Below are 57,671 nucleotides of genomic sequence, written 5' to 3'. Positions count from 1 at the left end.
TTATCGCCGCTTTAAAGGAGGCTGAAAAACCAATCAGTGCCCAAAAGTTTGCGAAAGAATTAGGGGTGAGCCGCCAAATTATTGTTGGTGACGTGGCTTTATTGAGAGCCAGCGGTCAACAGATTATGGCCACCGCCAGAGGTTATTTATTAGCCGGTGATGAGAGCGGCACCACCGCAAAAATTGCCGTCCAGCACGGTCCGGACCAAACGGAGGAAGAGCTGAATATAATCGTGGCAAACGGCGGGGAAATTTTAGATGTAATTGTCGAGCATCCCTTATATGGGGAATTGCAGGGAAATTTGCAAATCAAAACCTTTGCAGATGTTCGTCGCTTTATTGCAGACTATCAAAAAGCTGAAGCCACCTTGCTGTCAGAATTGACGGAAGGGATTCATCTGCACACGATTCGTTTTCAGACAGAAGCTGATTTAGTCAAAATTAAACAAGCCTTACAGGAGCAGCAGATTCTATATCAAGAAAAATAGAAATACCAGTTCCTCGACTTAAATTGTAAGGGAAAGCGCCAAAAATTTTGGTTTTTGGTGGCCTTTGATTAAGTCAGGGAACTGGTATTATATTATGGTTTATTCTAAAACTAAGACGCCATCTTTTAAGGCGTATGGATTTTCAGCATCGATGTGGTCATAGAACATCACACCGTTTAAATGATCAATTTCATGCTGAACGACAATCGCTTGATAATTTTTCAAGCGGATTTTTTGCTGCTGCCCTGTTGCGTCAGTATAAGTGACCGTCACTCGTGCGTGGCGAACGACATAGCCGGGCACTTCTCGGTCAACTGATAAACAGCCTTCGCCTTCACCAAGGCAGGCATCTTGAACAGAGTGGCTGGCAATTTTTGGATTGTACATGACCGCACTTAACTGGGGCTCTGGTTTTTCAGGATCGTCACTGGGTACATGGACGGCGATAATTCTTTTCGAAATATCTAATTGCGGAGCCGCCAAACCAACGCCTCCCCGTAGTTGCAATTCCTCAGCCTTGACGGGGTCTTGGCTGTTGATTAAAAATTCCAGCATATCTTTACCTAACTGCACATCCTCTTCAGAGAGTGGCAAGCTGACTTCTTTAGCGACTTCCCGCAGGGTTGGATGGCCTTCGCGGATAATATTTTCCATGGTAATCAAAATTCTAAATCCCCTTCCTTCAATTAAAGATGGACCTGAAAAGGCTGGTCAGCTGTTCTTTAATTGATTCTCGTGAACTAAGTTTAACACAAATTTTTGGCAATGGTATAGAGTTGTTGACCGATAGCTTTTTCAGCGAAAACTTTTCTTAAGAAAATTATCACTGGCAGCTTGCTGTTTTGTCTAAGGACAGCAACTGAAAGCAATTTCTGAGATTCCCTAAAAATTCCCTAAAAAAAGCCGGCTTTCACAGGTCGGACTATTGCTTTTTTTAACAAATTCAAGTAAAGTATACTCTGTGCTAAGGCACCGCCTATCACTTGGTTTGACGAATCACCAACGTCTTACTCAGTCATGGGGAGAATATTTTAGAAAGAGGTGGAAAACATGGCAATTTCAAAAGAACGCAAAAACGAAATCATCGCTGATTACGCTCGCCATGAAGGAGATACTGGTTCACCAGAAGTACAAATCGCTGTATTAACGGAAGAAATCAATCACCTGAATGAGCATGCACGAGTTCACAAAAAAGATCACCATTCTTACCGTGGACTAATGAAAAAAGTTGGTCACCGTCGTAACTTGTTAGCTTACTTACGTAAAACTGACGTTCAACGTTACCGCGAATTAATCCAACGCTTAGGCTTACGTCGTTAATCAAAGGAAAGTGGGGTTCCAAGGGGATCTCACTTTTTTTCTGTAGGATCTACCGCCTGTTTTAAGGCGCAAAAATAAACCCCTCCAACCGCCAAGAGACCTTCTACTAACCAAATGAAAGTTTGAAATTTTTTTAAATTTTCATTTGTTTAGTAGCGTGTCAGGGCAAGTTGGAAAAAAGGAGCAGAATATGTCAGAAAAACAAGTTTTTAAAACAAACTGGGGCGGACGCCCGCTGGAAGTTGAAATCGGACAAATGGCCAAACAAGCCAATGGAGCTGTTTTGGTTCGTTATGGCGACACAGTTGTACTAAGTGCTGCTGTAGCCTCAAAAGAAGCCAAGGATACTGATTTCTTCCCATTGACGATTAATTACGAAGAAAAAATGTATGCTGTCGGAAAAATTCCGGGAGGCTTTATTAAACGGGAAGGCCGTCCAAGCACCGACGCAACCTTAACTGCCCGCTTAATTGACCGTCCAATTCGGCCGATGTTTGCTGATGGCTTCAGAAATGAAGTCCAAGTAACCAACATCGTCATGAGTGTTGAACAAGATTGCTCACCTTCAATGGCGGCAATGTTTGGTTCATCATTGGCTTTAGCTATCTCAGATATTCCTTTTGATGGTCCAATTGCTGGTGTGGATGTCGGTCGGGTCAATGGTGAATATGTCTTAAACCCAACTGTTGAACAAGCCGAACAAACCGATATTTCCTTAACGGTTGCTGGTACTAAAAAAGCGATTAACATGGTGGAATCTGGTGCCAAAGAAGTTTCAGAAGAAGATATGCTAGGCGCTTTGCTCTTTGGTTTTGCGGCCATCCAAGAATTAGTCGCTTTCCAAGAAGAAATCGTTGCGGCAGTCGGCAAGGAAAAAATGACTGTGACTTTATTGGAAGTCAATCCAGACTTGAAAAAAGAAATCTTTGCTGAATATTATCCTGTGATGAAGGAAGCGGTCTTAACCGAAGAAAAATTAGCTCGGGAAGACAATATTGAAGCCGTCAAAGAAAAAGTTAAAGAAGTTTACGGTGAAAAATATGCCAATGTTGAATTAGAAGACATTGACCAAGTACAAATCACCAAAGAAATCAAACAAATTGCCGAGGACTTAGAAAAAGATGTCGTTCGGGAATTAATTACCATTGATAAAATCCGTCCTGATGGCCGTAAATTAGACGAAATTCGGTCATTGTCTTCAGAAGTCGGTATCTTACCACGGGTCCATGGTTCTGGTTTATTCACACGGGGACAAACGCAAGCATTGTCAGCGGCAACTTTAGCACCCCTTGGGGAACATCAAATTATTGACGGCTTAGGCGTGGAGGATTCAAAACGCTTTATCCATCATTATAATTTCCCACAATTTTCAGTTGGTTCAACTGGCCGTGCCGGTTCACCAGGTCGTCGGGAAATTGGTCACGGTGCGCTAGGTGAACGGGCCTTAGCTCAAGTGATTCCAAGTGAACAAGACTTCCCTTACACAATTCGTTTAGTAGCAGAAGTTTTAGAATCAAACGGTTCTTCTTCTCAAGCAAGTATCTGTGCAGGCACCTTAGCTTTGATGGATGCTGGTGTGCCGATTAAAGCACCGGTTGCCGGAATTGCGATGGGTCTAGTATCTGATGGGGAAAATTACACCATCTTAACAGATATTCAAGGCTTAGAAGACCATTTAGGCGACATGGACTTTAAAGTGGCTGGGACTAAAGACGGTATCACCGCCTTACAAATGGATATTAAAATCCAAGGAATCACCGAACAAATTCTATCTGAAGCTTTGACACAAGCCAAAAAAGCACGGATGGAAATTTTAGCTGAATTAACTTCAACCTTAGCAGAACCACGGAAAGAATTAAGCAAGTATGCACCTAAGATTGAAATGATTCAAATTGAACCAGCCAAAATCAAAGACGTCATCGGTAAAGGCGGCGAAACCATCAATGGTATCATCGACGAAACCGGCGTTAAAATTGATATCGATCAAGAAGGTAACGTCAGCATCGCTTCTGCGGATGCGGAAATGATTCAAAAAGCCATCAAGATCATCCAAGACTTAACCAAAGAAATTCAAGTTGGCGAAGTTTACTTAGGTAAAGTGGTCCGTATTGAAAAATTTGGCGCCTTCGTGAATTTAATCAAAGGCAAAGATGCATTAGTGCATATCTCGCAATTAGCTAACGAACGGGTTAACAAAGTGGAAGACGTTGTGAAACTTGGCGATGAAGTGCTGGTGAAAGTAACGGAAATCGACAGACAAGGCCGGGTGAATGCTTCCCGCAAAGCCATGTTAAAAGACGAGAAAAACGACGAAACAAAATAATTACCTCACAAAACTGCTGCAAGTCGGTGAAAACTGATTTGCAGCAGTTTTTTTGGTTTGAAACAGAATGTATTATTTATCAAACTGGGTCCTCGCTGCTTAGTGACAGTACAAATACTGGCTCAGCCGTTACAATCATTTCAATCAAAACGGTAAAAATTCTTCTTGCCGATTTTTAAAATATCGCCAGACGTGATAGTCAAAGATAAATCTTCAAGTTCTAACAAGTGTTGATTTAGATGGACGCCTTTTTGCTGCAATAGTCGACGAAAGGCACTTTTACTGGCAATAATTTTCTTTTCAATTAATAATGGCAGCAAATTTTCCAAAGTTGTCGCCTGCTGAAGCTCAATCAGCGGCATAGCTTCTGGCATAGCCCCCTGCTTAAAAACTTTTTTGAATTCTTGAGCCGCTGCTTCTGCCAGAGGGCTGCCGTGGTATAGGGTGGTAATTTCAAGAGCTAATTCCAACTTAATATCTCGGGGATTTTCACCAGCCGCCAGCCGTTGGGATAGTTCATTTATCTGCTGAGGATGAAGATCTGTCGCTAATTCAAAGTATTTGATAATTAACTTATCCGGCACCTCCATGACTTTTTTGAACATAATCGGCGGGGCTTCATTAACACCGATGTAATTATTTAAACTTTTGCTCATCTTATGAATGCCATCTAAGCCTTCTAATAGCGGCATAAAAATGGCGACCTGTTTTGCTAAATTTTGTTGTTGCTGCAATTGCCGCCCCATCAAAATATTAAAGGTTTGATCGGTGCCGCCTAACTCAATATCAGCTGAAATAGCCACAGAATCTTGAGCCTGCATCAAGGGGTAGAAAAATTCATGCAGACCAATCGGTACTTGATTGCGGTAGCGTGTTTGAAAATCATCCCGCTCTAACATGCGGGAAATGGTTGTGCTGCTAGCCAAACGCAGCACCTCAGCGAAATTCATTTTAGTCAGCCACTCACTATTAAAACGAACGGACGTTTTTTGCGAATCTAAAATCTTGGTCAGCTGTGTAACGTAGGTTTCGGCATTTGCTTGAACCTGTTGGGCTGATAATTGCTGGCGTCCCTGAGCCTTTCCAGTCGGGTCACCGATTTGGCCGGTGAAATCGCCGATAATTAAGACAACGTGATGGCCTAAGTCTTGCAGCTGTTTCATTTTCCGTAAAACCACAGCATGCCCTAAATGGATATCTGGAGCAGAAGGGTCTAGCCCTAGTTTGATAATCAATGGTGTTTTGGTGGCAATGGAATTTTCTAATTTTTTTAATAAATCCGCCTCTGAAATAATTTCCTGCACACCTTTTTTAATCATGACCAATTGTTCTTCTGCTTGCATTTTAACCACTCCTTTAAAAAATAAAAAAACGCCCTTCAGCTTATTCAGCTAAAGGACGTCCAACAGACGTGTTACCACCTAAATTCAGAAATTGCTCTGACAATTTCCCTCAACAAGTACCTCTGATACTTGTGCGTTTTTAACGGACGCAAGCCCGATTCCCCTACTAAAAATTCAGGTGACAGCTCAAAGATGTATTCCTAAAAGTTTTCTTTGCGCCTCTCATCAGCCGGCTACTTTCTGTAAAATACCACTTAAAGTACTCGTTCTTCTCAACACTTGTGTATGAAATTATCAGCAGTGTAGCATTTGTGCTTTCAGCTTGTCAAGTTTTCCTAGAGGCTCTACCATAATCCAGGCTCGGCTGTGACCAAGATTTCTTTTTTAGAAAAGGGGTGGGGCATTTTAAGCTGATAGGCGTGAAGAGCTAGCCGCTGCTTACGACTACCGGGATTATACAAAGGATCACCGACTAGCGGATGCCCGATACTTAATAAATGCACACGAATCTGATGGGTGCGGCCAGTGTCCAACTGGCAAATTATTTTTGATGTTGCACCGCTTTTGAGGACATGCACATGGGTGATTGCTGCTTGGCCATTTTTAGAATCGATGATTCGTTTGCGACGATCATGACGGTCACGGCCGATTTTTTTTGAAATCGTTAAATCTTTTGACAACTGCCCTTCAACGATTGCTTGATAAAACCGTTGAATTTGCTTACTTTCCAAGAGACGACCTAAAATCGGCAATACCAGCGGATTTTTGGCAAAGACGATACAGCCGCTGGTTTCTTTGTCCAAACGATGAACGACAAACGGTTGAGTTCCTGCTGGTTTCAGATAGGCGGCTAAGTGATTGAGTAAAGTATCATTTTCTGTCGGCTGATTTGGATGAGTTTTAATGCCAGCCGGTTTGTTGACAATGATGACATGCTCATCTTCAAAGAGAACGTTAATCAATGCGGGATTGCCTAGTGCTATCGCTTGATACTGATAATCATCAGCCTCCAAGACTAGCGTAATTTGATCGCCACTGCGAACAATTTGGTGAAACATAGCGGTTTGCTTGTTGACGGCAACATTTTTACGTATCCGTAAAAAATGGCGGACTTTTCGTGGGACTAGCCACTCTTCTTCCAAAAGCTGGCGCAGCGTGATTTCCGGATGATTTTCCGGCAATGTAATTGTATATTCCATGGGAGCTCCTTAAAATTTATCAGATATTTAATAGTTTTGTAGGATATTCCTTACATTTATCCTCTATAATCAGAGGGCTATCCTAAAATTTTAGAACAGTTAGACTTATGGTAAACTATATAGCATATTTTACAATTTTTATTGGAAACGGAGTAGCCTTAAATGGATTTTCAAGGAATTTTAAAAAAAATCGGCGAAGGGTTAAAAAAGTTTTGGCACTGGCTTAAGCCTTATCTATCGAAGTTTCATCAAGCTCGTAAGCGGATTTGGAAAAAATATCACATCAATAAAATTATTATTTTATTATCCTTAGTGGCAGTTTTAGTTACCAGCATTTATCTTTATACAGTTGCTAAATCAGTCGATGTAGCCGATTTGGAATCAAACTTGCGGGCCTCCACCGTCGTTTATGATAAAGATGGGGAAGAAGCAGGTTCGCTGACAGGAACTTTCGGCCAAAAGGGTACCTACACAGATTTGGCGAATATTTCATCTTATATTCAACAGGCGGTGATAGCCACAGAAGACAAAACCTTTTATAGTCATAATGGCTTCAGTATTAAGGGGATTTTACGGGCGGCATTTAACTCGTTGCGATCGGGTTCGATTGCCGGCGGTGGTAGTACCATCACCCAGCAACTAGCTAAAAATGCTTTTTTAACTCAAGACCAAACCTTAACTCGGAAAGCCAAAGAATTATTTATGGCGATTGAAATTGAGAAAAAATATTCAAAGGATCAGATTTTAGAAATGTATCTGAACAATGCCTTTTTCGGAAACGGAGTTTGGGGTGTTGAGGATGCATCTCAAAAATATTTTGGTGTCAGTGCTAGTGAGGTCACCCTCAGCGAAGCGGCCATGCTGGCTGGTATGCTGAAGGGACCAAGTATTTATAATCCAATCGACAATCCAGAGAATGCTAACAATCGTAAAAGTACAGTGCTTTCTTTGATGCTGGAGGATACTGTTATTACCCAAGAGCAATATGATGTTGAAAACAGCGTGGATATTACAACATTGCTATATGATAATTATGAAGCCAAAGACGACTACAGCTATCCTTATTATTTTGATGCTGTTATCAATGAAATTACCAACGAGTATGGCATTAACGAAGAAGATTTGCTACAGGAAGGCTATCAGATTTATACAGCCTTAGATCAAAATCAGCAAAACGCCATGCAGACAGTTTACGAAAATGATTATCTCTTCCCGGATGCGGCAGCAGATGGACAAATTGTTCAATCCGGCTCAGTAGCTGTTGACCCCAATACTGGTGGTGTGACAGCTTTGGTGGGGGGGAGAGGCGATTATACCCTGCGGGGCTTTAACTATGCCACCCAGACACAACGTGCACCGGGCTCAACCTTAAAACCAGTTAGTGTTTATACGGCTGCATTGGAAGCCGGCTACACGCCGAGCAGTATTTTACAGGATACGGCACTGGATTATTATGATGTCAAGAACTACGACGGCACCTATTCTGGCGAAGTTCCGATGTATCAGGCGGTTGCCCAAAGCTTAAATAGTCCGGCTGTCTGGCTGTTAAATGAAATTGGCGTCGATGTCGGCTACGCAGAAACCCAAAAATTTGGCATTCCACTGGCAGAATCAGATGCTTATTATGGTCTTGCCTTAGGTGGTTTGGAAAAAGGTGTTTCTCCGCAACAGATGGCTGAGGCTTATGCTGTCTTTGCCAATGGTGGCACCTTGTATGATACTCATCTAGTTACTAGAATTGTTGATTCTAGCGGAGCCGTGATTGTTGACAACACGGATCAAAGTGGCTCAAGAGTGACCAGCAGTGATGTCACGGATGCTATGACGAGTATGCTTTTGGGAGTCTTTTCAAATGGGACTGGCTCGAGAGCCAATCCTAGCGGGTATACGATGGCCGGAAAAACTGGGACTCAAGAAGCCAGTTTCTCTGATACAGCAAACAGCGACCAGTGGATTGTCGGTTATACACCGAATATTGTTATAGCTACTTGGATGGGATTTCCGACAACCGATGAGAGTCATTATCTGGAGGGCTCCAGTAGCACTGGGGTATCCCCGGTTTTCAAAGCACAAACAGAGGCCATTTTGCCGTATGTTGAGTCGGCAAGCTTTGATGTAGTTGACGCCTACTTAACAGATGGTCAAGTTGTTTCAACGGAAGAATACAATGAATCAAGCAGCAGTGAATCAAGTTCTGATAGCAGTAGCAATTGGTCCGATTCATTGAGTGGCGTTGGCGATAGCTTGAAGGAGATTGGTGGTCAGATTAAAGACGGCTTTGACAACCTTGTCGGCGGTGCCAGCGACTGGTGGAATTCAATTACCGGTGACTAATTTTGCCTATCAAAAGTTAGATTTCATGTTACAATAAAAGATATCAAGAAAAGGAGCTTATCCAAATGTCTAATATTTACGATAGTGCCAATCAAATCGAACGGGAAATCAGAACTTTGCCAGAATTTAAAGCTTTACAGGAAGCCTTTGAAGCAGTCAAAGCAGATAGTGAAGCGTATCAAGTGTTCCAAGATTTCCAAGCATTGCAAATGCAATTACAAGAAAAAAGCATGCAAGGTCAAGAAATTACCGATGAAGATGCTACTAACGCACAGGAAATGGCAGCGAAAGTTCAAGCTGCACCATTAATTAATACTATGATGGAAAAGGAACAAGCCTTCAGCACAATTATGAATGACTTAAACCGCATCATCATGACACCAGTACGGGAAATGTATCAAGGATAATTAATTTAAAGCTAAAGAGCTTCTCCAACGATAAAATTATAAGAGTAGGTAATTGACTTTAAAATTTTAAGTTGGAGATGCTCTTTTTTTGTTTTGAAAAAAATAAAAAAACCGAATATCTCCTAGAAAGCCAAATGCAGATTGCTAAATTTGAACAAATTGCATTTGGCCGACTAGTGAGATCTTCGGTTTTATTTCGTTGCAATTGACGTGAAGTTTACGACTAAGCGTAGGCCACGACAATTAAATTAACAGTATCATTGACACAAGCTTGCAGGGTGATTCTTTCACCACCGCCACTTCCGGTAATGGTACTCCAGTAGTTAACACCATCGCTAATACCAACAGCAGAATCATTCACTTGGAAAATTGAAGAGACTGTGTAAGTGGTTGGTGTGCCATTGCTGTCAGTAACAACAATCTGGCTGCCAGAACCTAAACTGAAAATTGCTGAGAAAATACCAGGGTTATGGCCAATAAAATGTGTGTTTAAGCCATCTGTACCAGATTGAACAGCTGCACCTCCCCAAGTGGAAATTGTTCCGTTGGGATTGCTGTCAATAATGCTTTGACCGCTGCCTTGGCCACCATTTTGGTAAGGGATGGCTGTGCCAGCAAGGTACATGGTCATTGCTGAATATGATGAAGTTGCTGAAACATTGGTTGTTGTACTGTTACTTTGAGAAGCGCTACTAGAATCGCTCGCTGCTGAAGAATTATCAGCAGTTGTAGTAGAAGAGCTTGCTGCCGTTGTATCTTGGCTAACAGTTTGCGCAACTGCTTCAGGTTGAACAACTTCATTGACTGTGACTGTCTTAGTAGCCGTTCCAGTATTGCCGGCTTTATCAGTGACACTCAATTTAACTTCATAAGTGCCGGGTGTTTGGGTATCAACTGTACCCTCTGTTTGAATTTGGTCTGTTACATCTTTATCAACATTATCTTTGGCGGTTACACCATCTAAAATATTTAAATCTGTTCCTTCATCAATTGTCACATCTTCCGTTGTAATTACCGGTGCAACATTATCTGTGAGAGAATCACCAGCTTCGGGAACATTTTCGATTAATTGAACTGAATCTTCTGTACTGTCAGCAGCCAGTTGATTAGCTAAGTCAACACTGCTTAAAGTTTCTGCATCTGCAACGTCTGCAGGAGTTAGTGATTGGTATGCCAAGGCACCACCTGAGACAAATACCGCACCAGCAACTAAAATTCCTACAACCATCAACTTTTTATTCGTATCTTTCATTTTTGGGTCCTCCAAATTTTTTTTTGGCGGATTCCATTTATCGATAAATCAAATCTACACCCATAGTATAGAGCCGATTAAGCGAATTACTGTAGTTCCGAAACTGGTTTTGAAATAACAAAAGTGGAAAACCTTAGAGCTATCAAGGGTTTTCCGTTCTATTTCAAGAATTTTTCAGATTTTATAAAAAAAGATAGATAAAATAACGTTCTTGTAATTTTTTTGAAGAGTAAAAAGTGAATGATTTGCTGAGTCGTATGGCTTGACAGTCTTTTCTTGTTTTGGAAAATTAGTATTATTTGTTTCTTTTAAATGTAAAAACGTCACAAAAAAACTCTTCAAATTTTTCTAAACACAGAAAAATTTGAAGAGTTAAATAACTGTCATGTAATTTTTTTAGCAGGTAATTTTTGATTATGGATTTTCTTGGTCATGATGATGATTGTGAAATGAAGTGCTGACCTTGTTCAAAATGTAAAGGACAATCACCAACAAGAGAATCGAAATCGACAAGAGCAGAGTTTGCTCAGCTTCTCCGTGGATTACCAAAAGCTGTCTTAAAATCGCAGTCAAGCTAATTAAGATTAAATAGCGAATCGGAATATGATGCCCTTCTTGAATATAGCGGACAATCATCATCACAAATTCAAACAACATAAAGAAGGAAGTAATCTCCGACATGATTATGGTAAAGTTGTCTGAATTGACAGGCTCAAAGATAAAGCGCCACAAATCTAGCAGATAACGGGCCATAAAGATTAAGACGATAATAGCTAAGATTCCTAAAACGATATCTAAAATAATATTTAGAATTTTCTTTAATTCATGGTAACGGGTTTCATTCATATTTTCGGCTCCTTTTGTTTAATTTTACCATAAGAAAAACTTTTTGTTTTTGGATTTATCTTTTTTGCAGCCAAAAGGACATAAAAAGGCCAGCAACTTTCTCTAGAAGAGATGGGTTGCTGATCTTTTTGAGAAAAATACGGGGATAAGAGATTTCAAGTGTTCAAAGTAAAAGAGTAAAATTGTAGTTTTTTTTTCCTTAATTAATAAGAGATTGGAAAAAGTTGTGAAAGTAAAGTATGCTAGAGGTACTATTAGAATTTTTGAGAGCGCTTAATAGAATTGTTTTAAAAATATTGAATCTATTTTATCCATGCAAGGGCTACACGAAGCAGTTATCAAAAGTTCAAAATAAATTTGCGAGAAAAGAGGCTTTTCTGATGTTAGCAGATATGAATCACCAACTATATCAGCAAATTGCTGAAACCAAATTATTGCCGTTGTACACAGCAACAGATTTATCCTATTTAGATAAATTAGAAGAAATCTTAGTTGCCAATGATGTCAAATTTATCGAAGTGACCTTCCGCAGTGGCTTGGCCGCTGCCGCAATTGAAAAATTGGCGGCTTCTGGAAAATTAATTGTCGGAGCCGGCACCGTGCGGACACTGGAGCAAGCTCAGCAGGCAGTTGAAAACGGTGCTCAATTTATCGTTTCGCCAGCAGTTGTGCCAGCAGTGATTGAGTACAGCATCCAACAAGGCATTCCCATTTTTCCGGGCACTGCTACTCCTGGTGATATTCAGCGGGCAACCGAGTATGGCATTAAAGTCGTGAAATTCTTCCCAGCCGATATTTACGGTGGTTTAAAGGCTATCAAAGCATTGCGGGGACCATTTTACGATGTTGAATTTTTACCGACAGGCGGTATCAATGACGCCAATTACTTGGAATATCTAGCAACTGAAGGCATTATCGCTGTGGGCGGTTCCTTTATTATTTCAGAGGAAGCCATCAAAAAAGATAATGGTGTCAGTGCAAACAAAGTACTGGCAGACTTAGTAAAGGGCATTAAGCACTAAAAATTTTATGAGATATCCCATAAGTTCACGAAGGAATTAAGTTTTGATTTTAGCTGTTTTCTTTTTATAGAAGACAGCATAGAATCTGGTGAAAATTCTACATGGGCTTATGGGATTTTTTTAAGAACGAAATAGTAGAGAGATTTATATGAAAAATCTTGTACTCAAATAATCACATAACTGCAACTTCAGCACAGCAAGAATAAAATTTTGAAACAGACTATTAATTTTTGAGGCAAATCATTTATCAAGTGGTTGTCTAAAACAGTCTTTTTCCAAAATATTACTTGCTAATCAACTGAAGGGGCAGTTTTTTTATGGGAACAAATTTTCGCCTTTTTGCTGAATTTGCCAGCAAAGAATGATAAAATTAACAAAAGTAAAAAAGGAGGGCCTTATGCGACTTTTACATATAGCGGATTTTCATTTTGACCGGGCCTTTGAGGGTCTGCCGCAAAATCAAGGGATTGATTTTACAAATTTAGAGGGAATCAATCAACAAGTTTGGCAGAACACGCTGGATATTGCGTTAAAGCGGCAAGTAGACGCGGTAATTTTAGCTGGTGATACGTTTCATCAGGTACAGTCCTCTTTAAAAATGCAACGGCTTTTTTTTGATGGCTTGCAGCAATTGGCGCAGGCTAAAATTCAAATTGTGGTGATTTTTGGTAATCATGATTACTATCAAGAAAATAAATTTTGGTTTCATTTTCCCGAAGAGGCAATCGTTTTTACAGAAGAAAAGGTCAGCACAAAAATTATTCCTTTAGCCAATGGTGAAACCGTGGCTTTTTCCGGTTTTAGTTTTACTAAACCGTGGATTGTAGAGGAAAAGGCTTTGGAATTTCCACTGCGGGAACGGGTCGATTATCATATTGGCATCTATCACGGGGAAATCGGCAATAAAAATCGTTATGCACCGTTTCAAGTTGGACAGCTGGCGGAAAAAGGCTATGATTATTGGGCTTTGGGGCACATTCATAAGGGCCAGCAGGTTTTTGAGCGGGGCTATTATGCTGGCACGCCTCAAGGACATAATCAAAAAGAAAATAGTGGGACTGGCGTTTTATTAGTTGATATTAAGGGCAGTAATCTTTCAGTTGAAGCTGTTTCCGTAGCTGAAGTCGACTGGCAGGCGCAGCCGATTTCCCTAAAAGATTTAAAAGAAATCGGTCAATTGGGAGCAACTTTTGTGGGGAAAATCAAAGCAGCGCTAGCGACTCAGCGGCAGACTTTTTTACGACTGAGTTTACAAGATTATGACCAATTGGGAAATGAATTTATCAAACGTGTTCAGTCAGGGGAAGCCTTAAGCTTATTAAACCAACAGCTGCAACAGGTTCATGAGCCGATTGTTGTGACTGAGATTAATTTAGAGTCTGTCGCTAGCGAAAGCGGATTGCCGATTTCTGAAGAATTATTGAATCAAGGTCTGGCGTTATATCAGGATCAGGAAATTTTTAATAATGCCCTCAAGGATTTAACGGCTAATCCAGATTTGCGGGGGATTTTGGCTGACGATTTTCAAGAGCAGGTGCTAAGGGCGACGCAAAAATTAATTAAGCTGCAGGAGTAAACATAAACTAACAGAGTATTTATGTTAGTGATAGAAACGAGGACAAGATGGAATTAATCAAAGCAGAAATTGCCGGCTTTGGCAAATGGCAGCAAACAAATTTTGATTTTGTTAAAGGAAATCAGCTGTTTTTTGGCTTGAACGAAGAGGGCAAGTCAACTTTGTATCAATTTATTATTGTGATGCTCTTTGGCTTTCCTAATAAAGGCAAGCGTCGGCGCAGTTACGAACCGGCAGATGGCGCCAGTTTTGGCGGGCGACTGTGGATTTCACATCCTGTTTATGGTACCTTGCTGATTGAACGTTTCCGTGGCAAAAATCGCGGCAAAGCGACGGTTTTTAAAGAGGGCAATCGCTTTGATGAAGACTATTTGACGAAGGTCTTAAGCCCTTTGACAGAAGATAGTTTTCGCAAAGTGTTTACTTTAAATCAAGAGCAGTTGACGGATTTAAATCAGCTGCAGGAAAATGAATTGCATGAGCTGTTGACCTCCCTTGGCGCTGTCGGCAGTGCTGATATTTTTCAAACGCGTCAGCGCTTTGATAATCAGGCCCAGAGTATTTATAAACGGCGGGGACTGCGGCAGCCGCTAAACGAGAAGCTGCGGCAATTGCAGCAATTGCAAAAAAAAGTTCGTGATAAGCAAGATCAAGAGGAAAGCTTTGGCCGTTTGATTCAGCAACGGGAAAAATTGCAGCAGGAGTTAAACCAGCTGGCCCAAAAAAATACCAAATTGCAAGAGGATAATCTGACCTTTGCCCAACAGGAAGCCCATTGGCCGCAATATGAGGAGTGGCAGCGGCTGCAGCAGGCACACCCAAAAATCTCTGATCAGGAATTAGCATTTTTAAATGAGGAATATCAAAAATATCAGCAGCTGGCCAAGCGGATTGAAGAGTTGGCAAAGCAGCGGGAAAAGGCTCAGGACACCAGCAATTTAGGCAATGATTTTTATTTTTACTTAGAAAATGAAGAACAAATTCAGCAAGTGCTGCAAAAAGAACCGCAGCTGCGGGTGGTTTTGGAGCGCTTAAATCAACGGGGCAATCAAAAGGATCAAGATTTTTTAGAAAATTATCAAGCAGTTTGGGGCTGGAGTCCGCAGTTTCCGCCACAGGCCTTATCAGCGGAGGAGCAGGAGCGCTTTCGAATTGACTATCAACAGCTGTTATCAGAAGAACAGCAACTGCAGCTGCGTTTACAATTAGCAGATGAACAAAGGGCGCAACTAGATCAAGAGGTAGAGCTTTTAGAAACAGATGAAAATCTGCAACACCCAGCTTCAACATCTACTAAAACATTGCCACTAGTTTTGATTGGCAGTGGTATTCTAGCAGGAATTTTTAGTGTGTTAGTTTTAAGTGGCGTTGCTAGAAGCTTAGGTTTCCTTCTAGCTGGCTTACTATTAATTGGCGGTGGGTATTTCACTTTTCTTAATAAGCAAAGCCGAAAAAAAACAGCTGGCCCACAGACTGGTCCAAGAAAGCTGTGGCAAGAAAAATTAGTTCAGTTGGATCAGGTTCAAGGGGCGATTTTTGACTATGAGGAGCAGCTAAAGACTAATGAAATGAGCCTTAAGCAATTGCAGCAAAACTTTTCAGAGGTGATTCGCAGTCACCATTTAGGCAATCTGACCTTGGAAAACTTTTCTGAAGGCCTCCAGGATTTAACTTATTATCTGAAGGTACTGGCGGATTTTTCTGAAGGTCAGGCCGTGTTTGAAACTGCCCAACAAGAGGCGCAGCAATTTTTCCACGAGATTCAGTTTTTAAATCCCTGGCTGCCATTAAAAGACAGCAGCATTCCAGAAATTTTCCAACAGATTAAGGATTTTGCCCACCAGATGCAGATGGTCAAAGCTAGCCAAAGTCAACAGCAGATTTTATTTATTCAGCAGGATTTTTTGCAGCAGACGAAATTGCAGCGGGAAAGTTTGGCTCAGCTACAGCCTTTTATGGAGCGATTCAAATTAAAGCAGCCTTCTGATTTGGTGACCTTTATTGAAGCTGAAAATCAGCTGCGGGCCGCAGAAAAGCGATTAGTTGAATTAGAGCCAGTGATCGCCGAGTTTTTCCCGATAGAACTGACAAAAACCGAATTTCAATATGGGCAGACGGCTTTACGCAAGGAAATTGAAGCCACCAATCAACAATATCAAAGGGGTTTGCAGGAAGAACAACGATTGACAGCAGAAATTCAACAGATGGAAGCTGACGGCCGTTTAGATGAGCTATATGCTCAGCTGGCGGGGCTGGAAGCAGAGGTTCAGCGGTTAGCACTTGAGTGGAGTAAGTACAAAATTGCCGAAAATCTTCTAGGCGATTTATCGACGGAGCTTTCCAATGTCCAATTGCCAGCGTTATTGAATAAGGCCAGCCACTTTATTGAGATTTTGACAGAAGGACGTTATCAGAGCATTGAGTACCAAGAGGATTTAGTTTTACGAGCACAACGGCAGACGTTTTCTTTATTTGAATTGTCCACCGGCACCAAAGATCAGGTGATGATGGCGATTCGTTTTGGCTTTTTAGCTTTAGAAAAAAATCGCCAGTTAGCCCCGATTATGATTGATGACGGCTGGCTTCATTATGATTATCGTCGCAAGCAGCAATTAGCCAAACTTTTGGCTGGATTTGGCAAGGAACAGCAAATCATCTGTTTCTCTTCTGACCGGGAAATGTTAAGCTATTATCAAGAGTTTCAACAATCGGTAAATTATTTAGGAGGAAATTCCCTTGAAAAAAATTAAACAGCTCACCTTGGATGAAGAATTTGAATCTTTTGTCTTGATTAAAGGTGCCGATGTCCGTTTGGCTAAAAATAAAAAGAAATTTATCGCCTTTACCTTCCAAGACACTTCCGGGACTATCGATGGAAAATACTGGGATGCCTCTGAAGAAGAAATTAATCGCTACACAGCTGGAAAGGTTGTTTCGCTAACTGGTAAGCGGGAAGTTTATCAGGGAAATCCCCAGGTTAAAATTTTGCATCTGCGCTTAGCGAAACCGGAGGAGCCGGCTGATCCAAGTTTGTATATGGAACGAGCGCCCATTAAGCGAGAAGCGATGGAAGAGGAAATCAATCAAACGATTTTTGAAATCACCAATGCCCATTGGAATCGAATTGTTCGTTTCTTATTGAATAAATTTCAAAAGGAATTTTTTGAGTTTCCAGCGGCCAAACGCAATCATCACGCCTTTGCCGGGGGCTTAGCTTATCATACATTGACGATGCTGCATTTGGGTAAAAGCATCGCTAAAGAATATCCAGAACTAAATGCTTCTTTACTATATGCGGGGATTTTACTCCATGACTTAGGGAAGGTTATGGAATTGACAGGACCGGTTGCCACGGAATATACAATTGAAGGAAATTTAGTCGGCCATTTGGTCATGGTGGACGAAGAAATTGTCAAAGCTTGCACTCAGTTAAAAATTGACGAAAAGGCGGAGGATGTGATTGTGCTGCGGCATATGGTCTTGGCGCATCATGGCTTATTAGAATACGGTTCACCCGTTCGTCCGCGGATTATGGAGGCGGAAATTTTGCATCAAATTGATAATTTAGATGCATCCATGCAAATGATGCTTTCAGCCATCCGGCAAACGGAACCAGGACAATACACCGAAAGAATTTTCGGCATGGATAATCGTAGCTTTTATGTACCGAAAACTGAATAGCAGAAAAATCAGCTGTAAATGACAAGTGAAGCGACCTCTAAAAATTAGTTTTTTAAGCTAATTTCTGGGGGTCACTTTTATTAGTTATTGCAGCTGAATTTTTTGAATCAAAAAACCAGCCTTAGCTCACGAGCTAGGGCTGGTCAATTTTTAATTATTCAGCTGCACTACTAGATTCAGTTGTTGAAGATTCTGTAGTGGATGATTCAGTTGTAGAAGACTCAGCAGTTGAAGATTCTGCGGTAGAAGAATCTGAAGTTGCTTCAGAACTTGATGTTGCTGCTGAATCACTAGTTGATGAGCTTGTAGTTGTTAGATAGTTTGATAATATGCTTGAGAAGTCGTCGTCTTTCATCGTTACATTCGCATCTTGTAAAACTTTCGCAATGGTTTCAGTCCGGAAAGTTTGGTCAGCAGTAATTGTATCTAAGGCAACTTCATTTAAAGTATCTTCGTATTCGCTCATATCATCGCCCTTATCAGAAGTCGCAATCATTTTCACGATATAGTAGTAAGTTGTGTAAGTAGAAGAATCAGTTACAGAGATTACGCTAGATACTTGGTCATTGGCTAATTCAAAGGCCGCTGTTTTCACTTCATCAGGTACATCAGTTGAAGTAGAGTCAAAGGTGAAATCAACAGTGCTGTTAGTTGAATTGGCAGCAGCTAATTCTTCAAAATCGCCACCGTTGTTTAATTGATCCACGATGCTGTTAGCAGTTTCTTCATCAGTGACAGAAATGATTTGGGCTTCAACTTCTGGGTGGAAGCTTTCCCAAGCAGTTTCTAAATCTTCGTCAGTTACTTCAGCATTGGCCTTCAAACCAGCTTCAAAAGCTAAGTTTTGTTTTAAGGCAGCCTTATAAGTTTCTTCAGTGTAGCCGTAAGTTTCTAATTGTGAATCAAAATCGCTATAGCTGGCAGCAATTTCGTCATAACGGTCTTGCACATCATCGTCAGAGACATCGTCGCCGTATACTTCTTCAAAAACGGTAAAAATGATTAAGTTTTGTAATGTGCTAGTATTTGTGCTGCTCAATTTGATTTCATCGTAGTAATCTTCGACTGTAATTGAACCGCCTTTATACGTAGCGATTTCGTCGCTCATGCTTTCGCTGCTGCTAGAACAAGCCCCTAAAGCTAGCAAACCGACAGCGGCTAATGTAGTAAACAAAATTTTCTTTTTCATTAAATAATTGCACTCCTAAAATAGTTTTTTTGCGTTTGCACAACTACTACTATACCACAATTACTAAAAAGGAAAATATCATTCACAAAAAAATAATATATGAATTTTTTTAGAAGGCGCTGTTATGACAACAAAAAAAGGCGGAAAAGGCTTGAACTAGCCCTTCCGCTTATATTGTTCACAAGTTAGTAAATCTTCTTATTTTATTCGTTAATCATCAATAACTTCTGCTTTCTTGACAGTTTTTACAGAAACTGGAGGGTCTTGAGGCATACTTTTTTGAATTTTTTCCAGCTGCTCCATAATTTGCGCCACCCGTGGCTCAGCTTGAAATTGAAACTGCCGCACATCCTTTTCGATGCCGCTTTGGACAGCTGGTATTATTTCTTCAGCAGTGGCAATGGTAGTAGCCAAGGCAGCTTTAAAATTGTTCAAGCTGTCATTGACCTCCATCGTCAAGTCAGTCATCTCATCAAGGCCGTCGCGAACTTTTCGACGAGTTTCATTGCCGCTGTTAGGAGCTAGTAGTAAGCCGCCAACTGCGCCAGCTGCTGCGCCGAATAATAAGCCTTTTGCAAAGTTTTTTAACATTTAGTTCACCTGCTCTTGAATAGTTTGGGCAATTTTTGCCATTTCTTCAGAAGTATAATTATCTTGATTGTTGCCAAAGTGAATCGAAAAATCATCTTGCTTGCTATAGCGGGGAATCAAATGAACATGGGAATGGAAAACCGACTGATAAGCCAGCTCTTTATTATTATTGATTAAATTCAGGCCCTGCATTTCAGGAAAGGCCTGCTCAATTGCCCGAGCAATTTTAGGCAGACGGGAAAAAACAGCTGCTGCCAAGGCTTCATCATATTCAAATAAGTCATTCACATGTTGTTTAGGCACGACCAAAGTATGGCCTTTGGTTACTTGGGTAATATCTAAAAATGCATAGACCTGATCATCTTCATAGACTTTATAGCTGGGAATTTCCTGATTGACGATTTTACAAAAAATACAATTTTCCATCGTAAAACTCCTCCTTCAAATTGCTGACCGCAAAGATTGGACGGCAGCTTTTTATAAAACTAATTGCCATAACTTTATCATAAATCTCAGCAATTGAAAAATTCCTTTTTCCCGAAAGGAACTTCATCATGTATAATGGGAATAAGAAAATTGGAGGCCAAAGAAATGACGTTAAAGATTACAGACTTAACAGGCGGCTACGGCCCGATTCCTGTATTAAAAGATATTAGTTTTGAAGTAAATAATGGTGAAATGATTGGCTTAATCGGCCTTAACGGAGCCGGTAAGAGTACCACAATTAAAAATATTATCGGCTTGTTAACGCCGACTAAAGGTAAAATTGAAATCGACAGCTTGACCTTAAGAGAACAACCGGAGGATTATCGCAAAAAAATCGGCTATATTCCTGAAACGCCTTCGTTGTATGAAGAATTGACCTTGCGGGAACACATTGAAGTGACGACAATGGCCTATGACATTCCTCAAGAGGTGGCCTTTGCCAGAGCAGAAAAATTATTGGCAACTTTTCGTTTAGAAAATAAATTAGACTGGTTTCCAGCTAATTTTTCTAAGGGAATGAAGCAAAAAGTGATGGTGCTCTGCGCTTTTTTAATTGAGCCCAGCTTGTATATTATTGATGAACCCTTTTTAGGCCTTGACCCATTGGCAATTAATGCCCTCTTAGAATTAATGGATCAAATGCGTAATGACGGAGCGGCGATTTTGATGTCAACACATATTTTGGCAACGGCTGAAAAATATTGTGACCGGTTTGTCGTCCTCCACAATGGCGAAATTCGCGCCTTGGGAACAATGGCGGAACTGCGGCAGGAATTTAATCTGCCGGGTTCCTCCCTTGATGAAATTTATGTCGCTTTAACCAAAGAAGCAGCGCAGCCTAGCGCTGGCGTTTAATGGGGGCCTAAATTTATGATGGGAGAATTTTTTTCAGTCCGTTTAGGGCGGCATCAAAAGCGGATGCTCCGCTATTTGCGCTATGTGTTTAATGATCATTTCACGATTGTGCTGCTCTTTTTATTAGGCGGTCTATCCTTGTATTACTCACAGATTTTAGGCAGTGTGCCACAGGGTTCGTGGTTAGTTTCAGTTTTTGTGGGAATTCTGTGGCTGGCAAGTTTGCACTTTGGCGGCTTGGCAACGCTGGCTCAAGAAGCTGATATGGTCTTTCTCTTACCAAAAGAACGGGCGCTAAAAAGTTATTTTGTTCGTAGTCTGCGGTATTCCTGTATCTTACCTTTTGTTGTGCTACTCTTTATTTCCGGCTTTACGATGCCGCTATTAGTCATCAGTACCCAGCGAGGCTTGGGTAATTTCGTTTGGTATTTAATTGCATTGTGGCTCTTAAAAATATGCCAGTTGATTTTGCAATATTATCGCTTGTTTCAACATGATCAACGGACGAATTTCAATGTCAATCTGATTTGGCTGACCTTAAGTCTTATCAGTATTTTTCTGGGGATTTTTGTCGCCCCTTGGTTAGCAGTCATCTGTGCGGGCTTAGGAGTATTGGCTTTTTGGCATTTGTATTTTAGCCGTAATCTAGAACCACTGGACTGGGAAAAAATGGTGCTGACCGAAAAAAATCGTGTCCACCGGATTTATCAGTTTATCAATCTCTTTACCGATGTGCCGGAGATTACTGGGACGGTTAAACGCCGCAAATATCTCGATCCAATTTTAAATAAAATCAACAATACCCACAGCAATACTTATATTTATTTGTATGCCAGACGGATGATGCGGGGATCTGAATTTAGCGGATTGTATCTGCGTCTAGTGGTGATTGGCGGTGTCTTACTAGCCTTTTTAGATGATTTTTATTTTTCTACCGGAGTCGCCCTGCTGTTCATTTATCTGATTGGCTTTCAGATGATTCCTCTTTACAATCAATTTAAGTATATGATTTTGACTCATCTGTATCCTGTGTCAAAAAAACAGCAGCAAACGGCCTTAGAAAAATTAATTTTTGGCTTGCTATTATTTGCTGCCATCGTCTTTGGTGTCATTAATTTTATTGTTTTAGGAATTTCTCTAGACAGTTTGCTAGCTTTTGTCCTATTGTTAGCAGAGGTCCTCTTGTTTGTGAAATTTTATATTCCAAGTCGAATTAAGAAGATGCAGGATTGAGATAATTCAGCGTCAATTTTTGTAAAAGAAGGGAACTTAGTGATGGTCGCTCTGTTGGGGAAGTCACTGGGTTCTCTTTGCTTTTCTGTGAAAATTATAAAAACGAACATACATGTGCTTGACGGCGCTATCTGATGGAATTAAAATAATGGGTACGCGACAAAAACTGTTTGTCGGGAGTTTTTTGGTTTAAAAAAGTTGAACGAAGTAGGGGTAGAGGCATGGAATTTCAGCTAGAGCCTGGTTGGTCGATGTTGCCGATTAAAGGGGCAACCGGTGAAACGTATGTGGGTATCAATCAAGAAAATCGAATATTCATTAAGCGGAACACCACGCCAATGTTAGCTGCCTTGTCCAAAGAAGGCATCACTCCGAAATTAGTTTGGACTAAGCGAACCGGTTCGGGGGATGTTTTAACTGCGCAGGAATGGCTGGACGGCCATATGTTGTCGGCAGAAGAAATTGGCGCCCGTAATGATGTAATTGACGTGTTATATCATCTACACCAATCAAAATCATTAAAGTCGATGCTGAAAAAAATCGGCGGCCAAGTTAAAGGCTCGCAAGAATTGCTGTGGGAATTTGAAGAACAATTACCAGCAGTCTTTTATGCCAATCCTTTTTTAAAACAGGTTAAAAGCTATTTAGAACAAAATATTCCGGCGTTTCGCCGCAAGGATATTACAGTGGTTCACGGCGATGTCAATCATCGTAACTGGCTTGTCTGCCGCAATTATTTATATTTGGTGGATTGGGACTCTGTGATGTTTTCCGATGCTGCACTGGATATTGGCACCATTTTAGGACAGTATGTGCCCTTTACAAAATGGAGTCAGTGGCTGCTAACCTATGGCTTACAAGCTAACGATGAAAATTTAGAAAAAATTCACTGGTACGCTTCCCTCAGTGCCATGAATGAAATAAAACGCCTCGTGTTACAGGGGCAGGAGCAGCGTTCTCGAGAAGTCATTTTACAATTGAAACGATTTTTTAGCGGTGATTGCGAGCTTAACCGCTAAATATTTTGAAATAATGCTAGATTTAGCTGTGATTAAAATGGCTGAAGGGGCCTGCTACCTGAGTCTACAATTGTCTTGAGGTCAATCGTAGGTTTAGAATGGGCAGGTACTTTCAGCGTCACAGCTTTTTTGTTGCAAAAATTTGCTCGTAAACAAATTTTAATTGCAACTCATACTAAATAAAAGCTTGCTTGAAAGCAATTTTTGAGAATTTGAAAACTATTTAAAAGCGATTTTTAACGGAGGAAACAAATGAGAGTAAGACATCGGACGGGCGCTACTGAGATGGTGGCCAACGCCCCGGAATTTGTACCAGCAAATCCAACAGAATGGAAGGGCCGCTGGCATGAACGCTTTGGCAATGATCAGCCAATCCAGATTGAAATTGGTACCGGTAAGGGCCAATTTATTTATGGGATGGCCAAGGCACATCCAGAAATTAATTATATTGGTATTGAAATGCAGGTCAGTGTTGTTTCGATTGCCTTGGATAAACTTTTGGCCGAACCATTGCCGAATTTACAGCTGCTGCATGTCGATGGCTCTGCCTTGACGGATTATTTTGCTGAGGGAGAAGTGGATCAAATTTATCTGAATTTTTCAGATCCTTGGCCGAAAAAACGCCATGAAAAACGCCGCCTGACTTTTAAGACCTTCTTAGCAGTGGATCAAGAGATTTTGAAATCCGGTGGGTCCATTCATTTTAAAACCGATAATCAAGGCCTTTTTGAATATTCCCTTGCCAGTTTTTCCCAATTTGGTATGATTCTCGATCAGGTCTGGTTGGATTTGCATCAAAGTGATTTTGCTGACAATATTATGACCGAATATGAAGAAAAATTTTCAAGTCGCGGTCAGCGGATATATCGAGTGGAAGCTCATTTTCCTGAAAAAAATTAATAAAAGCCTGTTGTTGAGAATTTTCTTAACAGCAGTTTTTTTTTCGTGGGAAAAAATGTTTCCAGCGTATGTTTTATTGAGGTGAAGAAGATGGATATCGCCAAATTTTCCGGTGATTTGATTCGCCTAGCTCTTGAGCACGGCTGGCAGGATATCAGTTTTTATCCCGAGGAGAACCACTATAAAATTACGTATCGAAAAGCTAATCATAGTGGCTTATTCAAAAAAGTCTCTTTTGCTGACGGTTGTAAAATCATTGGCCGTTTTAAATATTTAGGCGAGATGGACGTAGGAGAAGATCGGCGGGGGCAATTAGGTAGTTTCAGCTATAAACTCGAAGGTTGCCAGCAGCGTTTACGTTTAACAACAGTAGGGGATTATCGACAACGGGAAAGCTTAGCAATTCGTCTATTGTTTCAAAGAGGCGTTCAAGTTAGCCAATATGCTCCTAAAAAGTTACCCCATATCTTGAAGGAGGCCATCTGTGAAAGAGGCTTGTATCTTTTTTGCGGTCCCGTCGGCAGCGGAAAAACAACTCTGATGTATGAGATTGCCAGTCAGTTTAAGGGTCAGGTAATTACCATTGAAGATCCGGTAGAGATTGAAGAACCGCTTTTTTTGCAACTACAGATTAATCAAAAAATCGATCAGGATTACGATGCCTTAATTGAGCTGACTTTACGCCATCATCCAGACCTACTAATCATTGGTGAAATTCGCAATCGCTTAACGGCTCAAGCTGCTATTCGAGCAGCGTTGACAGGCCACTTTGTTTTTGCCACCTTACATGCCCGCAGTTTAGCCAATATCACCACAAGAATGAATGAGTTGAGTCAAAATCCATTTGATTTAAAGGAATGTCTGCAGGGAAGCGTGTATCAAGAAATGTTTCTGAAACAAGGAGAGCCTACCGTCGTTGGTGGCTATCAGTTTTATAAACAGCAGCAGATGATACTAGATTATCCCTTTGAAAAAGCACTCGCTGCTTATGACAAGGAGTGGAAGAATGGGAAGAAAAAAGCGTAAAAAGCAAAGACAAAAATTTGTAGAGCTGCTGGCGGATTTATTAACTCAAGGCTTTTCCATCAATGAGGCCCTCCTTTTTATGGAAAAAGGGGCTTTCTTTGACATTTCTTTTATTAACTCTATGCAAAAGGAGCTGCAGCGGGGAACAGCTATCCATGAGATCTTTCGTCAAAATGGTTTTTTAGAGGAAACTGTCTTACAAATTCGCTTAGCGAATAAATCGGGAACTTTGGCCAGCACCTTTAAAAATATCGCCAATCAATTAAGCATGCTAGAGCAGCAGCAACAGAAGCTTCGTAAAACGCTCACTTATCCAAGTATTTTATTAAGCTTTTTGCTGATTATCTTAATCGCATTTCGTCAATTCATGCTACCTCAATTGACAGCCAGTGGTTTAGTTGCAGCAGAGGATATCGCTATTCTGTTTTTAAATTATTTGCCTTTTGTACTAATGGGAATTGTGCTAGTGAGTTTTACCATCTTTTGGGGAATTCAGTGCTATTTCCAACGCAAATCAGCCATTGCCAAGGCAACTTTCTTTGCCAAGCTACCCTTTATCCAAAAATATTATCGCCTGTATATCACTAGTTTTTTTGCCTTGGAATGGGGCAAGCTTTTTCGAGACGGTCTAGAGATGCGTCAAATCATCGATTGTATGAAAAATGCCGAAGAAAAAAATTTGATGCAGGATTTAGCCAATTTATTAGAAAAACAAATGAAAAAAGGGCGCGGGTATCTGAAACCAATTCAAAAGCTACCTTTTTTTACAGCAGAGCTGAGTATAATTTTGCAGCGGGGGACCTTGAAAGGTAATTTGGGTACAGAACTAATTGTTTACAGTGAGTGGTTGTGGCAGAAGTTTTTTCAAGATGTCGAAAGGCTCTTCGTTTGGCTTCAGCCAATAATTTATTTAGTTGTTGCTGTCTTAATTATTATTTTCTACGCTGCATTGTTACTGCCAATTTACGGCAATTTAGGAGGTGGAATATAGTGACTGAAGTGAAGAAATTAAGCAAGTGGAATCAGGCATTCACATTAATTGAAATGCTCATTGTGATGTTTGTCATTGGTGTTTTGATTTTACTTTTTGCCCCGAACTTAAGTAATCATAGTAATGACATAGCAAGTCGAGGCGATGAAGCAATCGTTGAAGTGGTCAAAACTCAAATGGAGTTATATAAACTAAATAACGATGGGGTAACGCCTAATGAGCAGCAGCTGGTACCAGATTATCTAACGCAAAAGCAGTGGGATAAATATCAAGAGGTGATTAACGCTGGTGGTTAATAAGGGGTTTACCCTAATTGAAAGTCTGATAGCGTTATTAGTGGTTACTGCTTTTGTCCTTTTACCTAGCTTGAGCCTTGCCGAGTGGCAGCGAAATGTCGAAGAAAAAATCTTTTTTCAACGTTTTGAACGTTTGATAACTGCCACCCAACAAGCTGCGATTACTCAAAATAGCTTAACTAAGATCACTGAAGATAAAGATCAAACAGAATTTTACTTTTGGATGAAAAATATGGATAAAGGGACTCTGGGGGTGCAAAAGGTATTGACGATTCCTAAAAGTGTTGTACCAAAGGCTGGAGTGTCGACAAAAGGGATGATGTTTAAGGAGGGAACAGGAAATAACACAGATATGCTAAAATTTTCATTTAGACTTGCGGGGCGTTCTACTGAAATCACTTATCAATTCCAACTTGGGAGCGGTAAATATGTTAAAAAAATCAGTCAATAAGGGCTACATTCTTTTTGAAGCGTTGGTCAGCTTACTTGTAGTAGGGCTGATTATTTTTAGCCTTCTGCCACAAATCATGTTTCTATTTCAAAAAAATCAGACAATTAGTGAATCAATAAAGCTCCATCAAATTCTTTATAGTGAAACGGCTAGGAATTGTCGGTTTGAGCAGGTCCCTGCTGACATAGAAAAAAGACAGGTGCTTTATCGTTGTGACAAGCAGAATAACCAAATCAGAGCTGAGGTGGAGGGATATGGGCAAACGATTGAGGTCTACCGGGAGTTTTGATTCTGCTGGCTTCACTTTATTGGAGTGTTTGATTGCTCTAGTGGTTGTCAGCGGCATTTGCTGGCTCTTTTCTTTGCTAGTAGGAGTCAGTCAAAAAGTTTATCAGCAGTTTCCTACTAATCATCAGCGGAAATTCTACACATTTTTATTCCAATTAGAAAATGAAGCAGTACCTTTGAAGAATGTTACGCTATCAGACAATCAGTTGTCATTTTCGGAACCTTTGTCAAGCAACTATGACAAAGACCCTAGCTTTACAATTTTGTATCGAAATGAGCGGATTGACAAAACAAAGAAAAACCAAGGCACACAACCACTGCTGACAGGTGTCAAAAAATTGACGATGACAACACTTGATGGGGAGATCGAATTTAAGGTGATATTTCAAGATGGGAAAGAAAGTCAGGGAAGCTATGTTCTCAAAAAATATCAAGAAATTCAATAACTGGGGTGGTGTTTTCTTAAGCACTATGCTATTGGCATTCCTTTTCTCCAGTTGTTTATTGTGGCTGACAGCCGATTATCAGACAACGGTTGAGGATTTCAAAAACATCCGGAGCTTTTATCTAGCGAGAACAATCAAAGAACTTTTTTTATATGAGTATTATGATGGGGCGGTTTTTTCTGAAAATCCAGTAGTGTATAATTGCGGGACTGTCCAGTTTAAAGAGAATCAGCAATTGGAATTAATCGTCCGAGTTGGAAAATATCGATATGATTTTAAAGAGGAATTAAAGGGTACAGATTTCTTGAGAAATTGATACAGATGAGAAATGGGGACATAGAACTCTCTGTTTCTTTTTTTGTGCTAAAATTCACAAAAAACCTTTTTAACAAAAGGATTGATTATTTCACAAATTTTGTCTAAAATTGTACAGGTAAACAAGGTGTTATAATCAAGAAATGAGGTCGTCATTTTGAAACTTGAAAAAATTGAAACGGCTTTTAATCAAATGGAGGCGGCAGTTAGCGCTTTGGCGGAAAATCTGGAGCTCAGTTTTCTTGAATCCTATAGTGAAACAGTTGAAAATTTTAACGATAATTTTCAAGTTCGGGTGATTGATAATCAGCCTTCACCGGAAGTCGTGGCTATTTTAGAGACAGCTTATACAAATCTTAAGAAACTGGATTTAAGTGCTGAGGAATGGCGGCAAGTTTTCCAACTAGTTTTATTAAAAGGCATGCAAAAAGAACCGCTTCAGGCGAATCATCAATTGACGCCAGACAGTATTGGTTTTTTATTTGTCTTTTTAGTGCAGCAGCTCTTGCCTCAAGAAAACCTGAGACTGTTGGATATCGCATCCGGTTTAGGTAATCTTTTATTAACTGTAGTGTCAAATCTTGAAACAGCAGGCAAAAAGGTTACAGCCTTTGGTGTTGATATTGATGAAACGCTCTTAAGTGTAGCCGCTGCCAATACAGATTTTTTAAAAAAATCTGTCGCTTATTTCCATCAAGATGCGCTGCAGGATTTATTAGTTGATCCCGTCGATGCCGTTTTTGGCGATTTACCAATCGGCTATTATCCTAATAATCAAAAGGCACAGGAATTTGCTGTTGGCGTCAAAGAAGGTCATACTTTTGCCCATCATCTTCTGTTGGAGCAAGGCATGAAATATGTCAGAGAAGCTGGCTTTGGCCTATTTTTGTTACCGACTAATTTTTTAGAAACAGAACAAGGACCGCAGCTGAAAAATTGGCTGGCACACGAGGTCTATCTGCAGGGCATGGTACAGCTGCCGGCAGACTTATTTACCAGTGCTAGTTCCCGTAAGAGTATTGTTATTCTGCAAAAACGGGGAGCAGAAGCTAAACAAGCAGAAGTTTTACTAGCGAATCTCGGTTCACTAAAAAATGCTGAAAGCATGACGGAATTTATTGAGAAATTCAAAGACTGGGAGTCTTTAAATTTATAAACAACTTAAGGAGAGTACAATGTCTAAAACAATCGCAATTAACGCTGGAAGTTCAAGTTTGAAATGGCAATTATACCAAATGCCAACTGAAGAAGTCGTCGCAAAAGGAATTGTTGAAAGAATTGGTTTAAACGATTCAATCTTTACCATCAAATACGGTGAAGGTGAAAAATACGAAGAAATCACTGATATCAACGATCATGAAGTCGCAGTCAAAATGTTATTGGACAAATTAATCGAATTAAACATTTTAGGGGCCTACGATGAAATTACCGGAGTTGGCCATCGCGTGGTTCACGGGGGCGAAATGTACAGCGATTCTGTTGTGATTGATGATGAAGTCATTAAAAACATTCAAGAATTATCTGAATTTGCACCATTGCACAACCCTGCTAACTTAATGGGAATTCAAGCCTTCAAGAAAATTTTGCCAGAAATTATTTCAGTGGCAGTGTTTGATACAGCTTTCCATGCAACTATGCCAAAACACAATTACCTATACAGTTTACCAATGGAATATTATAACGACTTTAAAGTCCGTAAATATGGTTTCCACGGAACTAGTCATCGCTATGTTTCAGAGCGGGCAGCAGCTATGTTAGGTAAACCAATCGAAGAATTAAAAATTATCACAGCTCACCTTGGTAATGGTGCTTCTATTACGGCTGTCGATGGCGGAAAATCTGTTGACACATCAATGGGCTTCACACCGTTAGCTGGTGTAACAATGGGAACTCGTTCTGGTGATTTAGATCCAGCGATTTTACCTTACTTGATGGGCAAATTAAATATCGACATCAACGAAATGGTCGATGTCTTAAATAAAAAATCAGGGTTACTTGGTTTGACAGGCTTGTCTAGTGATATGCGTGATCTAGAAGCAAACATCGATAAAGAAGAAGTGCAAGTAGCTTATGATGTTTTCACTGACCGTATCCGTAAATATATCGGTGGCTATGTGACAACAATGAACGGTGTGGATGCGATTGTCTTCACTGCTGGTATCGGTGAAAATGATGCCCATGTTCGTTCAGAAGTAATCAACGGTATGAGCTGGTTTGGTGCTGAAATCGACCCTGAACAAAATGCTAAACGCGGCGAAGAATTAGTTATTTCAACGCCTGAATCAAAAGTGAAAGTGCTCTTGATTCCAACAGACGAAGAATTAATGATTGCCCGTGATGTTGAACGTTTAAGAAAATAATCATCAGAAATTTTAAAGCTGAAGCTGGCTCGTAATGAGCGGTTTCAGCTTTTTTGTTTGTCTTTAATTAAAAATCAGTCAAAATTGTTGCCTCTGCTTAGAAATTATGATAAAAATTTAGAAAACATTTATCAGGAGGCTGGCTGTGGAAAGAGAAATTTTGCAACAATTACCAAAAGTTGAGCTGCATTGTCATTTAGATGGGTCCTTAAGTCAAAAGCTACTGCAAAAATTAGCCCAGCAAGAGGGCCTGCCGCAAGCCCTCGTAAAAGAAGCTGTGGTACCGGAAAATTGCGAGAGCTTAGCCGACTATCTTCGTTGCTTTGATGTTGTTTTGCCTCTTTTGCAGACGGCCGAAAATTTGACATTAGCAGCAATCGATGTCATTGAACAAGCTGCTAGTGAAAATATTTGCTATCTAGAAATTCGTTTTGCACCGGAATTGCATCGGGAAAAAGGATTATCGCTAGCCGAGGTTATTACAGCAGTCGCTGCTGGAGTAAAACAGGGGGAAGCGTTGTTTGATATCCACGTCAATTTATTAATTTGTGGCATGCGCCATCATGAAGCAGCGGTCAATCAAGCGGTGTTTCAAGCGGCGGCAGACAGTGCTAAAGAAAAAGTCGTCGGGGTGGATTTCGCTGGTGATGAGGCCAATTATCCGCCGGCGGAATTTGGTATTTTTTTAGCCTTTGCCAAGCAGCATAATTTGCAGATTACATTGCATGCCGGTGAATGTGGCTGTCCCCGCAACGTGGTGGAGAGTATTCAATTAGGTGCTAAAAGAATTGGTCATGGGGTGGCAATAAAAGATGACTTAGCGGCTCAGAATTTTTGCCGGGAACAGCAGGTTTTAATCGAACTGTGTCCTACCAGTAATTTGCAAACCAAAGCAGTTGCCAGTATTGCCGATTATCCATTTCGGCAATTTTTTGACAGTGGTCTGCTTTGCTCCATCAATACCGACAACCGAGGTGTCTCCCAGACTAATTTGACGCAGGAATATCAATTTTTAGTCGAGCATTTCGCTTTGACACAGGCTGAAATGCAGCAATTGAATCTGCAGGCCTTGACCCACAGCTTTGCCGATGAAGCTGTGAAAAAAGAATTGGCTGAAAAAATTACCCAAGGCTATCAGGTATAAATCTAATTGCAGCAATAACTCTTTTTCGAATAAAAAACCAAAATAAAGAAGGAACTAAAATCTGTGTAACGCCGATTTTAGCTCCTTCTTTATTTGTTAAAAATTATTTTTCTGTGTCTTCAGGTAGTTTGTTGGCCAAATCAGTACGGACAATTAAAACATCACAGGATGCAGTGCGGATAACATATTCTGATACAGAGCCGATGAATAGTCGTTCCACAGCGTTTAAGCCAGTAGCACCTAGCATAATTAAATCGACAGCATGGTCTTCTGGAATTTGCTTGGCAATAATTGGTTTTGGCGAACCGTATTCAATCACGGTTTCAACATCAGTGATACCATTTTTATTGGCTTCGTTTTTATAATCCTGTAAAGTTTGCTTGGCCATTTCAGTGGCTTGTTCTGCTAATAATCCGTCAAAAGATGAAACAGTTTGGAAGGAACGGGTATCAATGACATGGGCCAATAATAATTTGGCTTGGTTCCGTTTCGCTACGTTGACAGCCTTTTTGAAGGCTAGTTCAGCCTCTGCCGATCCGTCGATGGCCACCATAATTTTACTATATTGCTGTAACATGGAATCACTCCTCTTCATTTTTTTCTGCGGTTGAGTTCTTAAAAATTTGCCGATTAATGCTGAGTAGAAGACTAGAAAATCTGGACAGCTAGGCAAGTTTTAAAATCACTCTCCTGACACTTCTATTTTAGACCAAATCGGCTTTCCCGACAATTGAAAGGGCATTAAAATTTACGGCTTGTCTTTGATTTTTTTTGACAGGCTTAAACTAAAAACGCCAGAATAAAAAATTATCACAGCCAAGTAGAGAATTGCCCAAAATTTACTGTTTAAAAACCCAATAGCTAGACTGCCGACCGCTAAAAGAATAAAAATCAGACCGCTTTGTTTGAGAAAGGTTAGACTGGCATTTGAATCGCCAATCAGTGCTAGAAAGCTGCGGTTTTTTTTGATTAAAAAGAAAGCCATCAATAATAAAAATGCGGCAACTATGCCTAATAAAATCAGAATCATAAAAAAGCCTCGCTAAATTTTTTTGAGAAATAGAAAAAGCAACTTGCCGAAGCAAATTGCTTTATTCTTAGGTTAGATCCGTCGATGCCGTTGTTCATCCTGTAGTATTGATCCCGCAATCTAAGCAGGTGGGTTCCACGGTCTAGGTCTCGAACTACCAAAAGAGAAGGCATGTTACCAACTTCGACACAAGAAGGATCCCGAAATATCAATAAAAATGTTCGGTCAACACACAAAAAGGATAATTCGAACATCACAGATTTCCTATCTATGGATATATAGTAGCATAGGAAAAATAAAAGTGCAATCAAACTGTTTAGATTTTTTGAAGCGCTTTATCATTATTTTTTGCCATTCTTTTTCCAATTTTGAATACGCTGGTATTGTTGACCTAACGCTTGTTCATATTTGCCGGTGCTCTTTGGTTGGTAGTACCGTGACTGTCTGAATTGTTCTGGTAAATATTCTTGATCGACCCATGCATTTTCAAAATTGTGGGGATATTGGTAATCAATGCCCCGCCCTAAACTTTTAGCGCCTTTGTAATGACTGTCCCTTAAATGATCGGGGACATCGCCGGCACCATTTTCTCGAATGTCACCAATAGCAGCGTCTAAAGCCACATAGGCTGAGTTTGATTTTGGTGACAAACATAAATCAACTACGGTATCCGCTAGTGGAATGCGGGCTTCCGGTAGGCCCAGTCGTTCGGCAGCTAAGACAGCGTTGACGGTCCGAGCCGCAGCCGCAGGATTGGCGAGACCGATATCTTCGTAACCAATCACCATCAAGCGGCGACAGATAATCGGCAAATCGCCGGCTTCCACCAGCCGGCCTAGATAATGCAAAGCGGCATCGACATCGCTACCGCGAATGGATTTTTGAAAGGCGGAAATCACATCATAATGGGCATCGCCATCCTTACCGTGGGTTAACGCTTTTCTTTGCAGGCATTCTTCAATAATTTCTAAGGTCAAATGAATGATGCCATCCTCAGATTTCGGTGTCGAACGAGTCGCCAGTTCTAGGGCATTTAATGAACTGCGCAAATCGCCATTGGTGCCTCTTGAGAGATGGAGCAGGGCATTTTCATCCAGCTCAACCGGATACTCACCGAGCCCCCGCTCTTTGTCTGCTAAGGCTAAGCGGATGGCTTTTTGAATATCAGCTTCTTGTAATGGTTTGACTTCAAAAATCTGCGTCCGGCTACGAATTGCTGGATTAATTGTAATATAAGGATTTTCTGTGGTGGCGCCGATTAAAATAATGCGGCCACTCTCTAAATGGGGCAGTAAAAAATCCTGTTTGGTTTTATCTAAGCGATGGACTTCATCCAATAATAAAATGACGGTGCCGCTCATGCGGGCTTCTTCAGCGACAATCTGCAAATCTTTTTTAGTATCTGTTGCAGCATTTAAAATGCGAAAGGCATATTGTGTCGAGCCGGCAATCGCACTGGCGATACTAGTTTTTCCAGTGCCGGGGGGACCGTATAAAATCATCGAAGAAAGCATTTCGGCCTCCACCATGCGGCGAATAATTTTCCCGGGTCCAACTAAGTGCTGCTGGCCGACCACTTCATCTAAATTGCGGGGCCGCATGCGATAGGCAAGGGGCTGTTGCATAAGTATTCCTCCTGACGTGTTGCTAAAACAAGTATAGCACGCCCACGCTTTTTGTTCATGAATGCTCCATTGAAATTATCGTAAAAAGAATCAGCGGAATAAATGGCAACCCCGGCTGCTTTTGTGTATGATAGAAAGGGTGAGACAGATGAGGATAACAGCAGATTTTTTTCAAGGAAGTACAGAGGAAATTGCCCAAAAACTATTGGGGCAATATCTGGTACACGAAACGCCCCAAGGAATTTTAGCCGGCTATTTAGTCGATGTGGAAGCTTACTTAGGGCCAGACGACCAAGCGGCCCACAGCTTTGGTATGCGGCAAACGCCAAGAGTCCAGGCGATGTATCAAGCCGCCGGTAGTTTCTATTTATATACAATGCACACCCATTTAATTTTAAATATCATTACTCAAGCGGAGGGAATTCCTCAAGGAGTGATGATTCGGGGGTTGCAGCCAGTGGTCGGACTACCGCTGATGATTGAAAAGCGCCATGGAGTCAATGGTCCGGATTTAACTAATGGTCCGGGAAAATTAGTGCAGGCGCTAGGCATTCAAAAGGAATTATACGGTAAAAATTTATTTACTAGTTCCCTGTACTTAGACGCTGAGAAGCAAAAAATTCCTAAAGAGATTATTTCTCTACCCCGTATTGGGATTCCCAATAAAGGGATTTGGACCGAGGCGCCTTTACGTTATATCGTCAAAGGCAATCCTTATATTACGAAACAAAAGAAAAGTGAAGTCGCTGAAGATTTTGGCTGGAGGAAAGAAACATGAAAAAAGATTTTTTACATTATTTAGATGAACGATTAGAAACTATTAGCGATTATGAAGTCGCTTTAGATTGGGATACTAAAAATCATACGATTGAGATTTTGTTCCGCTTGTATGCTGAAAACACTGAGGGTCAGGCAATTGATGATGCCGACGGGGTCGTCTCAGAAGAAGAGGTCATTGAATTTGAAGATGGCATTTTATTATTTAACCCTGAGAAAAGCCGCTACCAAGCAGAGGATTATCTGAAAGCTTTCCCCTACGAAGGCAAAAAAGGCTTGAGTATTGCCTTTTTAAATGGCCTAGTGGATTATCTGCAAATTATTTTAGATGAGGGGCAAGGCGAGCTGCTCGACTTTTTAGCTGGTGAAGCAGAGGTCTTTGAGCTGCATTGGAACGAACAGGCTTTTTCTGCGGAAGTTGAAAAATATGCCAAAGAATTGGCGACCTTCCTGCCGTATCCAAGTTACTAAAAACTGCGAGGAGCAAAATTATGAAGTGGAATGAAGTCAAAGTTGAAACTGCTAGTGAAGCGGTGGAGGCAATTTCTAATATTATGATGGAGGCCGGTGCCAGCGGAGTAGCGATTGAGGATGCTCTCGATGCCGATTTTTATCAAGGAGATCCCTACGGCGAAATTGTTGAACGGGAAAATTTCACGGATTTGACGGAGGGGGCGTTGGTAATGGCCTATTTTCCTGAGACAACTTTTTTACCGGAAATTCTGCCGTTTATTAAAGATAGCATCGAAAAATTACCGGAATTTGGTTTGGCAATCGGAAAAAATGTACTTTCCGTCAATGAGGTGGCCGAAAGCGATTGGGCGACTGCTTGGAAAAAGTATTATCATCCAGTCCGCATTAGCCGCTATTTGACGATTGTTCCCAGCTGGGAGCAATATCAAGCCAGTCATCCAGAGGAAAAAATTATTACCTTAGATCCTGGCATGGCCTTTGGCACAGGGACGCATCCGACAACTCGTCTGACTCTAGAAGCGTTAGAAACGGTTTTAAGAGGCGGCGAAACGGTGTTAGATGTTGGCACTGGCTCAGGGGTTTTAAGTATTGCCAGTAAATATTTAGGGGCAAAAAATGTTTACGCTTATGATTTGGATGAGGTGGCGGTTCGAGCGGCTCAAGAAAACATGGACATGAATCCAATCGCTGTCGATGTCAAAGTCTCCGCCAATGATTTATTAAAGGATGTCGAAATTTCAGCAGATGTGATTGTGGCTAATATTTTGGCGGACATTATCGTCTTGATGCTGCCGGATGCTTTCCGTTTATTGAAGCCTAGCGGCACCCTGATTATTTCTGGCATCATTGAAGATAAAAAAGCGTTGATTTTTACGGCTTTAGCAGAGGTGGGCTTTGTCGTCGATCAAGTCTTCCAGCAAAAAGATTGGTACGCTATGATTATTAAAAAGACTGAGGATTAGAGTATGCAGCGTTATTTTGTAGAAGCAACCTATCAGCCAACCGTAAGTTTAACCGGTGAGGCCTATCATCATATTGTCCACGTGATGCGGATGAAGTCACCAGAGAAAATTTTTGTGGTCTTCAGTGACGGTATCAGTGTGGTAGCCGAAATTGTCGAGATAACTGAAAATCAAGTGCTGGCAAAAGAATTGTATAAAGAAGAGCAGGCTAAAGAACTGCCAATTGACATTACGATTGCCAGTGGCTACCCAAAAGGCGATAAGCTGGAATGGATTGTTCAAAAGGGCACGGAGTTGGGGGCAGCGCAGTTTATCGGCTTTCCAGCGAAAACTTCGGTGGTCAAATGGGACGAAAAAAAAATCGTAAAAAAGCAGCAGCGGCTGACTAAAATTGCCCAAGAAGCAGCAGAACAAGCACAGCGGCAAATCGTCCCTGAAATTCAGTTGTTTTCAAAAACAGAGGACATTTTTAAGCGTTTAGCTGATTATGATTTGATTCTGGTCGCCTATGAAGAAAGCGCCAAAATGGGGGAGCAAAGTCATTTAGTTCAGGCTTTTCAACAGGCTGTGGCTGGCCAAAAGGTACTGGCCATCTTTGGACCAGAAGGCGGCTTGGCACCCGCGGAAATTGAAAAATTTACCGCAGCGGGCGGAATTCTTTGCGGCTTAGGCCCGCGGATATTACGGACGGAAACAGCGCCGCTTTATCTACTGAGCGCTGCTAGCTTTTATTTTGAATTGAAAGGGGAGTAAAGATGGATTTAGCTGATTTTATCACGGTGCGTTTATTGGATGCTGTCCAAACTGACCAGCAGCTGGTGGAAAGAATGCTGTATTTAGAGCGAACCCCTTTGAAAAAAATTTTGGTGTTGCCCTGGCAGGTCAACCGGGCGGCGCAGCTTTTAACCGGCTCGGGGATTGCTGTTGGAGCGGTCGTTGATTATCCGTTAGCGCAAGGAACAGATGCCAAAGTCTCCTTTGAAATTGCGGATAGCTTTCAAAAAGGGGCTGACTTTGTCGAAGTCAGCTTAAATCCAACTGGACTATTAAACCCTTTTAATCGGGTTTCTGAGTACCTGAAGGAACTGACAGACTTGGCGGCTGGCTGGGGAGATATTTTGTTTCAAATTGACAGCCAGCAATATCAAGTCGAGGAAAAAATTACGCTGATGGAATTTATCAGAGAACACCATCAGTATCATTTTTCATTGGGGAAAGGCTTAGAGACTGAAGAGGCCAATCTGGATGCCAATATTTGGAATTTAAGTGCCAATGCTGCCCTGCATCTGCAGGTGAATTTGGAAAATCCGACTACCGGGCAAATTAAAATGATGCTCCATAATGGCGTCAATCATATCGGTGTGAATCATTTTGCTAAAATTGATTTACAAGAAGCGATTACCTTTGAAGAAGAGTTAGATTAAGAAGTTATCATGAATCTTCTGCTTTAGCCGGGGATTCTTGAAAAAAAGCCAGAAAGTTTGTATAATGTTTGCTAGTGAAGTGAGGCTGTGACATAGGTCATTTACCAAAATTCCGAACTTTAATTATTTTGCAGCGGTGGTTTTAAGAGCTGTTGCGATAAAAGTTTTTTTCTCTTGTAGTTTAAGAGAAAATTGTTCGGAAATATTGGTTCAGTAGATGCTTATGTCACAGCCCCACTTTTAATTTTATCAAGGGGGAATCACGATGCCAAAAGAAGAAATTATGACGGGGCCTGGCGTTGTTAAATTAGTAGCCAGCTATATGTCTGATGAGCATGTGGCCTTTATTCAAAAGGCGTGTGATTATGCGACAAAGGCCCACGAAGGTCAGATTCGCAAATCAGGTGAGCCCTATATTATTCATCCGATTCAAGTCGCCGGCTTATTGGCGGAATTACATATGGATCCTCATACCGTAGCCACGGGTTTTTTGCATGACGTGGTGGAGGACACCGAGGTTACTCTAGAGGATTTGACCGAAGAATTCGGCGCCGATGTGGCTATGCTAGTCGATGGCGTGACTAAACTCGGTAAAATAAAATATAAGTCCCACGAAGAGCAGCTGGCGGAAAATCACCGAAAAATGCTGATGGCAATGGCCCAAGATTTACGGGTTATTATGGTAAAACTAGCTGACCGTCTGCATAATATGCGGACTTTGAAACATTTGCGGGAAGACAAACAGCGGCGCATTGCCCAAGAAACTTTAGAAATTTACGCGCCTTTAGCTCATCGCTTGGGGATTAGTACCATCAAATGGGAATTAGAGGACACCGCTTTACGTTATTTAAATCCTAAACAGTACTATCGAATTGTTAACTTGATGCAATCCAAACGGGAAGAGCGGGAAGCCTATGTTGCTGATACCGTGGAAGAAATCCGCAAAGCGACAGAGGAATTGGAAATTTACGGCCAGATTTACGGCCGTCCTAAACATATTTATTCGATTTACCGCAAGATGAAGGACCAGAAGAAACAATTTGATGAAATCTATGATTTATTAGCTATTCGTGTAATTGTCGATTCAATTAAGAGTTGTTACGCCGTCTTAGGAGCGATTCATACTCAATGGACGCCGATGCCCGGCCGCTTTAAAGATTATATTGCGATGCCAAAAGCCAATATGTATCAATCCCTGCACACGACGGTTATCGGTCCTAAAGGTAATCCGATTGAAATTCAAATTCGCACGCAGGAAATGCACGAAATTGCCGAATTCGGGGTCGCCGCTCACTGGGCCTATAAAGAAGGCAAGACCGATCAAGTTGAGCCGGATAATATGTCTAAGCAATTGAGCTGGTTCCACGAATTAATAGAGCTGCAGGATGAAAGCTATGACGCCTCTGACTTTATGGAGGGGGTTAAAGGGGACATTTTCAGCGATAAGGTGTACGTTTTTACACCAAAAGGCGATGTTACCGAGCTGCCGAAAGGCTCGGGACCGTTGGATTTTGCCTACAGCATTCATACGGATGTCGGCAATAAAACAACTGGCGCCAAGGTTAATGGTAAAATGGTGCAGCTGGATTATAAATTAAAAAATGGTGATATCATTGAAATTTTGACCTCGCCGAATTCCTTTGGCCCAAGCCGTGACTGGATGAAAATGGTGGCCACCAGCAAGGCCAAAAATAAAATTAAACGCTTCTTTAAAACCCAAGACAGGGAAGAAAACATCACCAAAGGCCACGATGCAGTCTATCGTTGTCTGAATGATTTAGGCTTTCAGCCAAAAGATTTTCTCTCGAAAGCAAAAATGTCAGAAGCCTTGGAACGCTTTAATTTCCAAAGTGAAGATGATTTATATGCCGCAGTCGGCTATGGTGAAGTCAGTGCCATGACCTTGACCAATCGCCTGACAGAAAAAGAGCGGCGGGAAAAGGAAAAAGAAAAACAGCGGCAAGAGGTTGAAGAGTTAATCAATCAGCCAACTAAAAAAGAACCAGAAAAAATGAAGGTTCGTCACGAAGGTGGCATTGTTATTCAAGGGGTAGAAAATCTCTTGATTCGCATCAGTCGCTGCTGTAATCCAGTTCCCGGCGATGAAATTGTCGGCTATATCACCAAAGGTCGCGGTATTTCTATTCACCGGGCAGACTGTTCCAATGTGAAAAGCAAAGATGATTTTGTCGAACGACTAATTGAAGTCGAGTGGGAGGATACAAGTAATTTAACTAAAGACTACGATGCTGATTTGGAAATTTACGGCTACAACCGGGATGGTCTGTTAAACGATGTCTTACAAACCGTCAGCTCAATGACGAAAAAATTAGTTAGCGTCGAAGCGAAGCCGACTAAAGACAAGATGGCGATTATCCATTTAACAATTGCCATTCAAAATCTGAGTCATTTAAAATCAATTGTCGATAAAATCAAAACCGTTCCAGATGTGTACAGCGTGCGCCGGACGAATGGTTAATGTAGTAAAATAACGCAACAAGCTGTGGCATAAGAATTTAACAGTCGAAATTTGCAAACTTTATGATAGCTATTAAAGGCCGCTTGAGTCTTAATGCTAAATGTGGTTGAGCTCCTATCTTTGATTAGGGACTCAAACACAAATGTCTGATAGTAGCCAGCCTTTAAAGCTGTGGGTTCGCATATTTCACGTCTGTTTTAACTTATGTCGCAGCTTTTTTATTAGGAAAAAATAAAAAAGCAGGTGAAAAGATGAAGGCAGTAATTCAAAGAGTCAGTCAGGCCAAAGTGGAAATCCAGCAGCAGACAGTTGGGGAAATTCAGCAAGGGTTGCTAGTTTTATTGGGAATTCATGAAGAGGATACGCAGGAGGATGTGGGCTATCTTTTAAGAAAAATAAGCCAATTGCGAATTTTTTCTGATGAGCAGGGCAAGTTAAATCTCAGCATTCAAGATATTGGCGGAGCTGTCTTGAATATTTCGCAATTTACGTTGTATGGAGATACCAAAAAAGGCAACCGGCCTAGCTTTGTTAAAGCGGCCCGACCAGAGCTGGCGATTCCGCTATACGAAGCGTTCAATCAGGGACTGCGGGAGCTTGGCATTCCAGTGGCAACCGGTGAATTTGGGGCTGATATGCAGGTCAGCCTGACCAATGATGGGCCTGTTACAATCATTATTGACACGAGGGAAAAATAATTTTTTCGGTGTTTGCTTAGAATTGTTTTCAAGATTTTGCGGAAAACGGCCTGCATAAATTTATTTATTTTTGAAAATTTTGCAGAAGTCCTGTTAAATAAAAGCAATTCTTTTTTTATTTGCTTGTGGGAGCTGTTTTTTTATTTTATGCACTTTACTAGTTACTTTCCTTCATGAAAATAATGGTTTTCTCTGTGAAGTAGAAGTTTTTTTGAAGTCTGTTATTAATTATCTGTGACTGCTAGTTGATTTATTAAAAATAAGGAAAAGAATCACTTTATTTTTCGCCAAAAATTTCAAATCAGAATAGGCCTTCTTGACGAAAAAAATCGGTCTCATCTGTTATACTAATAGAGAAAGAAAAATTAAGGAGGACGTAACATGGAAAATGTCTTGCCGACAGCAATGCATCGCCGGATTAATTTACTGAATTCATTGCATTTAACAACCAACTGGATTTCATTGGACGAATTGGCAGAGAAATTGGATGCCTCTAAAAAAACCATTTTGACGGATGTCCAGTATATTGAAGATCGCTGGCCTGAGATTATCTCATTTGAATATCAAAATAATAACAGTATTCGCCTTTTGGAGACCCAAAATCATTCCATTCACGATATCTATACCGAAATCTTACGGGAGTCTAACGCTTTTGCATTATTGGAAGCGATTTTCTTCAATCCTTACGAAAATGGAGAATATTGGGAAAATAAATTTTATCTCAGTAACTCCAGTCTCTATCGTCTCGCCATTAAGCTGGAGGGCTCGTTGAACAAGCGGGAGATGCAGCTTAATCGGACGCCGTTTCGGATTGAAGGAAACGATGAGCGAAAAATCCGCACCTTTTTCCGCGGGTATTTTTTGGAGGCCTATGGGATTCACGGCTGGCCATTTCCTATAGACCGGCAGCTGGTTTTTGATTTAGTCAATCGCTTGAATCAAGATTTCAATTTAGGCTTTAATGATTTACAGCTGGTGGACTTTGCCTTTGGAATTGCGGTCACCATCATTCGTGAGCGCCAAGGCAATCTGGTCAACCAAGATGCCCGAGTTATGAATAATCGTGAAGAAGTGCAGACTAAATTGCAGCAATACCGTTTGGATATTGAACGCATTGTTGAGCCATTGAAGGTGCATTTGCCGGATAATTGGTACGATGATTTTTCATCGACTATTTACTGGTGGGAATTTGCTTGGGATAATCCTCAAGAAGAAGTCCGGATTACGGAACAAGGGGAAACCTTTATTAAAACGGTGGTGGATGCTCTGGGGGTTAGCCTCGATCAAGAGAGCCATCAAAAAATTCTGCGACTATTTCTGCGGACCTATGGCAAATATAAAATTTATCCCTACAAGCGTTACATTATTTATAACCGCCGCTGGTTCAGCAGCTACATTGTCCAGCAGCACTTGGTCGTCTTCAGTAAAATTGTCGCAAAAGCCCTGCAGGAGTTAGAAGCTAAAACGAAAGTTCCTTGGTATTCGGTGTATTACGATGATATGCTGTGTGGGATGATGGTTTATTGGCAGGATTTAGCTAATAAAATGGATCAGCTACGGCACCAAGTTCAAGTCGGCGTCTTTAGTGACTTGGGTGTGGACCATGTTAATGCAGTGGGGTCAATGTTAGCCCGCTCTTACGGAGATAAAATCAATTTAAATCTACAGGATGTTTCCCATTATGGCTTGGCGGAGACTAAGCTTGCCAATTATGAAATTTATGTGGCAAATTATACGATGCCAGATGTGCCGGCGGAAAAATTATTTGTGATTGAAGATATTCCTTCCTTCAAAAATCTCAATGACCTGCGGCAATTAATTGAAAAGAGCCGCTTAGTCTTGCCGAAGGATATTCCTTATTTACAGGAAAAAAATCAATAAAAAAAACCTAGCTGAAAGTTTTCGGTCATTGAATTCTAAAAATTCTTTGACTATAAAACAGCAGCTAGGTTTTTTTATTAATCGTCTACATCGACTTCTAAAACATCGCCGGTTTGGGCATCAATTGAAACGGATGTTTCCCGATTGTTGATTTCCACGGTTACTTCCCAATAAGTGGTGCTCAATTCTTTTTCTAAATTCCATTCGGTGATGGTGCCGCTGCCGGCTTCCGCTAAGGCGGTGTCACTGATGGCAGAAATTGGCAATAAGTTGTCCAAGTTCAGGGCTTCTTCACGGGCAACGCCGTTTTGTTCATCACGATCAAGGGTTTCGGTTCTATCTTCCGCTACGGTGCCATCTGTGGCTGAAATTTTAACATCGTATTCGTTGGTGTCATCAACACCTTCAACAGTGTAGTAATAACTGCCTAAAGTTGTATCCAATTCAATATTGGTAATATCAGTATCTGGATGTAGCTCTTGATACGCTTGAATCGCTTCTTCAAGGCTAATCGTTACGCCCTCAAGATTAGTAGTGCCACTGGCAGTAGTTCCGCTAGCACTGCTGGAATTGCTAGTGGTAGCTGACTGTGAAGAGGTGTTAGTATTGCTGTTAGTTCCTGTGCTATCTAAATTTGTTTGATTGGCTGAGCAGCCAGCCAAAGTCAAAAGGCCTGCCGCCGTTAAAAATAAAGTGATTTTTTTCATGTGAAATTCCTCCAAGATTTATTCTAGTTGATATATATAGTATAGCCGGCGCTGACGAGAAAAAAACTTAAGCGACGTGAAACGAAAATGAAAAGTTCTTCATGATACTTCTATTTTAGATGATTTTTTGCCAGAAAACGAGTTTTATGCTGGAAATAAAAAGAACAGCCAGTTCAAACTAGCTGTTCCCAAATGTTTTAATCATAATCCACTTCTAATACTTGACCAGATTGAGCGTCCACTAAGACTTCGGCGTGACGGCCGGAGGTTTTTACGTGAACCTCCCAATAAGTCGTGTTTAATTCCCGCTCAAGCTGCCATTCATAAGCGGAGCCGCTGTTGATTTCGCCTTCAGCGATGCTGCTGATCTCTTCAAGATTTTTTAAATTGTCCAGATTCAAAGCACTTTGACGGCGTTCAATGCCGCCTCGTTCATCGGCATCTAGATTCTTTTGTTTTTGATTGGATAAGCTGCCGTCTGTTGCTGAAATCCAGATGTCGTACTCCACATCGTCATCCATGCCTTCAACTTCATAATAATATACGCCATGATGCGTTTTAAGCTTCAACTCAGTGATATCTGTACTGGCATATTGGTCTTGAAAAATGCCGATTGCATCACTGACTGAAAGTGTGATTGTGGCGGTGCTGACATCGGCAGAGCTGCCGCTGCGAACTGATGGACTAGTCGTTGTATCGACACTAGGTGTGGTTTGTTCGGCGACTTCAGCTGAACTGCTAGCCTCAGGTGCTGCTGGACTAGCTGGTGCTGTCTGCTGAGCATTATTGGTATTGTTTGCCGGCCCAGGCTGATTTAATTGAGCCTGATTTGGGGAACAAGCCCCTAAAAATAAAAGTGCTAACCCGCTAACCCCTGTAAACATTATTTTTTTCATTTTAAAACTCCCCCTTAAATTCTCGTGCTCTTTTCTATAAACCTAGTATAACGAAAAAGAGTTTTTTCCAAACCAAAAGACTATGAAGACAAAATGAAGAATTCTTCATTTTGATTTAAGTAAATCCAGCAAATAAGCTGTCAAATCTTGAACAGGATTTGACAGCTTATTAAGAGTGGCTTAGTTTAAATTTTCGGCAGGGTCACTTGGAAGGTGACGCCGTTATCTTGATAATCTAAAACGGCAATTTCTCCTTGATAAAGCTCAACTAATTGTTTGACGATGGAGAGGCCAATGCCGCTGCCGGCGATTTCACTGGAACGGGATTCATCCACCCGATAGAAGCGTTCAAAAATTTTCTTCTTATTGCTATCAGAAATCGTTACACCGGTATTGCTGACGCTAAATTGAACAGTCGGGCCAATCGGTTCCAAATGAATTATGATTTTTTGATTTGCGGGAGTGTACTTGACGGCATTCTCAATCAAATTGCGGAAAATTTGATAAAACTGCTGCTTGTCCCCGTCTAAAATCACATGGGGAGCCAAGGAAAAAGTCACGTCCTGAGAGATTTCAGTGGCCAACTCCTCCAAAATTTGTTCGATTAAATCGGTTAAATCAACTGCCGTATAATGGTTGACATTTTTTTCTCTGCCTAACAACAGCAACTGTTGAGTCAGAATTTCCATTCGTTTGGATTCCTTGTCGATAAAATTCAAGGATTTAGGAATAATTTCCGGGTGCTCATTGCCGCGACGGCGAATCAAGCCGACATGACCGCGGATAGCTGCTAGAGGCGTTTTTAATTCATGGGAAGCATCGGTAATAAATTGCTGCTCCCGTAACATTGCCTCCTGCTGACGGGTGAGTAAATGATTAAAGGACTTCGCTAAATTCTGCACCTCTTTGGGACTAGTTGGCTCGCTTAAGGGTGTCTGCTCCGTGATTTCCGGCGCAATTTCATTAATTTCTTGATTCATTTTTAATAAAGGAGTGCTGATTTTTTTTGAAAAACGCAGGATAAAGAAAATCCCAAAAATCAAAATCAAACCAGAGAGAATAAAAATCCACTGGGCTAAGGTCACCAAAATTTCAAAATTATCCTCCATGTCGGTGAGAATAGCGACGCTCGTCCCGTCAACGGTGAATTGGTTGAAATAATAAGGCGTGCTGTCCTCCCATAAAATATCCTGTAAAAAGAAGAGCTGGCCTAGTTCTCCAAATTGAGAAAATAGCGAGTAGGCATCGCTGGAATAAACTGAATTGCCATCACTGAGGGCCACGCGGATAAAATAGCGGGGATCATCAGCCGCAATATACAGCCGCAGAGTTTCTCGCCACTCGTCATTGGTCTGAGTGTCGACTTGCGACAAGGCATCTTCAATAGCGGCGGTTTCCTGTTCCGTTGATTCATATAACCGATAACCAGTGGCTAAAAGAAAACTCGCCCCCAATAAAAAAATAACAGAGAGGGTGATGGCGGTAAAACGGGTGACCAATTTAAATTGCAGGGTATTTTGATTTTTCTGATACCACCGCTTCAGGCTACTCATTTTCCTGCCTCAAGACATAGCCGACGCCTCTGACCGTTTGAATTAAGCGGGGGCGACCATCTTCATCCAGCTTGTTTCGCAAGGCCCTTACATAAACATCTACTGTGTTGGTTTGCCCAAAATAATCGTAGCCCCAGACTGTATTCAATAAATCATCACGACTGATGACCTCTTCTGGCCGTTTGATTAATTCATAAAGCAAGTCAAATTCTTTTTTAGTTAGAAAAATTTCCGTCTGCTCCCTGAGCACCTGCCGTTTGGCGACATCTAAAAATAAATCAGCATACTGATAGGTCAGTCCGGTTTCCTTCAATTGGGTGATGCGCTCTTCTCTTCGTAAAATCACCCGAATGCGGGCCAATAATTCTTCAATTTCAAAGGGCTTGGTGATGTAATCATCGGCTCCGGCGTCCAAGCCGGAGACCTTATCAGAAATCTGATCACGGGCGGTCATCATGATAATCGGCACAAAACTATGGCGTCGAATCCGCCGGCCAACTGTTAATCCATCAACCTTTGGTAGCATCCAATCCAGTAAAATTAAATCAATTTCCTGCTCATGGGCGGCAAATAAATCCAAGGCTTCTGCTCCGTCCTTGGCATAAATCACTTGATAATCTTCAAATTGCAGTTCTTCTTGAATAAAGCTGGCCAAACTTTCTTCATCTTCGACCAATAAAATGACTGGCTTTTCCATCGGCTTCCTCCTCACAGGTTTTTCTTACCCTAAGATTACCGACAGTTGCCAAAAGAAGCAATCATTTTAAGATGAAAAATTCTTCATAAAGGTATTGGATAAGTTTTTTTGAAAGTTTCAATAGAGAGTGGTCTTCAGTGTGACAGTTTTCTTTAGTTAAAAATTTTTAAAGTGAGTCGACTCGCCGTTTTATCATAAAAAATCTGTTTCAAGTTACCAAAGACGTTTAATTTGCTATCAAATTGGCTTGGGGGTATCGTTACCAATAGCGAATGGAGGAGATTTACAGATGGTTAAATACGCAAGTGGTTTAAAAGCCCGGGAAGAAATTATCGGTCAAGCGGCTAGTGAGATGGTAACGCAAAGCCTTAAGGATATTTCCCCAGTTATGGATGATTACATCAAGCTGACCTTTGGCCAAATGAAAGCAGATGAGACCTTAGATTTGAAACAGCGGGAACTGATTGTGTTGACAACGCTGTTAACTCAAGGAGATACAGCACCCCAGTTGAAAATTCACATGCAAGGGGCCTTGAATGTCGGCTTATCAAAGGCCGAAATCATTGAAACTTTTGTCCAATGTCTGCCTTATGTCGGTTTCCCCAAGGTGATGAATGCTCTAACTGTCGCAAAGGATTTTTTTGCTGAAAAAGAGGACTAAATACAGTTGCTAATCAAATTGCGAGAGAGTTAGCCTGGTTTTTGTTTTACTAGCTAATGCTTCAAAATAAGCTGTGCAAAGCTTCGTAGCTTTTGACGTAGGGCACTTGCAAAGGGCGATGTTTTTTCAAAAAATTTAGCGTGCACCAATTATTGTTAAAACAAACACCCCGCCAGCATTTTGAAGCTGGCGGGGTGTTTGAGCTTAATCTAAAGTTAATTTTGAAGGCTGTCGCTTCTGTGCTGATGAAGCGCAGAAGAAATTCTTTTCAAAATGGGCCGAGCAAAAAGGGCCAGAGCCAAACCAATGGCAATCTGATTGGTGAAAATTGTAATAAGCAAGATTAAAAGCGAGCTTAAAAAATTGGTAGTAATAGTAATTCGATCATTCGTGGATGCAATCATCAGGTCACCTCGCACTTCCTTCGTTTTTTTAATTATAACATACGTCATTATTAAGTGAACTGGAAAATTAACTCTGTTTACCGCTGCCCAGTCACGATTTTTTTGGTATGCTTAATGCAGGTAGGTGAAGTACGATGACACAAATAAAAGAAGCAAGTTTGCGGGCTGTTAGAGCCTCGGATATCAAATTAATTAGAAAATGGTGGGCAGACAGTCGTGTGATGACAGCAGTTGGTTTTCCCAATGGTTTGCAGGCCAGTGAGGCAGAAGTGTGGACTTCAATTGCTAAACATCAAGCCGTTGATTTTTCTGATTTTTTAATTATTTTAGACGAAGCTCAGCGACCGATTGGCGAATTTCACTATCGCCAAGTCAGCGATAACTCCGCCACCTTCGGAATAAAAATCGGCGATTATGCAAGTCAGGGAAAAGGCTACGGTAAAGCTGCACTTTTAAAAGGGCTGGCCTTGATTCAAACTAATCCAGCCTTGAAATTGCTGGAAATTCAAGTAGCAGCTGATAATCTCAAAGCAATCGGTTTGTACGAAAAGCTGGGCTTTGTTATCACCGAAAAAAAAACCGACAACTGGACTGATCAGCTAGGAAATTTGCGTTCCACCGCCGTTATGCAGTTAAAAATCTAGCCCGACTACGATAGCTAAAAAATTAAAACCCATTCAAAAATTCCGAAAATAAAAAAGCCAAACTAATCTTTTAAAATGTATTCATCTCATGTATATGAGACGATAGAATCTGATTAGTTTGGCTCATTTTTGCGTTAAAGCCTTTTAAAACTTAAAGGCTTGGTCAATCAAAGCATAATCATCATTGGATAAACGGACATCCATTGCTTTGGCGTTATCTAAAACTTGTTCAGGTTGTTTAGCCCCTGGAATGACGACGGTCACATTTGGATTTTTCATATACCAAGCTAAAAGCAATTGAGCAATCGTCGCATCGTTAGCTTTTGCCAGAGATTTTAAGCTATCTACTGTTCGAACAATCTCTTTGTAACGTTCCCCTTGGAAATTAGGATTTTTCAAGCGACGGTCATCAGCGGCAAATTTAGTATCTAAGGCGTATTTGCCAGTTAACAAACCAGAGGACAATGGGAAATAAGGGACAAAGCTGATGCCTTGTTGCTTCAAATATGGGAATAAATCTTTTTCCGCCTCCCGATGTAAGAGGGAATAATTTTCTTCGACAACATCAATATGACCATGTTGATTGGCATCTTTTAATTGGTCGAGGGAAAAATTAGAGACGCCGACAGCACGAATTTTGCCGGCCAATTTTAATTCATGTAAAGCGCCGACTGCTTCGGCTTTTGGTGTTGTTTCATCAGGAAAATGAATATAAAAAATATCTAGGTAATCAGTTTGCAGCCGCTTTAAAGATTCTTCAACAGCATTGGTTAAAAATTCCGGTGTGTTGTTAAAGGAGCCGTCTTTATCATGGGCAGCCTTGGTAGCAACCACCACTCTTGCCCGGTCGTAATCCTTTAAGACTTCACCGATTAATTCCTCTGAACGGCCTAGTCCGTAAGCGTAAGCAGTATCTAATAAATTGATGCCGCTGTCTAGAGCAGCCCGAACAATTTTTTTACCGGTTTCGTCATCTAAATTGGGAAATAAATTGTGGCCGCCGACAGCGTTAGTGCCTAATCCTAGTTCATAAGCATAGACTTGTGAATGACCAAAGCGTTTTTCTTCCATAGGGAAATCCCTCCTTAATAGTTGCTTTCAGTGTAGCCTAAGTTTGTCAAAAGGGGTAATAAAAAGAACTGCTGTTGGGTCGAAAAGAAAATAAGTCATGAAAAAATTTGAAAATTATCATGGTTTCAGCTTGACTTTCGCTAGTTTCTCTAGTATTTTATGTGTAATATCTTAAAATTCCATGAGGGAACGAGTATTTTGTTTTCAATTTTCCAGAGAGAACTGCCGTGGCTGCAAGCAGTTTACTTGAGACAGAAGAAAGACATTTCTTAGAAGAACAGAGGAAAAGCTGTTCCGTGTGCGAGCGTTAATCGGTTGAGGAAAGAGCAATCTTTCAAATTTAGGTGGTACCGCGTATGACAATCATTCGTCCTTGTTCAGTTAATGAACAGGGACTTTTTTTATTGCCGCAGACTGCCGCAAGGAATTTTAAATCCATTTAACAAGGAGCGAATCACATGAATTACCAACGCCCTAAAGGCACCGCCGACATTTTGCCGGGAGAATCAGAAAAGTGGCAGTTTGTCGAAGAAACCGCCCGTTTAATTTTTAGAGATTATCAATTTCAAGAAATCCGCACGCCGATTTTTGAGCATTTTGAAACAATTTCCCGCAGCGTTGGGGATACCACGGATATCGTCTCAAAGGAAATGTATGACTTCTATGACAAAGGCGATCGCCATGTCACCCTCCGTCCGGAAAATACGGCGCCGATTGTCCGGGCCTTCGTTGAAAATAAATTATTTGGACCAGAATACGCAAAGCCCTATAAAGTTTTTTATACGGGGCCGATGTTTCGCTATGAGCGTCCACAAAAAGGCCGCCTGCGGCAATTTCATCAAATCGGCGTTGAAGCGTTTGGCTCTAGCAATCCGGCGACAGATGTTGAAACGATGGCGATGGCCTTGGATTTCTTCAAACAATTGGGTATTCAGCAAATTCGGCTGGTCATCAATTCCCTTGGGGACAAAGAAACCCGCAAAAATTATCGCCAAGCGCTGATTGACTATTTAGAACCACATTTAGAAGAGCTAAGCGCAGACTCGAAACGGCGCCTACACGAAAATCCGCTGCGGGTCTTGGATAGTAAAGACCCGAAGGACAAGCAGTTTGTTGCTGAAGCTCCTTCGATTTTAGAATTTTTAACACCAGCTTCACAAAAACATTTTGACGATGTCTTAAAGATGCTGGACGCATTAGAAATTCCATATGAGATTGACAGCAATATGGTGCGGGGCTTGGATTATTACACGGATACGATTTTTGAAATCATGAGTGACGCCAAAGGCATGGGGGCCCAATCGACAATTTGTGCCGGCGGCCGTTATGATGGCTTGGTGGAAGAATTGGGCGGTCCAGAAACTCCCGGCTTTGGTTTTGCGATGGGAATTGAGCGGGTCTTGATGACCTTAGCGATGGAGGAAATTGTGATTCCGGCAATCAATGAATTAGATGCTTACGTTGTGGCGATTGATGATGGCACTAATCTTGAAGCGCTGAAATTGGTACAGGCTGTCCGCAATTTTGGTTTTTCGGCGGATCGTGATTTTATGCACCGCAAACCAAAAGCTCAGTTCAAATCCGCCGATAAACTCGGCGCTAAATTAGTTCTGACCATTGGCGAAGAAGAATTGCTTAAGGGGGTAGTGAAGGTTAAGTCCATGGCCACCAGTAAAGAACAAGAATTTCGTTTAGAGGAAGTTTACGAAGATTTCCCAGAAATTTATGATGAGATGACGACCAAAATGTTTGACTAAAATTTATGAAAAATTTTGTCAGACTAGCTTAGGTCTGATGCAATTAGAAGATATTCCAGTTTGACTCAATTTCTATCTAAATGTTCCAACTTGGCCCAATTCTCAAATAATTGAGCCTGTAGGAATGAAAATCAACTTAAAATTTATCTATTAAAAAAGGAGCAAAAAATAAAATGGCAGAACGAACAGTGTATTGCGGTCTAGTTTCCGAAGATCAACTAGGCAAAAGAATTACCTTAAAAGGTTGGGTACAAAAGCGCCGGGATTTAGGCGGCGTGATTTTTATTGACTTACGGGACAGAGAAGGAATCGTCCAAGTGGTGTTCAATCCAGAATTATCCAAAGAAGCATGGCAGATTGCGGATTCTTGCCGCAGCGAATATGTGATTGAAGTGACCGGCGAAGTAATTAACCGGGCGCCAGAAGCCATCAATCCTAAAATGAAAACCGGTCAATTTGAAGTCATGATTGACCAAATTACAATTTTGAATACGGCGAAGACACCGCCATTTGTGATTGAAGACGATCAAAATGTCAACGACGAAACTCGCTTGAAATATCGTTACTTAGACTTGCGTCGACCAAAAATGACCAATAATTTTAAATTGCGCCACCAAGTGACTAAAGCAGCCCGCCACTTTTTAGATAACCATGATTTTCTAGATATTGAAACGCCTTACTTAGCAAAATCAACACCAGAAGGCGCTCGGGATTATTTGGTACCTTCACGGGTCCATGCCGGTCATTTCTATGCGCTACCTCAATCACCGCAAATTTTAAAGCAGTTGTTGATGGGGGCAGGCTTTGACCGCTACTATCAAATCGTACGTTGTTTCCGGGATGAAGATTTACGGGGAGACCGTCAGCCGGAATTTACTCAAATTGACTTAGAGACGACTTTCTTAACGCCAGAGGAAATTCAAACTTTAACCGAAGGCATGATTGCCCAAGTAATGAAGGAAACAAAAGGTCTTGAGGTTACGTTGCCGTTCCCTCGGATGAGCTGGGACGAAGCGATGAACCGTTACGGCAGTGATAAGCCGGATACTCGTTTTGCAATGGAGCTGGTTGATTTAAGCGAAGTTGTCAAAGATGTGGAGTTTAAAGTGTTCCAAAGTGCTTTAGAAAATGGCGGCGTCGTCAAAGTTTTAAATGCTAAAGGTGCTGCCGAAAAATATTCCCGTAAAGACATGGACAACTTAGGCACTTATGTTGGTCAATTTGGTGCAAAAGGCTTAGCTTGGCTGAAGGTTGAAGCTGACGGGCTAAAAGGACCAATCGCTAAATTTATGGGAGACGCTGCTGAAAAAATTATCGCAGCCGCTAACGCTGAAGTTGGTGACTTACTGATGTTTGGTGCAGACAAATTTTCAGTCGTAGCTGCGGCCCTTGGCGCTATCCGTAGCCGTATGGGGAAAGAGTCAGGCTTGATTGATGAAAGCAAATTTAATTTCTTGTGGATTGTTGACTGGCCATTGTTTGAATATGATGAAGAAGCGAAACGCTATGTTTCGGCTCACCATCCCTTCACCCTGCCAAAAGAAAGTGATATTCCGCTCTTGGCAACCGATCCAGCGAAGGTCTACGCAGAAGCCTATGATATTGTCTTAAACGGTTATGAATTAGGCGGCGGTTCATTGCGGATTCATACGAGAGAATTACAAGAAAAAATGTTTGAAACATTAGGCTTCACTAAAGAAAGTGCAGTGGAACAATTTGGTTTCTTATTGGATGCTTTAGAATACGGCTTCCCACCACATGGTGGTATTGCCTTAGGTTTAGACCGCTTAGTGATGCTTTTAGCTGGTGAAGATAATATCCGTGAAGTGATTGCCTTCCCTAAAAACGGAAAAGCAGCCGACGTGATGACGGAAGCTCCAAGCTTGGTTTCACCTTTACAATTATTTGAATTAAATATTGACGTGACGGCGATTGAAGAATAAAATACAGTGACCTTAAGCTGTTTTTTCAGAAACTTGCAGAAATGAAAGGTTTTCTTAAGGGAATCATTAGGAAAAATTAGAACAACTTTAACCGGTTGTTCTTTTTTCTTTGTTATAAAAAGGGTATACTGTAACTGATTAAAACAAAGCGAGGCTTTTTCAATGAAAAAAATAGTTGATAGTTGGCTCTATAATGATTTTACCGCCAAACTATCGGTAGCAATTGTCTATGCACTGTTGTCCTCTATTGCCATTAATTTTTTCTATCAACCAGGTCATATTTATTCCAGCGGGATTACCGGACTGGCCCAAGTGATTACCACACTGTCAAAAGATAGTATTGGGTTTGGCTTGCCGGTTTCAGTCACGTTGTACCTGCTAAATATTCCTTTGTTTTTGGTTGCTTGGCGTAAAATTGGGAAAAAGTTTACTATTTTTACGATTATCACTGTGACCTTAGCGTCTTTGTTTATTCAAATTATTCCCCAGACGGAACTAACCACCGATCCGATTATCTGTGCGATTTTCGGCGGCGGTATTATGGGCTTTGGCGTTGGCTTTGCCTTGAAAAATGGGTTGTCCTCCGGTGGTCTGGACATTATCAGTATTACGATACGTAAAAAAACCGGTCGCACAATCGGCTCGATTTCTATTTATTTCAATGCTGTGATTATTTTGTTGGCGGGTGTGCTATTTGGCTGGCAGTATATGTTTTATAGCGCCTTGTCGATTTTTGTCAGCGGCAAAGTAACAGATGCTGTGTTCACTAAGCAAAAGAAAATGCAGGTGATGATTGTCACCAAATGCCCAGATGAAGTGATTGAAAATATTCAAGGGAATATGCGCAGAGGGATTACCATTATCCACGAAGCAGAAGGTGCCTTTAAACACGATAAACAAACGGTTTTACTAACGATTGTGACACGCTTTGAGCTGCCTCTTTTGGAAACAGCGATGAAAAAAGCCGACCCGCAAGCCTTTGTCAGTATTTCAGATAATGTAAAAATTCTCGGTCATTTTTATGAGGAAAGTTTACAATAAGTTGAATAATAAGAAAAGGGAATTGGCGCTGAGCTGATTCCCTTATTTTTTTGGAGGATTTTGCAAAAAAGGCGAGCGAAACATAAGCTAGAATGTTACACTTATGAGGAAATGAAAATAAAAAGGAAGTGGGAAAATGAAAAAAGTTTTGGGTGGTTTACTAGTTACAGGGATGTTTATTTTAGGCGGTTGCGGTAGTTCGGCACGGGATGATTTTGCTGACACTTGGGATGAGGTCAATGACTTTAGTCAGTACAATGCGATTGATTTTTCATTGACTGTCGATGAGCTGACCATGGATGGCGGCACAACCAGCAGCAGCGACGAGTATGATTTTAGCGGCATTTTTGATTCGCTGATGACCAGTATTCAAGGAATGGGCATTGGTGGCAATGTTTTAATTGACCAAGAAAATGAAGCAGTTGAGTACAATTTCAACTTGAATTTCATGGACAATGAGTTTCCATTTGAAATGATTATGGCTGGCGAGCAGACCTATATTTCTGGTGACGCCTATGTTCAAATCTTGACGCTGATGAGTTCTCTTTATGATACCGGTGTTGATTTTTCTTCAATGACCGATCAGTTAAGCGGCAAATATGTCGAAGCTGATCCAGATGATTTCGGCGATACATTTAGTACGAGCGATTTGACTGATTTACTAGAGGTTGATGATTCAGCACAAACGACCTACCTTGCTGAATACACTCGCACCTTAGACGAAAGCACTTTTGAACAAGACGGCGATAAAATTTCTCATACCTATACCCTTGAGGAAATTGAAGGCTATTATGAGTATGTGCAGGAAAACGGCACTGATGAAGACATCGAAGAGCTAGGAGAATTTGATTCTGCCGACATTACTGATTTTGAATTGATGGTCACTTTGGACACAAGCAATAATAGTGCAGAATTTTCCTGCACAATGACCAATGACGATGCTGACGGCACGATGACTATGGGCTTTTCCGGTAATCTTGCTCCGACTTCAAGTGATGAAACTGTGACTGTGCCTTCTGGTGATCAAGTAGTGACGGAAGATCAACTGGACACCATGTTAACAGAAGGTACCACTTATCAATTGAGCGAAGATGAGTTCAATGAGCTTTTAACCAGCATTGAAGGCGCCCAAGATTATTACACCAAAGATGAAATCATCGAACTGTTTGAAGCAGAAGGAATCACCTTCACGGATGATCAAATTGCTCAGATTGACGCTTTGTATCCGGCGATGTAAAATGACCAATTAAATGGAAGTATCTGATCTGAAACTCAAAGGATCAGATACTTTTTTAATTCAATTTGCTTAGGAAACATGTAGTTGTTAACTGATAAGCAAAAAAAGAATGAACAATCTAGGTACTATTAAGTAAAATAGGGAAGTTAACTGAAAGGATTTTCCAATTTTTAGCTGCTAGCAACTTATTAAGCACTTCAAAAATTAATTTCTAGCTACTGAAATTAGAAAAGAAAACTTTTTTATCCCAAAGCAAAAATATTAGCTACAATCAGCGTTAATAATTGAGTAAAAAGAGATAACTTTAAATTATTAAAGTCTTCCTAAATACTTAATAACTTTTTCTTGCTTTTCATATTAAAAGGTCGTACTCTTAAGATTATATTACAAAAGGATTTGGTTGGGGTCGAATGAAGAGAGAGAAACGCTATATTACCGGTTTTGACGGCATCCGTTCAATTGCCGTTATTGGAGTCATCCTGTATCACCTGCTGCCGACGAGTTTGGCGGGAGGCTATCTAGGGGTCCCCATTTTTTTTGTGGTCTCAGGGTATCTCATTACTGATTTATTGCTACAGGAATTTGATGACAATAAAAAAATTGACATCTGGGCCTTTTATAAACGGCGGATGAAACGTCTGTATCCTGCGATGGTGGGCATGTTTTTGACGGCCATTACATATATTACTTTATTTCAGCAAAATCTTTTAGAAAATATTCGTCAGATTGTGGTCAGCAGTTTGCTATATGTCAATAACTGGTGGCAGATTTCTCGGGGTTTTTCTTATTTTGATCGCTTTGCGAATGAGTCCCCCTTTACGCATATCTGGTCTTTAGCCGTTGAGGGACAAAATTATTTAATTTGGCCGATTGTCGTCTTGTTGATGCTGAAGTTTATTAAAAGCCGTGGCCGCATATTTTATATTTTAATGGGAGCGAGCATCTTCTCAGCCTTGTTGATGGTTATTTTATATACTCCCGGCGGTGATCCAACCCGAGTCTACTATGGAACAGATACCCGTTTGTTTTCGGTTTTGATTGGGAGTGCCTTGTCATTTGTCTGGCCAAGCCGTCGCTTGAAGAAAAATATTTCCCGTAAAGCAACTTGGAATTTAAATGTTATCGGGCTAATCTCACTGATTATTTTATTGATTGGCTTAGTAAAATTAGACGACCAATCCAATTTTGTCTATTGGGGTGGGATGTATCTCTACAGTATTTTCTGTGCCATCTTAGTTGCCGTGACGGCTCATCCTGGTTCCTCATGGAATCGTTGGTTGACCAACCCAATTTTTAATTGGTTGGGAAAAAGGAGTTATGGAATTTATCTGTATCAATATCCAGTGATGATTTTTTATGAAGCGAAAATCACCAATGTAAATAATTTATTGTGGCTGCACATTATCATTGAAATTGTGCTGATTTTACTTGTCAGCGAATTGTCCTATCGCTTTATTGAAACACCTTTTAGAAAGCTCGATTATGGACATTTGAAGCAGCAAATGGCTAATTTTTTAAAAAGTCGCAAAAGTGTCAAACAAACTTTATTTTACAGTAGCAGTATTCTGTTGCTGGCTATCACGGTATTCGGATTGCTGATTGCACCGACTGACGCCGCGAATGCAGAGCAGGATGAGTTTGAAGCTCATTTAACGGAAAACAGCCGTCTTGCTGAAGCAACAAAAGATGGCACGACTAGTTCGACTGACAGCTCAACGGATTCAACAGCTCAATCAGAAATTCCGACTGAGGCCAATCCTTATGGCCTATCAGAAGCGCAAATTACAGCTGCGCAGGCTTTGCCGATTTCAGCATTTGGTGATTCGATTGTATTGGATATGGTAACGGATTTTCAAAGTGTCTTTCCGCAAATTGTGATTGATGGCGAAGTTGGTCGGCAATTATACAATAGTTCCGAGGCCTTGAGTGGGATGGCTGACAAAGGTGAACTGGCGGATACGGTGATTATGAGCTTAGGTACAAATGGGCCCTTCACCGAAGAACAATTTGCTGAAATCATGACAGTTCTAGGAGAACGGCAAGTCTATTGGATTAACTTGCATCTGCCAACCCGTCGCTGGGAAACGCAAGTCAATGATATGTTAACAGCCATGGATGCAAAGTATGACAACTTGACCCTAATTGATTGGCACACTTATAGCACCGACCATCCTGAATGGTTTTTTAATGACAACGTGCACCCTAACGCAGCTGGTGCAGTTGAATACACCCGTTTAGTGGCGCAAGCAATTTTAGCTGAATAAAGAAAACTGCAGAGCAGCCAGCCCCAAGTAATGGAGTGGTTGCATCTGCAGTTTTCTTTTGCTCT

56 protein-coding genes, 1 other RNA gene and 2 other annotated features (2 of these 59 only partly in view) are annotated in these 57,671 nt (G+C 41.0%); of the genes, 39 read left to right on the top strand and 18 right to left on the bottom strand.

Annotation, left to right across the window (positions count from 1 at the left end; translation table 11 throughout):
* Positions 1–488: the 3' portion of a transcription repressor NadR gene (locus tag ORH16_RS03620; RefSeq protein ID WP_265456308.1), read on the top strand. Its footprint begins 31 nt before the window's first position; only the last 488 of its 519 coding nucleotides appear in the window; its start codon lies beyond the left edge, outside the window; it ends in the stop codon at positions 486–488.
* A 99-nt stretch (positions 489–587) separates the two neighbouring features.
* Here the strand turns inward: ORH16_RS03620 and def are convergent, their stop codons facing one another.
* On the bottom strand, positions 588–1,151 hold the full coding sequence (gene def, locus ORH16_RS03615; RefSeq protein ID WP_265456306.1) for a peptide deformylase: 564 nt from the start codon (positions 1,149–1,151) through the stop codon (positions 588–590).
* A gap of 387 nt (positions 1,152–1,538) precedes the next feature.
* Here def and rpsO point away from each other — a divergent pair, with 387 nt between their 5' ends.
* Positions 1,539–1,808 (top strand): 30S ribosomal protein S15, encoded by a 270-nt coding sequence (gene rpsO / locus ORH16_RS03610; RefSeq protein ID WP_265456304.1) that lies wholly within the window; start codon positions 1,539–1,541, stop codon positions 1,806–1,808.
* 190 nt (positions 1,809–1,998) lie between these two features.
* The gene (gene pnp / locus ORH16_RS03605) at positions 1,999–4,131 is read left to right on the top strand and encodes a polyribonucleotide nucleotidyltransferase (RefSeq protein ID WP_265456302.1); all 2,133 of its coding nucleotides are present in this window, start codon (positions 1,999–2,001) and stop codon (positions 4,129–4,131) included.
* 140 nt (positions 4,132–4,271) lie between these two features.
* Here the strand turns inward: pnp and tyrS are convergent, their stop codons facing one another.
* Entirely contained in the window at positions 4,272–5,474 is a 1,203-nt protein-coding gene (tyrS, locus tag ORH16_RS03600; RefSeq protein ID WP_265456300.1) for a tyrosine--tRNA ligase, read from the bottom strand.
* 48 nt (positions 5,475–5,522) lie between these two features.
* Positions 5,523–5,759 (bottom strand) — a binding site (T-box leader).
* Between the two features lie 59 nt (positions 5,760–5,818).
* Positions 5,819–6,673, bottom strand: coding sequence for an RluA family pseudouridine synthase (locus ORH16_RS03595; protein ID WP_265456298.1), 855 nt, complete (start codon positions 6,671–6,673; stop codon positions 5,819–5,821).
* Positions 6,674–6,835: 162 nt separating this feature from the next.
* Between ORH16_RS03595 and ORH16_RS03590 the strand changes: the two genes are divergently transcribed.
* Positions 6,836–9,007 (top strand): PBP1A family penicillin-binding protein, encoded by a 2,172-nt coding sequence (locus ORH16_RS03590; RefSeq protein WP_265456296.1) that lies wholly within the window; start codon positions 6,836–6,838, stop codon positions 9,005–9,007.
* Positions 9,008–9,072: 65 nt separating this feature from the next.
* Positions 9,073–9,414 (top strand): YlbF family regulator, encoded by a 342-nt coding sequence (locus ORH16_RS03585; RefSeq protein WP_265456295.1) that lies wholly within the window; start codon positions 9,073–9,075, stop codon positions 9,412–9,414.
* Positions 9,415–9,637: 223 nt separating this feature from the next.
* Here the strand turns inward: ORH16_RS03585 and ORH16_RS03580 are convergent, their stop codons facing one another.
* Positions 9,638–10,666: an immunoglobulin-like domain-containing protein gene (locus ORH16_RS03580; RefSeq protein ID WP_265456292.1), complete on the bottom strand. Its 1,029-nt coding sequence runs from the start codon at positions 10,664–10,666 to the stop codon at positions 9,638–9,640.
* Positions 10,667–11,080: 414 nt separating this feature from the next.
* Positions 11,081–11,512, bottom strand: coding sequence for a phosphate-starvation-inducible protein PsiE (psiE, locus tag ORH16_RS03575; protein ID WP_265456291.1), 432 nt, complete (start codon positions 11,510–11,512; stop codon positions 11,081–11,083).
* A gap of 380 nt (positions 11,513–11,892) precedes the next feature.
* Here psiE and ORH16_RS03570 point away from each other — a divergent pair, with 380 nt between their 5' ends.
* The 4 genes from ORH16_RS03570 to ORH16_RS03555 all read left to right on the top strand — a co-directional run bounded on the left by ORH16_RS03570 (position 11,893) and on the right by ORH16_RS03555 (position 17,791).
* Complete coding sequence (locus ORH16_RS03570; RefSeq protein ID WP_265456289.1) at positions 11,893–12,534, top strand: bifunctional 4-hydroxy-2-oxoglutarate aldolase/2-dehydro-3-deoxy-phosphogluconate aldolase; 642 nt, start codon at positions 11,893–11,895, stop codon at positions 12,532–12,534.
* Between the two features lie 397 nt (positions 12,535–12,931).
* Positions 12,932–14,110, top strand: coding sequence for a metallophosphoesterase family protein (locus tag ORH16_RS03565; RefSeq protein ID WP_265456287.1), 1,179 nt, complete (start codon positions 12,932–12,934; stop codon positions 14,108–14,110).
* A 47-nt stretch (positions 14,111–14,157) separates the two neighbouring features.
* Entirely contained in the window at positions 14,158–16,860 is a 2,703-nt protein-coding gene (locus tag ORH16_RS03560; protein ID WP_265456286.1) for an ATP-binding protein, read from the top strand.
* Positions 16,847–17,791, top strand: a complete 945-nt coding sequence (locus ORH16_RS03555; RefSeq protein WP_265456284.1) for a 3'-5' exoribonuclease YhaM family protein — start codon at positions 16,847–16,849, stop codon at positions 17,789–17,791. The genes ORH16_RS03560 and ORH16_RS03555 overlap by 14 nt, the downstream gene beginning before the upstream one ends.
* Positions 17,792–17,945: 154 nt before the next feature.
* Here the strand turns inward: ORH16_RS03555 and ORH16_RS03550 are convergent, their stop codons facing one another.
* From ORH16_RS03550 to ORH16_RS03540, 3 genes are all read right to left on the bottom strand, one after another.
* Positions 17,946–18,980 (bottom strand): peptidyl-prolyl cis-trans isomerase, encoded by a 1,035-nt coding sequence (locus ORH16_RS03550; protein ID WP_265456283.1) that lies wholly within the window; start codon positions 18,978–18,980, stop codon positions 17,946–17,948.
* 210 nt (positions 18,981–19,190) lie between these two features.
* Positions 19,191–19,571 carry a YtxH domain-containing protein gene (locus ORH16_RS03545; protein WP_265456281.1) on the bottom strand — a complete coding sequence of 127 codons (381 nt, stop codon included), beginning with the start codon at positions 19,569–19,571 and terminating at the stop codon, positions 19,191–19,193.
* Positions 19,572–19,997 (bottom strand): HIT family protein, encoded by a 426-nt coding sequence (locus ORH16_RS03540; RefSeq protein WP_265456279.1) that lies wholly within the window; start codon positions 19,995–19,997, stop codon positions 19,572–19,574.
* A gap of 165 nt (positions 19,998–20,162) precedes the next feature.
* On the opposite strand from ORH16_RS03540, the gene ORH16_RS03535 reads away from it, so the two are divergent.
* The 14 genes from ORH16_RS03535 (at position 20,163) to add (ending at position 31,381) form a co-directional block, all read left to right on the top strand.
* Complete coding sequence (locus ORH16_RS03535) at positions 20,163–20,912, top strand: ABC transporter ATP-binding protein (RefSeq protein WP_265456277.1); 750 nt, start codon at positions 20,163–20,165, stop codon at positions 20,910–20,912.
* A gap of 15 nt (positions 20,913–20,927) precedes the next feature.
* The gene (locus ORH16_RS03530; protein ID WP_265456275.1) at positions 20,928–22,145 is read left to right on the top strand and encodes an ABC transporter permease; all 1,218 of its coding nucleotides are present in this window, start codon (positions 20,928–20,930) and stop codon (positions 22,143–22,145) included.
* Positions 22,146–22,366: 221 nt separating this feature from the next.
* Positions 22,367–23,164, top strand: coding sequence for a phosphotransferase family protein (locus ORH16_RS03525; RefSeq protein WP_265456273.1), 798 nt, complete (start codon positions 22,367–22,369; stop codon positions 23,162–23,164).
* 252 nt (positions 23,165–23,416) lie between these two features.
* Positions 23,417–24,064 carry a tRNA (guanosine(46)-N7)-methyltransferase TrmB gene (gene trmB, locus ORH16_RS03520; protein WP_265456271.1) on the top strand — a complete coding sequence of 216 codons (648 nt, stop codon included), beginning with the start codon at positions 23,417–23,419 and terminating at the stop codon, positions 24,062–24,064.
* A gap of 90 nt (positions 24,065–24,154) precedes the next feature.
* Complete coding sequence (locus tag ORH16_RS03515) at positions 24,155–25,090, top strand: ATPase, T2SS/T4P/T4SS family (protein ID WP_265456269.1); 936 nt, start codon at positions 24,155–24,157, stop codon at positions 25,088–25,090.
* Complete coding sequence (gene comGB, locus ORH16_RS03510) at positions 25,071–26,081, top strand: competence type IV pilus assembly protein ComGB (RefSeq protein WP_265456267.1); 1,011 nt, start codon at positions 25,071–25,073, stop codon at positions 26,079–26,081. Before ORH16_RS03515 ends, comGB begins: the two co-directional genes overlap by 20 nt.
* A complete protein-coding gene (gene comGC, locus ORH16_RS03505; RefSeq protein WP_265456266.1) occupies positions 26,081–26,377 on the top strand; it encodes a competence type IV pilus major pilin ComGC in 297 nt (98 codons plus the stop codon). The genes comGB and comGC overlap by 1 nt, the downstream gene beginning before the upstream one ends.
* A complete protein-coding gene (gene comGD, locus ORH16_RS03500; protein ID WP_265456264.1) occupies positions 26,370–26,828 on the top strand; it encodes a competence type IV pilus minor pilin ComGD in 459 nt (152 codons plus the stop codon). Before comGC ends, comGD begins: the two co-directional genes overlap by 8 nt.
* On the top strand, positions 26,806–27,117 hold the full coding sequence (locus tag ORH16_RS03495; RefSeq protein ID WP_265456262.1) for a hypothetical protein: 312 nt from the start codon (positions 26,806–26,808) through the stop codon (positions 27,115–27,117). The genes comGD and ORH16_RS03495 overlap by 23 nt, the downstream gene beginning before the upstream one ends.
* The gene (gene comGF / locus ORH16_RS03490) at positions 27,083–27,562 is read left to right on the top strand and encodes a competence type IV pilus minor pilin ComGF (RefSeq protein ID WP_265456260.1); all 480 of its coding nucleotides are present in this window, start codon (positions 27,083–27,085) and stop codon (positions 27,560–27,562) included. The genes ORH16_RS03495 and comGF overlap by 35 nt, the downstream gene beginning before the upstream one ends.
* Positions 27,507–27,878 (top strand): competence type IV pilus minor pilin ComGG, encoded by a 372-nt coding sequence (gene comGG, locus ORH16_RS03485; protein ID WP_265456258.1) that lies wholly within the window; start codon positions 27,507–27,509, stop codon positions 27,876–27,878. Before comGF ends, comGG begins: the two co-directional genes overlap by 56 nt.
* A 156-nt stretch (positions 27,879–28,034) precedes the next feature.
* Positions 28,035–29,033: a class I SAM-dependent methyltransferase gene (locus ORH16_RS03480; protein WP_265456256.1), complete on the top strand. Its 999-nt coding sequence runs from the start codon at positions 28,035–28,037 to the stop codon at positions 29,031–29,033.
* Positions 29,034–29,052: 19 nt separating this feature from the next.
* Entirely contained in the window at positions 29,053–30,237 is a 1,185-nt protein-coding gene (locus ORH16_RS03475) for an acetate/propionate family kinase (protein WP_265456255.1), read from the top strand.
* A 145-nt stretch (positions 30,238–30,382) separates the two neighbouring features.
* Positions 30,383–31,381, top strand: coding sequence for an adenosine deaminase (gene add, locus ORH16_RS03470; RefSeq protein WP_265456253.1), 999 nt, complete (start codon positions 30,383–30,385; stop codon positions 31,379–31,381).
* 103 nt (positions 31,382–31,484) lie between these two features.
* Here add and ORH16_RS03465 read toward each other — a convergent pair whose 3' ends face one another.
* The 4 genes from ORH16_RS03465 to ORH16_RS03450 all read right to left on the bottom strand — a co-directional run bounded on the left by ORH16_RS03465 (position 31,485) and on the right by ORH16_RS03450 (position 34,036).
* A complete protein-coding gene (locus ORH16_RS03465) occupies positions 31,485–31,958 on the bottom strand; it encodes a universal stress protein (RefSeq protein ID WP_265456252.1) in 474 nt (157 codons plus the stop codon).
* 171 nt (positions 31,959–32,129) lie between these two features.
* Positions 32,130–32,411, bottom strand: a complete 282-nt coding sequence (locus ORH16_RS03460; RefSeq protein ID WP_265456251.1) for a hypothetical protein — start codon at positions 32,409–32,411, stop codon at positions 32,130–32,132.
* Positions 32,412–32,482: 71 nt separating this feature from the next.
* Positions 32,483–32,676: non-coding RNA, 6S RNA (gene ssrS / locus ORH16_RS03455), on the bottom strand.
* A gap of 76 nt (positions 32,677–32,752) precedes the next feature.
* Positions 32,753–34,036 (bottom strand): replication-associated recombination protein A, encoded by a 1,284-nt coding sequence (locus ORH16_RS03450; RefSeq protein ID WP_265456249.1) that lies wholly within the window; start codon positions 34,034–34,036, stop codon positions 32,753–32,755.
* Between the two features lie 148 nt (positions 34,037–34,184).
* On the opposite strand from ORH16_RS03450, the gene ORH16_RS03445 reads away from it, so the two are divergent.
* The 8 genes from ORH16_RS03445 (at position 34,185) to ORH16_RS03410 (ending at position 42,731) form a co-directional block, all read left to right on the top strand.
* A complete protein-coding gene (locus ORH16_RS03445) occupies positions 34,185–34,814 on the top strand; it encodes a DNA-3-methyladenine glycosylase (protein WP_265456248.1) in 630 nt (209 codons plus the stop codon).
* On the top strand, positions 34,811–35,284 hold the full coding sequence (locus ORH16_RS03440) for a DUF3013 family protein (protein ID WP_265456246.1): 474 nt from the start codon (positions 34,811–34,813) through the stop codon (positions 35,282–35,284). The genes ORH16_RS03445 and ORH16_RS03440 overlap by 4 nt, the downstream gene beginning before the upstream one ends.
* A 20-nt stretch (positions 35,285–35,304) precedes the next feature.
* Positions 35,305–36,249 (top strand): 50S ribosomal protein L11 methyltransferase, encoded by a 945-nt coding sequence (gene prmA, locus ORH16_RS03435; protein WP_265456245.1) that lies wholly within the window; start codon positions 35,305–35,307, stop codon positions 36,247–36,249.
* 3 nt (positions 36,250–36,252) lie between these two features.
* Entirely contained in the window at positions 36,253–37,002 is a 750-nt protein-coding gene (locus ORH16_RS03430) for a 16S rRNA (uracil(1498)-N(3))-methyltransferase (protein ID WP_265456244.1), read from the top strand.
* Between the two features lie 2 nt (positions 37,003–37,004).
* On the top strand, positions 37,005–37,673 hold the full coding sequence (locus ORH16_RS03425) for a hypothetical protein (protein WP_265456243.1): 669 nt from the start codon (positions 37,005–37,007) through the stop codon (positions 37,671–37,673).
* Positions 37,674–37,938: 265 nt separating this feature from the next.
* A complete protein-coding gene (locus tag ORH16_RS03420) occupies positions 37,939–40,152 on the top strand; it encodes a RelA/SpoT family protein (protein WP_265456241.1) in 2,214 nt (737 codons plus the stop codon).
* A gap of 251 nt (positions 40,153–40,403) precedes the next feature.
* On the top strand, positions 40,404–40,850 hold the full coding sequence (dtd, locus tag ORH16_RS03415) for a D-aminoacyl-tRNA deacylase (RefSeq protein WP_265456239.1): 447 nt from the start codon (positions 40,404–40,406) through the stop codon (positions 40,848–40,850).
* Between the two features lie 381 nt (positions 40,851–41,231).
* Positions 41,232–42,731, top strand: coding sequence for a helix-turn-helix domain-containing protein (locus ORH16_RS03410; RefSeq protein WP_265456237.1), 1,500 nt, complete (start codon positions 41,232–41,234; stop codon positions 42,729–42,731).
* Positions 42,732–42,808: 77 nt separating this feature from the next.
* Here the strand turns inward: ORH16_RS03410 and ORH16_RS03405 are convergent, their stop codons facing one another.
* From ORH16_RS03405 to ORH16_RS03390, 4 genes are all read right to left on the bottom strand, one after another.
* Positions 42,809–43,438, bottom strand: coding sequence for a PepSY domain-containing protein (locus tag ORH16_RS03405; protein WP_265456235.1), 630 nt, complete (start codon positions 43,436–43,438; stop codon positions 42,809–42,811).
* A gap of 197 nt (positions 43,439–43,635) precedes the next feature.
* Entirely contained in the window at positions 43,636–44,334 is a 699-nt protein-coding gene (locus tag ORH16_RS03400; protein WP_265456233.1) for a PepSY domain-containing protein, read from the bottom strand.
* Positions 44,335–44,519: 185 nt separating this feature from the next.
* On the bottom strand, positions 44,520–45,887 hold the full coding sequence (locus ORH16_RS03395) for a sensor histidine kinase (RefSeq protein ID WP_265456232.1): 1,368 nt from the start codon (positions 45,885–45,887) through the stop codon (positions 44,520–44,522).
* Positions 45,880–46,584 carry a response regulator transcription factor gene (locus ORH16_RS03390; RefSeq protein ID WP_265456230.1) on the bottom strand — a complete coding sequence of 235 codons (705 nt, stop codon included), beginning with the start codon at positions 46,582–46,584 and terminating at the stop codon, positions 45,880–45,882. Before ORH16_RS03390 ends, ORH16_RS03395 begins: the two co-directional genes overlap by 8 nt.
* A gap of 289 nt (positions 46,585–46,873) precedes the next feature.
* On the opposite strand from ORH16_RS03390, the gene ORH16_RS03385 reads away from it, so the two are divergent.
* From ORH16_RS03385 to ORH16_RS03375, 3 genes are all read left to right on the top strand, one after another.
* Positions 46,874–47,245 (top strand): carboxymuconolactone decarboxylase family protein, encoded by a 372-nt coding sequence (locus ORH16_RS03385; protein ID WP_265456228.1) that lies wholly within the window; start codon positions 46,874–46,876, stop codon positions 47,243–47,245.
* Between the two features lie 152 nt (positions 47,246–47,397).
* On the top strand, positions 47,398–47,592 hold the full coding sequence (locus ORH16_RS03380; RefSeq protein ID WP_265456226.1) for a hypothetical protein: 195 nt from the start codon (positions 47,398–47,400) through the stop codon (positions 47,590–47,592).
* A gap of 191 nt (positions 47,593–47,783) precedes the next feature.
* The gene (locus ORH16_RS03375) at positions 47,784–48,293 is read left to right on the top strand and encodes a GNAT family N-acetyltransferase (protein WP_265456225.1); all 510 of its coding nucleotides are present in this window, start codon (positions 47,784–47,786) and stop codon (positions 48,291–48,293) included.
* Between the two features lie 144 nt (positions 48,294–48,437).
* Here the strand turns inward: ORH16_RS03375 and ORH16_RS03370 are convergent, their stop codons facing one another.
* Positions 48,438–49,364: an aldo/keto reductase gene (locus ORH16_RS03370; protein ID WP_265456224.1), complete on the bottom strand. Its 927-nt coding sequence runs from the start codon at positions 49,362–49,364 to the stop codon at positions 48,438–48,440.
* A 172-nt stretch (positions 49,365–49,536) separates the two neighbouring features.
* Positions 49,537–49,742 (top strand) — a binding site (T-box leader).
* Between the two features lie 80 nt (positions 49,743–49,822).
* Between ORH16_RS03370 and hisS the strand changes: the two genes are divergently transcribed.
* From hisS to ORH16_RS03345, 5 genes are all read left to right on the top strand, one after another.
* Positions 49,823–51,121: a histidine--tRNA ligase gene (gene hisS / locus ORH16_RS03365; RefSeq protein ID WP_265456223.1), complete on the top strand. Its 1,299-nt coding sequence runs from the start codon at positions 49,823–49,825 to the stop codon at positions 51,119–51,121.
* Between the two features lie 173 nt (positions 51,122–51,294).
* Positions 51,295–53,064, top strand: a complete 1,770-nt coding sequence (aspS, locus tag ORH16_RS03360; RefSeq protein ID WP_265456221.1) for an aspartate--tRNA ligase — start codon at positions 51,295–51,297, stop codon at positions 53,062–53,064.
* Between the two features lie 162 nt (positions 53,065–53,226).
* Positions 53,227–54,105 carry a YitT family protein gene (locus ORH16_RS03355; protein WP_265456219.1) on the top strand — a complete coding sequence of 293 codons (879 nt, stop codon included), beginning with the start codon at positions 53,227–53,229 and terminating at the stop codon, positions 54,103–54,105.
* A 136-nt stretch (positions 54,106–54,241) separates the two neighbouring features.
* Complete coding sequence (locus tag ORH16_RS03350) at positions 54,242–55,342, top strand: hypothetical protein (protein WP_265456217.1); 1,101 nt, start codon at positions 54,242–54,244, stop codon at positions 55,340–55,342.
* Between the two features lie 410 nt (positions 55,343–55,752).
* Positions 55,753–57,606, top strand: coding sequence for an acyltransferase family protein (locus ORH16_RS03345; protein ID WP_265456216.1), 1,854 nt, complete (start codon positions 55,753–55,755; stop codon positions 57,604–57,606).
* A gap of 64 nt (positions 57,607–57,670) precedes the next feature.
* On the opposite strand, the gene ORH16_RS03340 is transcribed toward ORH16_RS03345, so the two are convergent.
* Position 57,671, bottom strand: a 1-nt sliver of a protein-coding gene (locus ORH16_RS03340) for a class I SAM-dependent methyltransferase (RefSeq protein WP_265456215.1). The gene runs 764 nt beyond the window's last position; a 1-nt sliver of its 765-nt coding sequence is all that appears in the window; its start codon lies beyond the right edge, outside the window — the gene reads right to left on this strand; only part of the stop codon is in view: it crosses the right edge, with 1 base visible at position 57,671.

This window comes from Enterococcus sp. HY326, assembly GCF_026157065.1.
Classification (GTDB): domain Bacteria; phylum Bacillota; class Bacilli; order Lactobacillales; family Enterococcaceae; genus HY326.
This window is presented reverse-complemented; position numbering and strand designations above follow the sequence as displayed.

Excerpts from the sequence above, each read along its gene's own strand:
- rpsO (WP_265456304.1), top strand. The coding sequence starts at position 1,539 with ATGGCAATTTCAAAAGAACGCAAAAACGAAATCATCGCTGATTACGCT.
- pnp (WP_265456302.1), top strand. The coding sequence starts at position 1,999 with ATGTCAGAAAAACAAGTTTTTAAAACAAACTGGGGCGGACGCCCGCTG.
- tyrS (WP_265456300.1), bottom strand. The coding sequence starts at position 5,474 with ATGCAAGCAGAAGAACAATTGGTCATGATTAAAAAAGGTGTGCAGGAA.
- ORH16_RS03595 (WP_265456298.1), bottom strand. The coding sequence starts at position 6,673 with ATGGAATATACAATTACATTGCCGGAAAATCATCCGGAAATCACGCTG.
- ORH16_RS03590 (WP_265456296.1), top strand. The coding sequence starts at position 6,836 with ATGGATTTTCAAGGAATTTTAAAAAAAATCGGCGAAGGGTTAAAAAAG.
- ORH16_RS03585 (WP_265456295.1), top strand. The coding sequence starts at position 9,073 with ATGTCTAATATTTACGATAGTGCCAATCAAATCGAACGGGAAATCAGA.
- ORH16_RS03580 (WP_265456292.1), bottom strand. The coding sequence starts at position 10,666 with ATGAAAGATACGAATAAAAAGTTGATGGTTGTAGGAATTTTAGTTGCT.
- psiE (WP_265456291.1), bottom strand. The coding sequence starts at position 11,512 with ATGAATGAAACCCGTTACCATGAATTAAAGAAAATTCTAAATATTATT.
- ORH16_RS03570 (WP_265456289.1), top strand. The coding sequence starts at position 11,893 with ATGTTAGCAGATATGAATCACCAACTATATCAGCAAATTGCTGAAACC.
- ORH16_RS03565 (WP_265456287.1), top strand. The coding sequence starts at position 12,932 with ATGCGACTTTTACATATAGCGGATTTTCATTTTGACCGGGCCTTTGAG.
- ORH16_RS03560 (WP_265456286.1), top strand. The coding sequence starts at position 14,158 with ATGGAATTAATCAAAGCAGAAATTGCCGGCTTTGGCAAATGGCAGCAA.
- ORH16_RS03550 (WP_265456283.1), bottom strand. The coding sequence starts at position 18,980 with ATGAAAAAGAAAATTTTGTTTACTACATTAGCCGCTGTCGGTTTGCTA.
- ORH16_RS03545 (WP_265456281.1), bottom strand. The coding sequence starts at position 19,571 with ATGTTAAAAAACTTTGCAAAAGGCTTATTATTCGGCGCAGCAGCTGGC.
- ORH16_RS03540 (WP_265456279.1), bottom strand. The coding sequence starts at position 19,997 with ATGGAAAATTGTATTTTTTGTAAAATCGTCAATCAGGAAATTCCCAGC.
- ORH16_RS03535 (WP_265456277.1), top strand. The coding sequence starts at position 20,163 with ATGACGTTAAAGATTACAGACTTAACAGGCGGCTACGGCCCGATTCCT.
- ORH16_RS03530 (WP_265456275.1), top strand. The coding sequence starts at position 20,928 with ATGATGGGAGAATTTTTTTCAGTCCGTTTAGGGCGGCATCAAAAGCGG.
- ORH16_RS03525 (WP_265456273.1), top strand. The coding sequence starts at position 22,367 with ATGGAATTTCAGCTAGAGCCTGGTTGGTCGATGTTGCCGATTAAAGGG.
- trmB (WP_265456271.1), top strand. The coding sequence starts at position 23,417 with ATGAGAGTAAGACATCGGACGGGCGCTACTGAGATGGTGGCCAACGCC.
- ORH16_RS03515 (WP_265456269.1), top strand. The coding sequence starts at position 24,155 with ATGGATATCGCCAAATTTTCCGGTGATTTGATTCGCCTAGCTCTTGAG.
- comGB (WP_265456267.1), top strand. The coding sequence starts at position 25,071 with ATGGGAAGAAAAAAGCGTAAAAAGCAAAGACAAAAATTTGTAGAGCTG.
- ORH16_RS03495 (WP_265456262.1), top strand. The coding sequence starts at position 26,806 with ATGTTAAAAAAATCAGTCAATAAGGGCTACATTCTTTTTGAAGCGTTG.
- comGF (WP_265456260.1), top strand. The coding sequence starts at position 27,083 with ATGGGCAAACGATTGAGGTCTACCGGGAGTTTTGATTCTGCTGGCTTC.
- comGG (WP_265456258.1), top strand. The coding sequence starts at position 27,507 with ATGGGAAAGAAAGTCAGGGAAGCTATGTTCTCAAAAAATATCAAGAAA.
- ORH16_RS03475 (WP_265456255.1), top strand. The coding sequence starts at position 29,053 with ATGTCTAAAACAATCGCAATTAACGCTGGAAGTTCAAGTTTGAAATGG.
- ORH16_RS03465 (WP_265456252.1), bottom strand. The coding sequence starts at position 31,958 with ATGTTACAGCAATATAGTAAAATTATGGTGGCCATCGACGGATCGGCA.
- ORH16_RS03460 (WP_265456251.1), bottom strand. The coding sequence starts at position 32,411 with ATGATTCTGATTTTATTAGGCATAGTTGCCGCATTTTTATTATTGATG.
- ORH16_RS03450 (WP_265456249.1), bottom strand. The coding sequence starts at position 34,036 with ATGCAACAGCCCCTTGCCTATCGCATGCGGCCCCGCAATTTAGATGAA.
- ORH16_RS03445 (WP_265456248.1), top strand. The coding sequence starts at position 34,185 with ATGAGGATAACAGCAGATTTTTTTCAAGGAAGTACAGAGGAAATTGCC.
- ORH16_RS03440 (WP_265456246.1), top strand. The coding sequence starts at position 34,811 with ATGAAAAAAGATTTTTTACATTATTTAGATGAACGATTAGAAACTATT.
- prmA (WP_265456245.1), top strand. The coding sequence starts at position 35,305 with ATGAAGTGGAATGAAGTCAAAGTTGAAACTGCTAGTGAAGCGGTGGAG.
- ORH16_RS03430 (WP_265456244.1), top strand. The coding sequence starts at position 36,253 with ATGCAGCGTTATTTTGTAGAAGCAACCTATCAGCCAACCGTAAGTTTA.
- ORH16_RS03425 (WP_265456243.1), top strand. The coding sequence starts at position 37,005 with ATGGATTTAGCTGATTTTATCACGGTGCGTTTATTGGATGCTGTCCAA.
- ORH16_RS03420 (WP_265456241.1), top strand. The coding sequence starts at position 37,939 with ATGCCAAAAGAAGAAATTATGACGGGGCCTGGCGTTGTTAAATTAGTA.
- dtd (WP_265456239.1), top strand. The coding sequence starts at position 40,404 with ATGAAGGCAGTAATTCAAAGAGTCAGTCAGGCCAAAGTGGAAATCCAG.
- ORH16_RS03410 (WP_265456237.1), top strand. The coding sequence starts at position 41,232 with ATGGAAAATGTCTTGCCGACAGCAATGCATCGCCGGATTAATTTACTG.
- ORH16_RS03405 (WP_265456235.1), bottom strand. The coding sequence starts at position 43,438 with ATGAAAAAAATCACTTTATTTTTAACGGCGGCAGGCCTTTTGACTTTG.
- ORH16_RS03400 (WP_265456233.1), bottom strand. The coding sequence starts at position 44,334 with ATGAAAAAAATAATGTTTACAGGGGTTAGCGGGTTAGCACTTTTATTT.
- ORH16_RS03395 (WP_265456232.1), bottom strand. The coding sequence starts at position 45,887 with ATGAGTAGCCTGAAGCGGTGGTATCAGAAAAATCAAAATACCCTGCAA.
- ORH16_RS03390 (WP_265456230.1), bottom strand. The coding sequence starts at position 46,584 with ATGGAAAAGCCAGTCATTTTATTGGTCGAAGATGAAGAAAGTTTGGCC.
- ORH16_RS03385 (WP_265456228.1), top strand. The coding sequence starts at position 46,874 with ATGGTTAAATACGCAAGTGGTTTAAAAGCCCGGGAAGAAATTATCGGT.
- ORH16_RS03375 (WP_265456225.1), top strand. The coding sequence starts at position 47,784 with ATGACACAAATAAAAGAAGCAAGTTTGCGGGCTGTTAGAGCCTCGGAT.
- ORH16_RS03370 (WP_265456224.1), bottom strand. The coding sequence starts at position 49,364 with ATGGAAGAAAAACGCTTTGGTCATTCACAAGTCTATGCTTATGAACTA.
- hisS (WP_265456223.1), top strand. The coding sequence starts at position 49,823 with ATGAATTACCAACGCCCTAAAGGCACCGCCGACATTTTGCCGGGAGAA.
- aspS (WP_265456221.1), top strand. The coding sequence starts at position 51,295 with ATGGCAGAACGAACAGTGTATTGCGGTCTAGTTTCCGAAGATCAACTA.
- ORH16_RS03355 (WP_265456219.1), top strand. The coding sequence starts at position 53,227 with ATGAAAAAAATAGTTGATAGTTGGCTCTATAATGATTTTACCGCCAAA.
- ORH16_RS03350 (WP_265456217.1), top strand. The coding sequence starts at position 54,242 with ATGAAAAAAGTTTTGGGTGGTTTACTAGTTACAGGGATGTTTATTTTA.
- ORH16_RS03345 (WP_265456216.1), top strand. The coding sequence starts at position 55,753 with ATGAAGAGAGAGAAACGCTATATTACCGGTTTTGACGGCATCCGTTCA.